This window comes from Selenomonas sp. oral taxon 138 str. F0429 (assembly GCF_000318175.2).
Taxonomy (GTDB): domain Bacteria; phylum Bacillota; class Negativicutes; order Selenomonadales; family Selenomonadaceae; genus Centipeda; species Centipeda timonae.
Genome location: NZ_KB290947.1, coordinates 316608 through 373055, shown reverse-complemented (window position 1 = coordinate 373055; position 56448 = coordinate 316608). Strand labels below are relative to the sequence as shown.

58 protein-coding genes (1 of these 58 cut by a window edge) are annotated in these 56448 nt (G+C 58.9%); 40 read left to right on the top strand and 18 right to left on the bottom strand.

Going from position 1 to position 56448, the window contains the following annotated elements:
- Both pflB and pflA read left to right on the top strand, forming a co-directional pair.
- On the top strand, positions 1–559 hold the 3' end of the coding sequence (gene pflB, locus HMPREF9163_RS08815) for a formate C-acetyltransferase (protein WP_037346742.1). It extends 1691 nt beyond the left edge of the window; only the last 559 of its 2250 coding nucleotides appear in the window; the start codon falls outside the window, past its left edge; its stop codon occupies positions 557–559.
- Complete coding sequence (gene pflA / locus HMPREF9163_RS08810; RefSeq protein ID WP_009441399.1) at positions 546–1301, top strand: pyruvate formate-lyase-activating protein; 756 nt, start codon at positions 546–548, stop codon at positions 1299–1301. The genes pflB and pflA overlap by 14 nt, the downstream gene beginning before the upstream one ends.
- A gap of 36 nt (positions 1302–1337) precedes the next feature.
- On the opposite strand, the gene holA is transcribed toward pflA, so the two are convergent.
- From holA to HMPREF9163_RS08790, 4 genes are read right to left on the bottom strand one after another with little or no spacing between them, the layout of a single operon-like run.
- Positions 1338–2384: a DNA polymerase III subunit delta gene (gene holA / locus HMPREF9163_RS08805; protein WP_009441398.1), complete on the bottom strand. Its 1047-nt coding sequence runs from the start codon at positions 2382–2384 to the stop codon at positions 1338–1340.
- Positions 2381–3007: an MBL fold metallo-hydrolase gene (locus HMPREF9163_RS08800; protein WP_037346740.1), complete on the bottom strand. Its 627-nt coding sequence runs from the start codon at positions 3005–3007 to the stop codon at positions 2381–2383. The genes holA and HMPREF9163_RS08800 overlap by 4 nt, the downstream gene beginning before the upstream one ends.
- 11 nt (positions 3008–3018) lie before the next feature.
- A complete protein-coding gene (locus tag HMPREF9163_RS08795) occupies positions 3019–3672 on the bottom strand; it encodes a hypothetical protein (protein WP_009441396.1) in 654 nt (217 codons plus the stop codon).
- Positions 3673–3705: 33 nt separating this feature from the next.
- Entirely contained in the window at positions 3706–4194 is a 489-nt protein-coding gene (locus tag HMPREF9163_RS08790) for an acetyltransferase (RefSeq protein WP_037346737.1), read from the bottom strand.
- Positions 4195–4313: 119 nt separating this feature from the next.
- Here HMPREF9163_RS08790 and HMPREF9163_RS08785 point away from each other — a divergent pair, with 119 nt between their 5' ends.
- The gene (locus HMPREF9163_RS08785) at positions 4314–4745 is read left to right on the top strand and encodes an EamA family transporter (RefSeq protein ID WP_037346735.1); all 432 of its coding nucleotides are present in this window, start codon (positions 4314–4316) and stop codon (positions 4743–4745) included.
- A gap of 79 nt (positions 4746–4824) precedes the next feature.
- On the opposite strand, the gene HMPREF9163_RS08780 is transcribed toward HMPREF9163_RS08785, so the two are convergent.
- From HMPREF9163_RS08780 to HMPREF9163_RS08735, 10 genes are all read right to left on the bottom strand, one after another.
- Entirely contained in the window at positions 4825–5115 is a 291-nt protein-coding gene (locus tag HMPREF9163_RS08780) for a hypothetical protein (RefSeq protein ID WP_009441393.1), read from the bottom strand.
- Positions 5116–5242: 127 nt separating this feature from the next.
- Positions 5243–5770 carry an anaerobic ribonucleoside-triphosphate reductase activating protein gene (gene nrdG, locus HMPREF9163_RS08775; protein WP_037346732.1) on the bottom strand — a complete coding sequence of 176 codons (528 nt, stop codon included), beginning with the start codon at positions 5768–5770 and terminating at the stop codon, positions 5243–5245.
- Positions 5742–6026 (bottom strand): anaerobic ribonucleoside-triphosphate reductase, encoded by a 285-nt coding sequence (gene nrdD, locus HMPREF9163_RS08770; protein ID WP_006304909.1) that lies wholly within the window; start codon positions 6024–6026, stop codon positions 5742–5744. The genes nrdG and nrdD overlap by 29 nt, the downstream gene beginning before the upstream one ends.
- A gap of 293 nt (positions 6027–6319) precedes the next feature.
- The gene (locus HMPREF9163_RS08765) at positions 6320–7417 is read right to left on the bottom strand and encodes a mechanosensitive ion channel family protein (protein WP_009441390.1); all 1098 of its coding nucleotides are present in this window, start codon (positions 7415–7417) and stop codon (positions 6320–6322) included.
- A 24-nt stretch (positions 7418–7441) separates the two neighbouring features.
- Complete coding sequence (locus HMPREF9163_RS08760) at positions 7442–7900, bottom strand: hypothetical protein (RefSeq protein WP_009441389.1); 459 nt, start codon at positions 7898–7900, stop codon at positions 7442–7444.
- Positions 7897–8265, bottom strand: coding sequence for a response regulator (locus HMPREF9163_RS08755; protein ID WP_009441388.1), 369 nt, complete (start codon positions 8263–8265; stop codon positions 7897–7899). The genes HMPREF9163_RS08760 and HMPREF9163_RS08755 overlap by 4 nt, the downstream gene beginning before the upstream one ends.
- Positions 8246–8668 (bottom strand): cytidine deaminase, encoded by a 423-nt coding sequence (locus HMPREF9163_RS08750; protein WP_009441387.1) that lies wholly within the window; start codon positions 8666–8668, stop codon positions 8246–8248. Before HMPREF9163_RS08750 ends, HMPREF9163_RS08755 begins: the two co-directional genes overlap by 20 nt.
- Entirely contained in the window at positions 8658–9980 is a 1323-nt protein-coding gene (locus HMPREF9163_RS08745; RefSeq protein WP_009441386.1) for a thymidine phosphorylase, read from the bottom strand. Before HMPREF9163_RS08745 ends, HMPREF9163_RS08750 begins: the two co-directional genes overlap by 11 nt.
- A gap of 10 nt (positions 9981–9990) precedes the next feature.
- Entirely contained in the window at positions 9991–11175 is a 1185-nt protein-coding gene (locus HMPREF9163_RS08740) for a phosphopentomutase (protein ID WP_009441385.1), read from the bottom strand.
- 14 nt (positions 11176–11189) lie between these two features.
- Positions 11190–11726, bottom strand: coding sequence for a GNAT family N-acetyltransferase (locus HMPREF9163_RS08735; protein ID WP_037346729.1), 537 nt, complete (start codon positions 11724–11726; stop codon positions 11190–11192).
- 163 nt (positions 11727–11889) lie between these two features.
- Here HMPREF9163_RS08735 and HMPREF9163_RS08730 point away from each other — a divergent pair, with 163 nt between their 5' ends.
- The 37 genes from HMPREF9163_RS08730 to HMPREF9163_RS08550 all read left to right on the top strand — a co-directional run bounded on the left by HMPREF9163_RS08730 (position 11890) and on the right by HMPREF9163_RS08550 (position 49935).
- Complete coding sequence (locus HMPREF9163_RS08730) at positions 11890–12372, top strand: hypothetical protein (RefSeq protein WP_037346727.1); 483 nt, start codon at positions 11890–11892, stop codon at positions 12370–12372.
- Positions 12373–12402: 30 nt separating this feature from the next.
- On the top strand, positions 12403–13431 hold the full coding sequence (locus tag HMPREF9163_RS08725) for a rod shape-determining protein (protein ID WP_009441382.1): 1029 nt from the start codon (positions 12403–12405) through the stop codon (positions 13429–13431).
- Between the two features lie 67 nt (positions 13432–13498).
- Positions 13499–14302 carry a flagellar hook-basal body protein gene (locus tag HMPREF9163_RS08720; protein WP_009441381.1) on the top strand — a complete coding sequence of 268 codons (804 nt, stop codon included), beginning with the start codon at positions 13499–13501 and terminating at the stop codon, positions 14300–14302.
- An 81-nt stretch (positions 14303–14383) separates the two neighbouring features.
- Positions 14384–15178, top strand: coding sequence for a flagellar basal-body rod protein FlgG (gene flgG, locus HMPREF9163_RS08715; RefSeq protein WP_009441380.1), 795 nt, complete (start codon positions 14384–14386; stop codon positions 15176–15178).
- 65 nt (positions 15179–15243) lie between these two features.
- Positions 15244–15942 carry a flagellar basal body P-ring formation chaperone FlgA gene (flgA, locus tag HMPREF9163_RS08710; RefSeq protein ID WP_226372149.1) on the top strand — a complete coding sequence of 233 codons (699 nt, stop codon included), beginning with the start codon at positions 15244–15246 and terminating at the stop codon, positions 15940–15942.
- A gap of 34 nt (positions 15943–15976) precedes the next feature.
- Positions 15977–16576, top strand: a complete 600-nt coding sequence (locus HMPREF9163_RS08705) for a flagellar basal body L-ring protein FlgH (RefSeq protein WP_037346724.1) — start codon at positions 15977–15979, stop codon at positions 16574–16576.
- A 15-nt stretch (positions 16577–16591) separates the two neighbouring features.
- Positions 16592–17707: a flagellar basal body P-ring protein FlgI gene (locus tag HMPREF9163_RS08700; protein ID WP_009441377.1), complete on the top strand. Its 1116-nt coding sequence runs from the start codon at positions 16592–16594 to the stop codon at positions 17705–17707.
- An 11-nt stretch (positions 17708–17718) separates the two neighbouring features.
- Positions 17719–18147, top strand: a complete 429-nt coding sequence (locus HMPREF9163_RS08695) for a rod-binding protein (protein WP_009441376.1) — start codon at positions 17719–17721, stop codon at positions 18145–18147.
- A gap of 89 nt (positions 18148–18236) precedes the next feature.
- Positions 18237–19727: a phosphodiester glycosidase family protein gene (locus tag HMPREF9163_RS08690; protein WP_009441375.1), complete on the top strand. Its 1491-nt coding sequence runs from the start codon at positions 18237–18239 to the stop codon at positions 19725–19727.
- Between the two features lie 144 nt (positions 19728–19871).
- Positions 19872–20837 carry a polyprenyl synthetase family protein gene (locus HMPREF9163_RS08685; RefSeq protein WP_037346831.1) on the top strand — a complete coding sequence of 322 codons (966 nt, stop codon included), beginning with the start codon at positions 19872–19874 and terminating at the stop codon, positions 20835–20837.
- A gap of 44 nt (positions 20838–20881) precedes the next feature.
- Positions 20882–21220: a twin-arginine translocase TatA/TatE family subunit gene (gene tatA / locus HMPREF9163_RS08680; RefSeq protein ID WP_009441373.1), complete on the top strand. Its 339-nt coding sequence runs from the start codon at positions 20882–20884 to the stop codon at positions 21218–21220.
- A gap of 57 nt (positions 21221–21277) precedes the next feature.
- Positions 21278–21499, top strand: a complete 222-nt coding sequence (gene tatA / locus HMPREF9163_RS08675; RefSeq protein WP_009441372.1) for a twin-arginine translocase TatA/TatE family subunit — start codon at positions 21278–21280, stop codon at positions 21497–21499.
- Between the two features lie 3 nt (positions 21500–21502).
- Entirely contained in the window at positions 21503–22339 is an 837-nt protein-coding gene (gene tatC, locus HMPREF9163_RS08670) for a twin-arginine translocase subunit TatC (protein WP_009441371.1), read from the top strand.
- A gap of 218 nt (positions 22340–22557) precedes the next feature.
- Complete coding sequence (locus HMPREF9163_RS08665) at positions 22558–24018, top strand: menaquinone biosynthesis decarboxylase (protein ID WP_037346721.1); 1461 nt, start codon at positions 22558–22560, stop codon at positions 24016–24018.
- An 8-nt stretch (positions 24019–24026) separates the two neighbouring features.
- Positions 24027–24875: a 4-hydroxybenzoate octaprenyltransferase gene (locus HMPREF9163_RS08660; protein ID WP_009441368.1), complete on the top strand. Its 849-nt coding sequence runs from the start codon at positions 24027–24029 to the stop codon at positions 24873–24875.
- Positions 24876–24885: 10 nt separating this feature from the next.
- Complete coding sequence (locus HMPREF9163_RS08655) at positions 24886–25740, top strand: bifunctional 5,10-methylenetetrahydrofolate dehydrogenase/5,10-methenyltetrahydrofolate cyclohydrolase (protein WP_009441366.1); 855 nt, start codon at positions 24886–24888, stop codon at positions 25738–25740.
- A 17-nt stretch (positions 25741–25757) separates the two neighbouring features.
- Positions 25758–27419: a formate--tetrahydrofolate ligase gene (locus HMPREF9163_RS08650; RefSeq protein ID WP_037346828.1), complete on the top strand. Its 1662-nt coding sequence runs from the start codon at positions 25758–25760 to the stop codon at positions 27417–27419.
- 31 nt (positions 27420–27450) lie between these two features.
- Entirely contained in the window at positions 27451–30024 is a 2574-nt protein-coding gene (locus HMPREF9163_RS08645) for a sulfatase-like hydrolase/transferase (RefSeq protein ID WP_009441364.1), read from the top strand.
- A 137-nt stretch (positions 30025–30161) separates the two neighbouring features.
- The gene (locus tag HMPREF9163_RS08640) at positions 30162–32825 is read left to right on the top strand and encodes a valine--tRNA ligase (protein WP_009441363.1); all 2664 of its coding nucleotides are present in this window, start codon (positions 30162–30164) and stop codon (positions 32823–32825) included.
- Between the two features lie 9 nt (positions 32826–32834).
- Positions 32835–34136: a folylpolyglutamate synthase/dihydrofolate synthase family protein gene (locus HMPREF9163_RS08635; protein WP_009441362.1), complete on the top strand. Its 1302-nt coding sequence runs from the start codon at positions 32835–32837 to the stop codon at positions 34134–34136.
- Between the two features lie 4 nt (positions 34137–34140).
- Positions 34141–35487, top strand: a complete 1347-nt coding sequence (locus HMPREF9163_RS08630; protein ID WP_037346719.1) for an O-antigen ligase — start codon at positions 34141–34143, stop codon at positions 35485–35487.
- 2 nt (positions 35488–35489) lie between these two features.
- The gene (locus HMPREF9163_RS08625; RefSeq protein ID WP_037346717.1) at positions 35490–36161 is read left to right on the top strand and encodes a redox-sensing transcriptional repressor Rex; all 672 of its coding nucleotides are present in this window, start codon (positions 35490–35492) and stop codon (positions 36159–36161) included.
- A gap of 266 nt (positions 36162–36427) precedes the next feature.
- Positions 36428–37924, top strand: coding sequence for an acetyl-CoA hydrolase/transferase family protein (locus HMPREF9163_RS08620; RefSeq protein ID WP_009441358.1), 1497 nt, complete (start codon positions 36428–36430; stop codon positions 37922–37924).
- An 80-nt stretch (positions 37925–38004) separates the two neighbouring features.
- Complete coding sequence (locus tag HMPREF9163_RS08615; RefSeq protein ID WP_009441357.1) at positions 38005–39651, top strand: methylmalonyl-CoA mutase; 1647 nt, start codon at positions 38005–38007, stop codon at positions 39649–39651.
- Positions 39652–39738: 87 nt separating this feature from the next.
- Positions 39739–40131, top strand: a complete 393-nt coding sequence (locus HMPREF9163_RS08610; protein ID WP_006692994.1) for a cobalamin B12-binding domain-containing protein — start codon at positions 39739–39741, stop codon at positions 40129–40131.
- Between the two features lie 98 nt (positions 40132–40229).
- Positions 40230–41168 carry a methylmalonyl Co-A mutase-associated GTPase MeaB gene (meaB, locus tag HMPREF9163_RS08605; protein ID WP_037346715.1) on the top strand — a complete coding sequence of 313 codons (939 nt, stop codon included), beginning with the start codon at positions 40230–40232 and terminating at the stop codon, positions 41166–41168.
- 44 nt (positions 41169–41212) lie between these two features.
- Positions 41213–41629, top strand: a complete 417-nt coding sequence (mce, locus tag HMPREF9163_RS08600) for a methylmalonyl-CoA epimerase (RefSeq protein ID WP_009441354.1) — start codon at positions 41213–41215, stop codon at positions 41627–41629.
- A 76-nt stretch (positions 41630–41705) separates the two neighbouring features.
- Positions 41706–43235 (top strand): acyl-CoA carboxylase subunit beta, encoded by a 1530-nt coding sequence (locus HMPREF9163_RS08595; protein WP_037346712.1) that lies wholly within the window; start codon positions 41706–41708, stop codon positions 43233–43235.
- A gap of 15 nt (positions 43236–43250) precedes the next feature.
- On the top strand, positions 43251–43388 hold the full coding sequence (locus tag HMPREF9163_RS12195; RefSeq protein WP_009441352.1) for a hypothetical protein: 138 nt from the start codon (positions 43251–43253) through the stop codon (positions 43386–43388).
- Between the two features lie 97 nt (positions 43389–43485).
- The gene (locus HMPREF9163_RS08585) at positions 43486–43887 is read left to right on the top strand and encodes a biotin/lipoyl-containing protein (RefSeq protein ID WP_009441351.1); all 402 of its coding nucleotides are present in this window, start codon (positions 43486–43488) and stop codon (positions 43885–43887) included.
- 131 nt (positions 43888–44018) lie between these two features.
- Positions 44019–45119 carry an LptF/LptG family permease gene (locus HMPREF9163_RS08580; protein ID WP_009441350.1) on the top strand — a complete coding sequence of 367 codons (1101 nt, stop codon included), beginning with the start codon at positions 44019–44021 and terminating at the stop codon, positions 45117–45119.
- 32 nt (positions 45120–45151) lie between these two features.
- Positions 45152–46327 (top strand): DUF3084 domain-containing protein, encoded by a 1176-nt coding sequence (locus tag HMPREF9163_RS08575; protein ID WP_009441349.1) that lies wholly within the window; start codon positions 45152–45154, stop codon positions 46325–46327.
- Positions 46324–46722 (top strand): hypothetical protein, encoded by a 399-nt coding sequence (locus HMPREF9163_RS08570; protein WP_009441348.1) that lies wholly within the window; start codon positions 46324–46326, stop codon positions 46720–46722. The genes HMPREF9163_RS08575 and HMPREF9163_RS08570 overlap by 4 nt, the downstream gene beginning before the upstream one ends.
- Before the next feature lie 78 nt (positions 46723–46800).
- A complete protein-coding gene (locus HMPREF9163_RS08565) occupies positions 46801–47847 on the top strand; it encodes a glycosyltransferase family 4 protein (RefSeq protein ID WP_009441347.1) in 1047 nt (348 codons plus the stop codon).
- A 120-nt stretch (positions 47848–47967) separates the two neighbouring features.
- Positions 47968–49122: a non-hydrolyzing UDP-N-acetylglucosamine 2-epimerase gene (wecB, locus tag HMPREF9163_RS08560; RefSeq protein ID WP_009441346.1), complete on the top strand. Its 1155-nt coding sequence runs from the start codon at positions 47968–47970 to the stop codon at positions 49120–49122.
- 33 nt (positions 49123–49155) lie between these two features.
- Positions 49156–49392: an AtpZ/AtpI family protein gene (locus HMPREF9163_RS08555; protein WP_009441345.1), complete on the top strand. Its 237-nt coding sequence runs from the start codon at positions 49156–49158 to the stop codon at positions 49390–49392.
- A gap of 30 nt (positions 49393–49422) precedes the next feature.
- Positions 49423–49935, top strand: a complete 513-nt coding sequence (locus HMPREF9163_RS08550; protein WP_009441344.1) for a hypothetical protein — start codon at positions 49423–49425, stop codon at positions 49933–49935.
- 64 nt (positions 49936–49999) lie between these two features.
- On the opposite strand, the gene HMPREF9163_RS08545 is transcribed toward HMPREF9163_RS08550, so the two are convergent.
- The 4 genes from HMPREF9163_RS08545 to HMPREF9163_RS08530 form a co-directional block, all read right to left on the bottom strand.
- Positions 50000–51289, bottom strand: a complete 1290-nt coding sequence (locus tag HMPREF9163_RS08545; RefSeq protein ID WP_009441343.1) for a hexokinase — start codon at positions 51287–51289, stop codon at positions 50000–50002.
- A 106-nt stretch (positions 51290–51395) separates the two neighbouring features.
- The gene (locus HMPREF9163_RS08540) at positions 51396–52169 is read right to left on the bottom strand and encodes an HAD-IIB family hydrolase (RefSeq protein WP_009441342.1); all 774 of its coding nucleotides are present in this window, start codon (positions 52167–52169) and stop codon (positions 51396–51398) included.
- Positions 52166–53830, bottom strand: a complete 1665-nt coding sequence (locus HMPREF9163_RS08535; RefSeq protein ID WP_009441341.1) for an alpha-glucosidase — start codon at positions 53828–53830, stop codon at positions 52166–52168. The genes HMPREF9163_RS08540 and HMPREF9163_RS08535 overlap by 4 nt, the downstream gene beginning before the upstream one ends.
- A gap of 228 nt (positions 53831–54058) precedes the next feature.
- On the bottom strand, positions 54059–56170 hold the full coding sequence (locus tag HMPREF9163_RS08530; protein ID WP_009441340.1) for an alpha-glucoside-specific PTS transporter subunit IIBC: 2112 nt from the start codon (positions 56168–56170) through the stop codon (positions 54059–54061).
- Positions 56171–56448 lie beyond the last annotated feature (278 nt).

The following is a 56448-nucleotide window of genomic DNA, read 5'->3' as shown; positions in this document are numbered from 1 at the left end:
CCGCGCGGACGAGATTGCGAAATGGGTGCTCAAGACCTTCCTCTCGAAGATCAAGGCACGTCACACCTACCGCCATTCTGAGCCGACGACCTCCATCCTCACGATCACATCGAACGTCGTCTATGGCAAGTACACGGGCGCGATGCCGGACGGGCGACTCGCATGGACACCGCTCGCGCCGGGTGCAAATCCGAGCTATGGCGCGGAGTGCTGCGGTCTGCTCGCCTCACTCAACTCCGTTGCAAAGCTGCCGTACCACTGGGCACTCGACGGCATCTCGAACACGCAGAGCATGAATCCCTCGGCGCTTGGACACAACGAGGATGAGCGCGTGAAGAATCTCGTGAGCGCGATGGACGGCTATTTCGATCAGGGGGCGCACCATCTGAACGTGAACGTGTTCGGGCGCGAGACGCTGGAGCACATCATGGAGCATCCCGAGGATCCCGCCTATGCGAACTTCACGATCCGCGTCTCGGGCTATGCGGTCAAGTTCATCAGTCTGACGCGCGAGCAGCAGGAGGATGTAATCGCGCGTACCTTCCATGCCGCTCTCTAAGGGGCGGATCAGCTCGACGGAGAGCTTCGGCTCGGTCGACGGCCCCGGCATCCGCTTCATCGTCTTTGTGCAGGGCTGCCGCTATCGCTGTCAGTACTGCCACAACCCAGAGACATGGGAGCGGGAGGGCGGCTATGAGGCGACGGCAGAGGAGATCTTTCGGCAGGCGTGGCGGTACCGCCCGTACTGGAAGCAGAAGGGCGGTATCACGGTCAGCGGCGGCGAGCCGCTGCTCCAACTCGCATTCGTGACGGAGCTGTTCCGTCTCGCGAAGGCAAAGGGGGTGAATACCGTCATCGACACGGCGGGCGAGCCGTTCACACGGGATGAGCCATTTTTTAACACGTTCGAGGAATTGCTGCCGCTCGTGGATTTGTTCCTGCTCGATCTGAAGCACATCGATGATGAAGTGCACAGGGCACTCACGGGTGTATCGAATGAGAGTGCGCTTGCACTGGCTCAGTTCCTTTCGGAGCGCGGCAAGCGGATGTGGATTCGCCATGTGCTCGTGCCGGGATGGACGACGGGGGCGGATGCTCTTCGCCGTCTCTCGGACTTTATCGCAGGGCTAAAGACGGTTGATCGCGTGGAGGTGCTGCCCTATCATGCGATGGCACTCCACAAGTATGAGGAGCTGCGCCTATCGTATCGGCTCGGGGACACGCCCGCACCGACGGCGGAGGAGATTGCCTGTGCGGAGAAGATCCTGCGCGTGGGGGAGTATAGAGGATATTTACGGTAAACAAAAAGAGAGGCATCATGCCTCTCTTTTTGTTTACTATTTTCGGCACAGCCGTATCAAGGCATCCTCCAACAATTCATCGCCCGCCTGTCCCGTTTTCAGCAGATAGTCCGCATCGGCGAGGGAGAGGACGGCGCGTTCGAGTGTTGTCTCGGGGAATGCTTTCGCGTGTCCCCCGAGTTTTTCGGCGATGAAGGGATGCAGTCCCATGATCTTGCCGAGCCCCTTCGGCGGTGTGCCGTTCATCAGCAGACGTTTTGCCTGCCAGAGCTGGCGGACATGGCGCACGAGGAGGGCGAGCAGGACGGTGAAGTGTACGCCGTCCGCACGGCAGCGTGCGAGGAGGTCGAGTGCCTGCCTGACATCGCGTGCACTCACGGCATCCATCAGCGCAAAGACCGACACCTCGGGCATCTCCGAGAACGCCGCACGCAGATCGTCCTCTGTGAACTGGGGATTGTCTGTGTAGAGCGTCAGCTTTTCCAGCTGGCGGTCGAGGAACTCAAGCGAAATCGTCGGCATGATACCGACCACACGCAGGAAAAATGTGCGCGCCTCCCTGTGCATGGAGCGGTTCATCTCGCGCAGCCGTCCGTTCAGCCAGTTCTCCACCGTCCACGGGCGGACGGGTTCGCTCTCCAGCACGCGTCCGTATTTTTCGACCGTCTGGTAGAGCTTGCGCCGCTTGTCAGGCTTCGAGCCAAGCGTAAAGATGACATAGGTGGTCGGGAGGAGGTCGGCGATGCGGGCAATCAGCGCATCCGCCGCCGTATCCTTTGACGCAGGGGCATCCTCGTCCCCGTCTTTTTTTTTCGTCGCACGGAAGATGGCGGCATCGCGTACGAGGACGACAATCTTGTCCGTGAAGAACGGTGCTGTTTCGAGTGCCTCCATCAGTGCGTCGAGGGGCGGCATCTCTTCGTAGCGGATGAGTGCGTCCGCACGTTCCTCCGCCACAGGCAGGAGGCGGTGCAGGATCGCCTCCTCGGCGCGCCGCACATAGTAGCTCTCCTCGCCCGCAAGCAGGAAGACGTGCGGCGGCTCACCCTTTGCGAGCGATGCCATGAACTCTGCGTAGTTCATCGGCGGTAACGTGCCATCTCCGCGCCCACGGTGGTCGGCTCCGTGTGCCCCGAGTAGAGCACGGTCTCGGGCGGCAGCGTGAATACCTCGCGTGCAATGCTGTCCCAGAGCATCTGCTCATCGCCGCCCGGGAAATCGGTGCGGCCGACGCTCGCGCAGAAGATCGTATCGCCGACGAAGGCGACACCGTCCCGTGCGCTGTAGAAGATGCAGGAGTCCGTCGTATGCCCCGGTGTGTAGCGCACCTCCAGAGCGACGGCGGGATTTGCCGCAAGCGCGATGACCTCGCGGTCGGCAAAGGTTGTCACATCCGAGAGCGTTACACTGCCGCCGCCCCAGAGCGAGAGATTCCAACGCGGATCACTGTAGTAGCGCGGGCTGTCCTCGGCGGCATAGATGGGCGCACCTGTGCGCGTGGAGAACTCTGCCGCGCCGCCGATGTGGTCGAAGTGGCAGTGTGTGAGCAGCAGCCGCTCAATTGTCCAGCCGTGTTTCTCGGCATAGGCGGCAAGGCGTGCGCCCTCGGCGCCCGCGTCGATGAGGAAACCGTGCTGCGTCGTATCGTCGATGTAGAAATAGGCATTGGTCGGGATCATGTCGCCGACGGTCATACATTCGATCATGTAGATTCTCCTCATCTTGCGGGAAATAGAAGTTGGAGGATGTGAACGCCTGTCTTGCCGCACGCGTCGATGCCGTCGCGGCAGTATTTGCACGAGCAGACGGCCTTCTCCGCCGGCAGCTTCTGTGCGTGTCGCTGGAAGTAGACGTACTGCTCCTCCTCCGTCATGGGGGTGAACATGGGGGAATTGCCGTTTTCGTAGCGGCGCGGGATGAGCTTCGCGTTGCCGGGAAAGCAGGGGGCGAGCAGTGCAGGCCCGTGAAAACGGGTCTTGTCAAAGTTCTCTTCCTGCTCAATGATGGTTATGTTCATCTTGCGCAGGAGGGAGCGAATCGCCTCCTGCATCCCGCGCCGCTCCACCGCCGCCCAGCAGTCCTGCACGGTCATGCGTTCGCCGCCGTAGTCGGGGAAGGGGAAGTCCTCATCCCGATCAATCAGCTCCCAGACGTAGGTGAATGCACCCGCCTTGGAACTCTCCTCAACGATGTTCGCGCAGTTGTTGCACGCGACGATTACGTGATCTTCGGGGGTCAGCTTCGGGTGGTGAGGGCGGCAGCAGCCTGCCGTCTCCACCCCATAGTGCTTTTCGAGGTAGCGGCGTACCGCCGCGCTCTCGGCGAGGAAGTCGGCTCGGATTTTGCAGCTCGGATAAAAGATCATTGCCATAGATGTTCTCTCCTAAAGATATACGGTTTTGGCTCAGCTGCCGCTGCTCCACTCATAGGCGCGGCGCGGGTCGCCGTTTTTGAGATAGATGATGCCGCAGTAAGCAAAGCCGCTCTTTTGCAGACAGTTCTGCATGGGGATGTTGTCCGCGTGGGTGTCGGCGCGCAGGTGCTCATGCTGCGCGCGTGCGAAGGCGAGTATGGCGCGGAATGTACCGCGTTCCGTTCCGTCGCTGCCCGCACGGTGAATCGTGGCATAGGGGGAGTCGTCGCGCCATGCCCCCTCAATGTGCGCATACGTCGGGTCGTCGCCGGGGATGAGCGCAAATGCGGCATGGAGATGCCCTGCCTCGTTTTCCAGCACATAGCTGACACCGCGCAGAATATCTGCGCGTACGATTTCCTCTGACGGATAGCCGCCGCTCCACTGCGTCATGTTGCCCGTGCGGCGCATAAAGGTGCGCGCCGCATCATAGATGCGCAGGATGTCCGTGACATCCCCCTCCTGTGCCTGCCGTACCATAATGTACCACCCCATTTCTACTCATTTTACACGATTTGCAGATATTTTGAAAGAAGCGTTTGCGGCAAAGGGGAAATAATGCTATACTGAATCACACTTTTTGAATGGGGGAGGATGGCATGAGTTCATGGCTGATCTATGCGCTGCTCTCGGCACTGTGCGCGGCGTTCGTATCCATCTTTGGCAAGGTGGGCGTCGCAGGGCTCGACAGTAGCGCCGCAACGGCTGTGCGTGCCGTAATCATGGCGGTATTCCTCATCGGTGTCGTCATCGCCGAGGGGCATACGGCCGACCTCCCGCAGGTGTTCGCGGACAAGAAGGCGCTGATCTTCGTTGCGCTCAGCGGCGTTGCGGGCGCGCTTTCGTGGCTCTTTTACTTTATGGCGCTCAAGGACGGTGCGGTGACGCAGGTTGCCCCGATCGACAAGCTGAGCGTCGTCTTTGCCGTCGTGATTGCCGTCCTCATCTTCGGCGAGCGCGTGAGTTTCATGCACGGCATCGCGATTGTCATGATTGCGGCGGGCGGACTGCTGCTTGCGATCTTTCCTTAGGAAGTATTTCCGCCTCACAATCAATACAATAAAATCGCCCCCGTACATCCTTTGTCGATGTGCGGGGGCTGCTCTATGCTTAGTCGTTTTCGCGAATCTTTTCGTCTGCGCGCGCGAGGTATTCGGCAATGGCACCCGTGTGCTCCACGGGGATCCAGACGGAGGCCTTGGGCTTCCACCGATCGTTGGCACGTTTCCGATAGAAGGGTGTGATGGCGGTGTAGCGGCGTCCGCGTGAGCGGATGATGGATACGCGCAGTGCCTGCGTCGTGGAGATCTCAAGCATGCCGATCTCATCGGTTGCATCGATGTTCAGCGCAAGCTCCTTTGTCTCCTTTACCTTTTCTGCTCGTGACGATTTCTCTGCCATATTCGATTCCTCCCAACAAAATCTTTCTCATGGTTGAATCATACCATTTTTTTATGAATATGCCAAGATTTTCTAACAAAATCCCCCCACACAAGAAAATTTCGCTTGCCAGTGTGAGGGGATTTTCCTATTCGTCTTTGTAGAGCAGTGTGAGTGTGCCCGTGGCACGCGTTGCTGCGAGGTCGATGACGCGCTGATTGCGCGAGCCGCGAAAGTGCAGTGTGAGATCGCGCTCTTCCTCGCGGTAGTCGCCGTCGACGAGTACGTCGAGCTCATCGAGCAGGGCATCCACGACGGGATTTTCTTGTGCACGCAGCTCCTCAAGGGTGTAGCCCGTGTAGCTCCACACGTCCAGTCCTCGCGCGTGTGCTCCACGTGCGAGCGGGAGCAGGGCGGCGGGTTGCAAGAAGGGCTCACCGCCGCTGAGGGTGAGCCCTGTGAGGAGTGGGTTTTCGTCGAGTTCGGCGAGCACCGCACCGACGGTCGTCATGCGCCCGCCGGTGCGCGGCTGTGTGTCCGGATTGTGACAGCCCGGACAGCGGCGCGGACAGCCCTGCGTAAAGACTGTCAGCCGTATGCCCTCGCCGTCGACGATGGAATCACGTGCAATCCCCGAGATGTGGATCTCAGTGGAGTCCGTGCTTGACGCGCTCATGCTCTTCGGCCTGCTTCGCATTGTTCCAGCGATCCGTGGTGCCGACCAGGTAGCCCGTGATGCGGCGCACGCGCTCGAACTTCGGCTGGCGCATCTCGTAGCCGAGCGTGACACGACCGTCATCCGTCCCCGTGATGGAGAGGCGGTCAAGCTTCTCGTGGGTCTGTCCCTCGATGTATGCGATGTAGTTCTCAACCTCGTGCGGGGTGATATCCGAGAGGCCATTTACTGTGACGTTGATGTCGTTGACGATCATGCTGCATTCTCCTTTTTTTGCGCGCCCTGCCGGCGCGGTTTCCTCTTCGGCGATGTATCGCCGTTTCGTGAGGATTATACAACATCTAGTGGGTACTCGTCAATAGGAAATCTATATCTAGTTGTTCGTTCACAGACTTATCCACAGGGATTTTTTTGGAAAAATGGGGTATTTTTCCAAAAAACACCGATGAAAAAAGGCGTGGCGGACACGTTGCTGGAGTGAAAGTTATCCACAGTTTCCCTAGGGAGAAACTGTGGAATTTGTGGATAAAAGGAACACGATCTACGCCGTTACTTCTCTGCGTGAGCAGCTTCCTGTGGAGAAGTTTTTTCCGCTTCATCCTTCTCCTGAATGATGGTCTGGATGGGATAGGGGATGTCGATGCTCTCCGCGCGGTAGCGGTCGGTGAGCGCCTTGATGAACTCGTGCTTGATGATGCCCTGATGGTCGAACACGCTCGACGGCAGGATCACATTGAAGTTGATGGAGGACGCACCGAAGTCGGTATAGAGGACAAGCGGATTCGCGGTCGGATTGTTATCCACGCGCGCGAGGACTTCTTTCGCCGTCTCGATGGTGACGCGCTCGACCATTGCGAGGTCGCTGTCATACGCGACGCCGACGGGGACGCTGACGTTGATGTTCAGCGTGGGTAGGCTGAAATTCGTGATGTTTGCGCCGGCGATGGTCTTGTTCGGAATGACGATGGTGTTGCTCGCGCCGAGCGGGATGATGGTGGTAAAGCGCCATGTGATGTCCGTGACGCGCCCCTCCTCGCCCGAGCCGAGGCGGATGTAGTCGCCGATGCGCAGCTGCTTGGAGAGGATGAGGTGGAGACCGGAGAAGATATTGGCAAGCGTCTCCTGCAGGGCAAGGGCGACCGCCATACCGCCGACACCTGCCGCCGTCAGGATTGGAGCGATGGAGATGCCGTAGTACTGGAGGATGACGAGCAGCCCCATGGCGTAGATGACCCCGATGAGGATGCTGTTGAGCAGCGTTGTCTTGGGCAGGTTTCTACCCGAGCGTTCGAAGTACATGGTAACAACACCGTCGACGGTACGCGCCAGGACGCGCGTGATGGAGAAGACGTTGCTGGTAAAGAGAATATATGAGAGCAGCTTTGTGAGCGTTGGCGAGATCTCCACGGCATCGATCGCCCAGTAGAGACCGATGATGAAGCTGAAGAAGATGGGAACACCGTGCATGGAACGGATAAGAATGCACTTCCATGTGCTCTCCTCAACGTCGAGATGATGGTTGATGTAGCGGCGGATGAGCCGGTCGACGATGATGCCGACGGTGAGCGAGGCGAGGACGATGCCAACGGGGACGATCAGGAGCTCAATGAGCGTGTTGAAGTCTATGGTATGTGAGAATATGGTCAAGGGAAACTCCTTTCGAAATAAAGGTCAATGTGTATGTGCCGGAACAAATTCTTCACGCGTGCCGATGAGCGTCATGGGGCCGATGGGGCTTGTAACGGTGCAGGTGAATTCACATGCATCCGGCGCTGCTGCACCGTGATGGTGGCGCGGCGGGTCGATGATGGAGACGGCGCGTCCCTCTGCGCGCATACGCGAGGAGAAATGGCCGTTGATAACGTTGAAGAGTTCGCCGACAGCATCGACGGCAAGCTCGTCCATGCCGTCGAGAGAGACGCCGCTGTAACCGCTTGCGAGGGAATAGAAGGCGTCTACGGAGGCGGCAAGTGCAACGATCAGTGGACTGCCGTCCGCATCGAGGTGCTGCGATATGGTGACGTAGGTCGGCTCCTGTTCGCACGCCTCGTCAATTACTGCTTCCGCGCGTGCATAGTCGGCAAGTCCCGTGAGAAAGGTCTCAATGTACGAAGTATACAGTTCGCTCATTGTTCCTCCACACACTGCTGCATTTTGGCGAGCGCCGTACTGATCTCGTGATCGGCATAGGGCTTCTGGATGAACATGAGCGCGTGGTGCTCGTTGGCACACGCGATGTTTTCCTCCGTTGCTGCTGTCGAGAGCATGACGACGGGGAGTTTTGGATGCGTCTTGCGCAGACTGCGCAGCACGGTGCAGCCGTCGAGCTTTGGCAGGATGATGTCGAGAAAGACGGCGTCGGGCTTCTTGTCCGCAATGCGCCGCAGCGCCTCCTCACCGTCGCGCGCCTCGATGACTGTGTGCCCGCGGTCGAAGAGTTCCGCCTTGAGCTTGATGCGCACGAGGCGTGAGTCGTCAACAATCAGTATTTTCATCGGAGTACTCCTTTGTGGGAAGAGCCGCCGCCCCGAAGGCGTGCGGGAGCAGTTCGGCAGGCGTGAGTATGCGCACGTCGCCCCGTGTGTTGGCGAGAATGATGCGTTTGATTGGAAATTCCATGAGCACCTGGCGGCACATGCCGCAGGGGGCACAGGGTTCCGGACTGTCTGCAATGACGGCAAGCGCCTCAAATTCCCGCTCACCTGCTGTGACAGCGGCTGCGATTGCCGCGCGCTCGGCGCAGATGCCGACGGGATAGGAGGCGTTCTCGACGTTGACGCCGCCGTAGACCCTGCCGCTCTTCCCGAGGAGCGCTGCACCAACGGCGAATCCCGAGTAGGGCGCGTAGGCATGGCGGCGGAACTCTGCCGCGCGTGCGATCAATTCTTTATCGTTCATGCCAGCCCTCCGCATCGACAGCGCCGTAGATGAGCTTCATCGGGGCGGGCGCAGCTGCGCCGATCTCAAACGCGGCGCGGAAGCGCTCCGCTCCCGCTGCGATCTGCTCCTCACTCTCCGCATAGAGGGTGGCGAGAGGCGCGCCCTCTGTGACGGTGTCCCCATATTTCTTGTGGAGGATGATGCCTGCCGCATGGTTGATCGTGCTATTCTTTGTCATGCGTCCTGCACCAAGCAGGACGGCGGTGCGCCCGACGGTCTCTGCGTCCAGACGTGTAAGATATCCGTCCGCGTCTGCCGTTATCGTGCGCTGCATACGCGCCTGTGGGAAGTTTGCCGTATCGTGCAGGACGGCAGTATCGCCGCCCTGTGCCGCCGTCATGCGTACGAGTGCCTCGAACGCTGCACCGCTGCGGATTGCATTTTCTGCGCGCGCCTGACATTCGTCGAATGTGCCGAGTCCTGCAAGCTGCAGCATGCCCGCCGCGAGTGCAAGCGAGACCGTGCGCAGATCATCGGGACCATCGCCGCGCAGGACGCTGACCGCCTCCGCAACCTCGAGGCTGTTGCCGACGGCATTGCCGAGCGGCGCGTCCATATTCGTGAGGAGGGCGGCGGTCGGGAAGTTTGCCGTCTTTCCAATCGCGACCATTGTCTCTGCAAGTTCGCGCGCCTCTTCCAGTGTTTTCATGAAGGCGCCGCGTCCGACCTTTACATCGAGGAGGACAGCGTCCGCACCCGAGGCGAGCTTCTTGCTCATGATGGAGGATGCGATCAGCGGAATGCTGTCGACAGTTGCCGTCACGTCGCGCAGGGCATAGAGCAGCTTGTCTGCGCGCGCGAGGGTGCCCGTCTGGGCGATAAGGGAAAGTCCGCATTCCTTTACGACAGTGATGAATTCGTCCTGCGAGAGATTTGTACGAAAGCCGGGGATGGATTCGAGTTTGTCGATGGTGCCGCCCGTGTGGCCAAGCCCCCGTCCCGACATCTTTGGGGCACTGCAGCCGCATGCAGCGACGATGGGGCTGACAATGAGCGTGGTCTTGTCGCCGACGCCTCCCGTCGAATGCTTGTCGATCTTGTGTCCCGCGATGGCGGAGATGTCGACGCGGTCACCCGATGCCGCCATGATTTTGGTGAGGGCGGTGGTCTCTGCGATCGTCATGCCGCGCAGGCAGATTGCCATGAGGAGTGCCGCAACATGGTAGTCGGGAATCTCTCCGGCAACATAGCCGTCTATGATATAGGAAAGTTCATCCGCAGCAAGTTCGCCGCCGTGCTTCTTCTTCGTGATGATGTCATACATGTTCATAGGAAAGCTCCTAGTTTAGAATGCGCGGCAGGAAGCTCTCGCCCTTTGTTGTAAGCTCTGCTCCAAATATATCGGCAATTGTTGCGCCGATCATGGCAAAGGTCGGATAGGTGCCGAGGTTGACAGGCGCGATCTTCTCTCCGTAGACGAGGAGCGGGACATACTCGCGTGTGTGATCCGTGCCCGCGGCACCCGGATCGCACCCGTGATCTGCCGTAATCATGAGCACATCGTCTGCGCGCATGGAGGGGAGGAAGCCTGCAAGCCAGTCGTCGAACTCCTGCATGGCGCGCGCATAGCCGGGCACGTCGCGGCGGTGTCCATAGATCATGTCGCCGTCGACGAGATTGACGAAGGCAAGCCCCGTGAAATCCTCCGCGAGAAGTCCTGTGGTCTTTCTCATGCCGTCGGCGTTCGACTCGTTGACGCCGAGCGAGCGCGTGAGTCCGCGCCCGCCGAAGATGTCCGAGATCTTGCCGACGCCGATCACGTCGTACTGCGCGCGGCTGAGTGCATCGAGTATCGTATCGCCCGTCGGGTCGAGGGAGAAGTCATGGCGGCGCGCCGTGCGCGTGTAGTTCGGATACGTACCGACGAAGGGGCGCGCGATAATGCGTCCGACGCCATGTGCGCCCTGCATGATTGCACGTGCCTTGCGGCAGTAATCGTACAGCTCCTCCACGGGGACGTGCTCCTCGTGTGCTGCGATCTGCAGCACGCTGTCGGCGGAGGTGTAGACGATGAGCGCACCCGTCTCCTCGTGCTCCTGTCCGTAGTCGTGGATGACCGCCGTGCCCGAGTAGGGCTTGTTGCAGAGTATCTTGCGCCCGAATGCTGCCTCGAGCTCTGCGATGACCTCGGGCGGGAAGCCGTCGGGGTAGGTCGGCATGGGCTCGTTGCGCACGATGCCCGCCATCTCCCAGTGCCCGATGGTTGTATCCTTTCCGCGCGAGAGTTCACGCAGACGCGCATGTGCGCCGATGGGTGCTGCGTCAGGCGTGCCCGTTCTCACGCCGTCGATGTTGTAAATGCCGAGACGCGTGAGGTTTGCGGCGGGGAAGAGTCCGCTCTCTGTGACGGAGCGCAGCGTACTGCACGAGGCAGCGTCACCGAAGTCCGCCGCATCAGGCGCGGCACCGCAGCCGAAGCTGTCGAGCACGATGAGAAATACGCGTTTGATTCCACTTTTCTGCATAATCGTCACCTTTCCTATAGTTCCAGCCCCGCACGCTTACGCGCATGATATTCGCGGTCGAGGATGCCGAGCACGACGAGGTTCTCGTAGACGCCGCGATGCAGGATCGTCTCACGGATCAGCGCCTCGCGCACCATGCCCTCGCTCTCGTAGAGATGCAGGGCGCGCGCGTTGTAGTCCTTGCAGTCGAGCCATGCGCGGTGCGCGCCCATATCCTCGAACGCCCACGCCTTCAGGAGTTTCATCGCCTCGTGTCCGTAACCGAGCCCTTTCTTCCCGATGATGACATGTGTCCACTCCTGCTCCTTGGAGGCAAGCAGGAGTCCCGTGACGTGGAGATAGCCGACACATTCGCCGCTCTCGCGCTCTTCGACAATGATGTCCATCGCTGCGCGTCCCTGTGTGACGATCGTCTCGTGATCTGCGCGTGAAAACGGGACGATGTAGTCGCTGTTGTCCTTTTCTTCCTGCAGGGTGCAGATGTAGTCGACATCTGTAAGCTCTGCGCGGCGCAGACGCAGGCGGGAACCCTCTCTCAATATTTCTGCCATAAGATCTCCTTCACTTCGAATGATTTCCTTTATTTTACATTGAATGGACATGGAAATGCAAGGCGTCTGTGCCGGCACGCGTAATTATAGATTGACGATAGGGGACGAACATCTTATAATGGAAAGACAAAATAGGGAATGTATGTCGAATGGGAGGCAGGGCATGGCAGCACAGAAAAAACCGTCGGTGCGCGATGTGCTTTGGCGCAAGAAGCGTGCGCGTGATCAGATACTCGATACCGTGGGGAAACTCTGTGACGAGTCATGGGCGCTTTTTGAAAGAATTGCGGCAGATCGTTCCGCGCGCTCAAAGGATGCCATAACAGCAAGGGAAATCACGCTGCGTCTGCGCGCGCTCGCCTATCTGATCGAGGGCGAGCACTATATCGACCGCATTGCCTTTGAACTGCAGACAAAAGATGTCTATATGGCTGCGAACGAGGTTGCAAGAGCCTACGTTTCGGAAATGGTTCTGCGGTATCTCGATGCGATTCTTCTCTTTGGAAAGCAGTCCGAATGGGACAATGAGGCTGTGCAGGAGGAGTATCAGACATCGCTCGAAAAAGGCCTTGAGGAGATACGCGAGGCACTCGTTCCTGCGGCGCCGCAGCAGGTGGCCGAGAGTGAGAGCACCGAGAACGATTGACAGCAACAGATTGTAGGAGGCTCGTCGCTGATGTTCGGTATGTCGATGGATATAGGAATTGACCTTGGGACGGCGAATGTGCTCGTCTATGTCAAGGGCAAGGGGGTTGTCCTCAAGGAACCCTCCGTGGTCGCGGTGAACCGCGACACGAATCAGGTGCTTGCGATCGGTGAGGAGGCGCGGCAGATGATCGGGCGCACGCCCGGCAACATCGTTGCAATTCGTCCGCTGCGCGACGGCGTCATCGCGGACTATGATATAACGGAGAGCATGCTGCGCTTCTTCATCGAAAAGGTGGTCGGGCGCAGCATTGTCTTCCGCCCGCGCATCATGATCTGTATCCCTTCGGGGGTGACGATGGTGGAGCAGCGCGCCGTGCAGGAGGCTGCTGAGCAGGCGGGGGCGCGGCACATCCAGCTCATCGAGGAGCCGCTTGCCGCAGCGATGGGCGCAGGTCTCGACATCGTGGAGGCACAAGGCTCGATGGTTGTCGACATCGGCGGCGGCACAACGGATGTCGCCGTCATCAGCCTCGGCGGCGTCGTGACGAGTGAGAGCATCCGCATTGCGGGCGATACGTTTGACGAGGATCTGATCAACTACGTCAAGCGCGAGTTCAATCTGCTCATCGGCGAGCGCACGGCGGAGGATCTCAAGCTGCGCGTCGGTGCGGCGTATACGACTGCGCGGCGTGAGCAGATGGACATCCGCGGGCGTGATCTGCTTACGGGTCTGCCGAAGAATATCACGATCTCCACGGCACAGGCCTCCTCCGCAATTGAGGGCTCGGTCATGCGCATTGTGGACTGCGTAAAGAAGGTGCTCGAGGAGACGCCGCCGGAGCTCGCGGCGGACATCATGGATCGCGGTATCGTATTGACGGGCGGTGGAGCACTGCTCTATGGCATGGCAGATCTCATTCAGCGCGAGACGGGGACGCCGACGCTTGTGGCAGATGATCCCATGACCTGTGTTGTGCTTGGCTGCGGCAAGGCTCTTGATATCTTCGATAAATTTGACGGCAAGGCGACAAATACAAGTTTTGGGCGAAAAAAATAAAGGGAATTTCTATTTTACAGCGAAATTATAAACATTGGACAACTTTCGTGAAAAAGAGGGATGAACTATGTGGAGAGGACTCTATATTGCAGCCTCGGGCATGATTACGGAGACCAAGCACACGGACATGATCGCGAACAACCTTGCGAATGCGTCGACCACGGGCTACAAGCGCGACGACATGGCGATCCGCGAGTTCGAGCCGATGCTGCTTCGCCGCATCAATGACAACTCTGCGGATACCAAGGTGACGAGCTTCAAGGGCTTTCGCGTCGAGGGGAATCGTGCGCCGATCGTCGGTACGCTCGGGCTCGGGTCTGCCGTGGATGAGATTGCGACGGAGCATCTGCAGGGCGCGATGCAGACGACGGGCAATACCTATGACTTTGCGATCTCGGGACAAGGCTACTTCGTCATCAATACGATTGACGGACCGCGCTATACACGTGATGGCGGCTTCTACCGCTCGACGAACGGAACTCTGCTCAATATGCGCGGGCAGGAGGTGCTCTCCTCACGCGGTCGTTCGATCAGGATTCCGGAGAATGCGCAGCGTGTGAATGTTTCGAGCGATGGGCGCATCTACGCGGACGGTGCAGAGGTTGCGCAGCTCGGCTTTGTGCAGTTTGCTGGGAAGAATGCGGTCATCAAGCAGGGCGACAACCTCTACCGCCCGCAGGAAGGCGCGCGTCCACAGCAGGCGACGGGCACGATCGAGCAGGGGATGCTTGAGATGTCGAATACGAGCATTGTCACGGAGATGGTCGAGCTCATCAACAACTACCGTGTCTACGAGGCAGGCTCGAAGGCCGTGCAGACACAGGACACGCTGCTCGACAAGGCGGTCAATGATGTCGGCCGCACGAGTTAAAATTATTTAAGGAACGATCCCTTTTATTCGATATAGAAATGTGAATGACTTATCATCTTTCCTTGGAGGGGGATATCGACTATGATGCGAGCACTTTGGTCTGCGGCGTCCGGCATGAAGGCGCAGCAGGTGCATATGGACATCGTTGCGCACAATATTGCGAACGTCAACACTTACGGCGGAAAAAAGGTGCGTGCGGAATTCCAGGATCTCGTCTATCAGACGCTGCGTGAGGCAGGCGCACAGAACGGCGCGGATTCGCAGTATCCGACCGCGCTCCAGATCGGTCTCGGTACGCGTGTGGCTGCGACGCAGCGCGTCTTTACACAGGGACCACTCCAGACGACGGACAACCCCACGGACATCGGCATTCAGGGCGAGGGCTTTTTCCGCGTCACGATGCCCGATGGTACGACGGCATACACGCGTGACGGCACGTGGAAGCTCGACAGCGATCGCCGCATGGTGACGACGGACGGCTATCTGCTTGCCGACGGCATCACGATCGGTCAGAATGCGCCGCTCGACTCCATCACGATCTCGGGTGACGGGCGTGTGTCCTACCGCGAGGCAGGACAGAATCAGCAGCAGGAGGCAGGGCAGATCACACTTGCTCGCTTTGTCAATCCGGCAGGACTTACCTCCATTGGCAAGAATCTCTTCGTTGTGTCCGATGCTTCGGGCGAGGCGATCGAGTCGAATCCCGGCGTGGATGGTGCGGGTACGCTCACACAGGGAACCCTTGAGATGAGCAATGTGCAGATCGTTGAGGAAATGGTTGAGATGATCGTCTCCCAGCGTGCCTACGAGTCCAACTCGAAGGCGATCACGACATCGGATTCGATGCTCGAGATTGCGAACTCACTCAAGCGTTGAGCTTTCAAAGACGTACGATTACAGCCATTCTATGCCTATGGAGTGGCTTATTCGCTTTTCTGTGGGTGGGTACAGCAGAGGCCTCTGCCTACAATCCTGCCCAGGGTGATCACTTCCCCACCATTCTGTCCTCGGCGCAGCTCTCTGCACTCGCAGAGCAGAAGATCGAGGAGAAGCTTGCCGGGATCGGCGAGACGCGGCGGCATGAGCTGCGCCTGCAGCGTGTGGCGTCGACGATGCACCTCCCTGCGGGCGAGGTGACAGCGGTTGTCGAGTTCCCCCGCGGGCTGCCCTATGGACGGGAGTTCCCAGCGGTATTTGCCATCTACATCGATGGCGTCATGCATCGGAAGGCGACGAGCTACTATCAGCTGACCGTCTATGACCGCGTGCTCGTGGCGATGACGGATATTCGTGCGGAGGAGGCAATCTCTCCCGCAAATGCGCGCGTTGAGGAACGGGCGGTGGATACCCTGCCCGAATTGACGCTCACTGATTTTGCACGTGTGGATGGTCGTGTTGCGGGGCGTTACATTCGCAAGGATGTGACGATCACACCCTCGCTGCTTGCGATGCCGCTCGTCATACGTGCAGGCAATCCCGTGGAGCTCGTTCTGGATGCAAATGGCATCGTAATTCGCGCTGAGGGCGTGGCGCTCGAGCCGGGACGCATCGACTACACGATCCGCGTACGCAATGTGAGCTCTGGTAAAATCCTGCGCGGCAAGGTGATTGATGCGCACACGGTTCAGGTCATCGGATGAAAATTTTCCCTCAATTTTCCATAAGGAGTTCGATATGAGTAAACAAAAATGGCTCGCAGGCGTGCTCGCCGCTGCACTCTGCACGGCAAGTCTCGCTCCCGCTGTCTCGGCAGAATCCCTGTGGAATAATCCGAGCGGACATCCAACGAAGAGTCCGTTTTCCGATCATCGGGCGACGGGCATCGGGGACATCGTCACCATCGTCATCAGTGAGACAACAACGACTTCGGCAACGCGGAACTCCTCGAATGAGAAGAGCGGGTCGGTCAGTATTGGTGCAGGGCTTGGTATTTTCGACTTCCTGCAGGCCGCATCTGCAAACGGCTCGGACAAGTTCAGCGCCAAGGGCTCTGCCTCCTCCTCGAACCGCGTTGCGGGCAATGTCACCGTGACCGTGGTGGATGTCATGCCGAACGGCAATTTCGTCCTCGAGGGCACACAGTCCATTTGGCAGAACCGCAACGAGCACAAGATTGTCTTCCGCGGCACCTGTCGTCCCGAGGACATCTCGAGTTCGAATACGATCCTCTCGACACGTGTGGCTGATGCGACGGTGCGCTTCGACGGAAAGGGGCCTCTGAACGCAAAGCAGCGGCAGGGCATCCTGACCCAGATCTTCAACATTCTGTTCTGACGGGAGGCGCTTTTTATGAAGAAATTGGGCATCCTTTTGCTCCTCCTTGGACTTGTGGTCGGAACACTGCCGGGAATTGCTTCGGCGGATTCCGCTGTGACGCGAATCAAGGATATCTCCAAGGTGCAGGGTGTGCGCTCCAACCAGCTCATGGGCTACGGCCTCGTCGTCGGTCTGGACGGCACGGGCGACGGCTCAAGCTCGGGGGAGACGGTACAGTCCATTGCAAATATGCTGACCACCTACGGCATCACGGTCAACAGCAGCTCGATCAAACTGAAGAACGTCGCGGCGGTCATGGTGACGGCGACTCTGCCGCCGTTCGTGCGCGAGGGGGACAGCCTCGACGTGACCGTCTCCTCCATCGGCGACGCGAAGAGCCTGCGCGGCGGCACGCTGCTCCAGACCCCGCTGCGTGCGGGCAACGGCGAGGTCTATGTCGTTGCGCAGGGCGCGGTCTCTACGGGCGGCTTTGCCGGGGCGGGCGGCGGTAGCAGCATGACGAAGGCGTTCCCGACGGTCGGCATTGCTGTGAACGGCGGCATTGTCGAGCGTACGGTGGAGGACGATGGGATTGGTGTGAACGGGCAGCTTTCCCTTTCGCTTGCACGCCCTGACTTTACGACAGCGACACGGGTCGCGGGGGCGATCAACGCGCAGTATGGCAGTATCGCACAGGCAAGCAATCCCGGACGCGTGGATGTGGCGATTCCGTCCTATTTCCGCGGGAACGTGGTCGGCTTTGTTGCCTCAATCGAAGAGCTACCCGTCCGCCCCGACAATATGGCGCGTGTCATTGTGAACGAGCGCACGGGGACGATCATCACGGGCGGTGATGTCTCTGTCGATACCGTTGCAATCACGCAGGGCGGGCTGACGATCCGCATTCAGGGTGCGACAGAGGTCTCGCAGCCGGGACCGTTCAGCTATGGAAATACGGTCGTCACGCAGGATGCCGATGTCGAAGTGAACGATATGAAGGGAAATACGATCATCCTACCCGCAACGACCAATATCAGCGACATTGTGGGCGCACTCAACACCGTGGGAGCGAATCCACGTGAGATCATCTCCATCTTGCAGGCGATGAAGGCGGCAGGGGCACTGCACGCCGAACTCGATATAGTTTAAGGAGGTAGCCTATGACGATTCAGCCAATTGGCGACAACGCACTTTTGGGCGGTGCCGCACAGCCCTCCTACGATGCGGCGCGCATGAGCGCTGAGAGCAAATCCTTTCAGGCGACGCTTGACGAGCTGCAGCGCAAGGCTGCGGCAGCACCTGAGACAGAGGAGACGGGTTACGTCCCGAAGAATCCAATGAGCGCCGAGGAGCGTGAGGCGAAGAAGTTACGTGAGGCGTGCGAGGGCTTCGAGGCAATGTTTCTCAGCATGATGTATAAGCAGATGCGTGCGACTGTGCCAGAGGGCGGGCTCTTTGGAAAAAAGTCCAATGCGCTTGAGATCTTCGAGGATATGCGCGATACGGAGATGATGAATGCGGCGGCGAAGAGCGGCGGCATCGGCATTGCGGATATGATGTATAAGCAGTTGACCATCAAGACCAGATGAGATATAATGTATACTTATAAGGGGATGCTGCCGGCGCAGCCTCCCCTTTTCTATTATTTGTAGTAAAAGTTCCTTAGTTTGGAGTGTTTATGCGTATTTTAAAGAAAATCCTTGTGCTTCTGGCGGCGCTGCTCTTGACGGCGTCCTCCTATGCGTGGGCGGCAGAGCTGAACGATCTGCGCACGTCGAGTACGGCGGAGCGCGATCGGCTCGTCTTTGACTTTTCAGAGATGCCCATCTATCATGTCAGCCTTTCCGAGGATGGGCGCGAGTTGACCTTTGATTTTGCAGATGCGGATGTGGCGGCGTTTAAACGAGCTTCTGTGCACACAAAGCGCATTGACTCCGTCTCCTATGCGTCGCGCAGCGGGCATTTTTATGTGACGGTCACGATGGCGAAGGGCATGAAGTATGCACTTGGCAATCTGATGAATCCTGCGCGTGTTTTTCTCGATGTGTCACCTGCGGGAGCGAATCCGTCGAAGACGACGCCCGCCGAACCTCCCGTAAAGCTGTCGACGCAGCCAAAGCCCGGAGAAGCTGCGGAAGAGGAGCCGAAGAAGCCCACGCTTCCAATTCTGAAGGAAGAAACGATTGCACCGGGGCTTATGCAGCGCACGTACATTTACGAAGATGAGGACGGGCAGGTGACTTCGTACTTCGTTGAGGCAGATCCCGCGCAGTACAGCGTTCGCCCCGCGCTTGCGCGCGGCATCATCCCAGGGCGGCAGACCGTAACGGGGATTGCGCGCGATACGAATGCGGTGGCGGCGATCAATGCCTCCTACTTTGCGGCAAACGGCGTGATTCTCGGCGTGACGAAGATCGACGGTACGATTGTCGGGACGACCTACTACGATCGCAGCGCATTCGGCGTGATGCCCGACGGCTCCTTTGTATTCGGCACGGTTTCCTACAACGGCACGGTGAAGATCGATCAGGTGACGCTGCCCGTTTCGGGGGTCAACGCCGAGCGCGGTGAGAATGGACTCATCATTTACAACCGCGCTTACGGCAGAACGACGGGGACAAATCCGTACGGGCTCGAATATGTGATTCGGGGGGGCCGCGTGGCAGAGATCAATACGAATGACTCCGTGATTCCCTCGGACGGCTACGTTGTCTCCGTGCACGGCTCCTCGATGGATGCCTTTGCCGCAGCGGGGACGCGCGTCGGTGACCCGACAGTGCTGAGAGAAGAGACCGGCGCGATGTGGGATCGTGCTGTGCAGATCGTCGGCGCAGGACCGCGTCTGGTCGAGAATGGCGTCGTTCATGTGACGGCGGGCGAGGAGCAGTTCCCCGGAGACATTCGCTACGGACGCGCGCCGCGCAGTGCTGTTGGGGTGACGAAGAGTGGAAAAGTGGTTTTTGCTGTGGTCGACGGGCGGCAGTCGCACAGCCACGGACTGACGCTGACGGAGTTCGCCGAGCTGCTCGTGAAATTCGGCGTCCAGAATGCAATCAATCTCGACGGCGGAGGCTCCTCTGCGCTCTATGTGAACGGCGGCGTTGTCAACTCTCCCTCGGACGGGTCGGAGCGGGCGGTCGGCAGTGCGCTGATTTTGCAGAAAAAATGATTTTCCCGCAGATGAGAGAGTCATGAAATAATTTTGACGGTCTGGGCGCAATATGATAGAATGTGTAAAGGTTTACACTCGATGGAAGAATGTTGGCGGAGCGCTCCTGCGCCCGATGTAGGTGATACGACGTTGAAGAACGACATGTTTGATGTCATACAGGCGGATCTTGAGGAATTTGAACCTGCGCTTGCAGAATCCATTATCTCCGAGACCGCTCTCATAACAGATGTGGGAGCACATCTTGTCTCCTCGGGGGGGAAGCGCTTGCGTCCCGCCCTTTTCCTGCTTGCGGCACGCGGCGGTGCGGCGTTTGATCGTGCGCGTGCGATGCCTGTTGCCGTTGCGCTCGAGCTGATTCACACGGCATCCCTCGTGCACGATGATGTCATCGACGAGGCGGATACGCGGCGGGGATCGGCGACGACGAATGCAAAATGGGGCAATCAGGTCGCCATTCTGAGCGGCGATTATCTTTTTGCGCGTGCGTTCAAACTCGTTGCGGAGGCGGGTTATGATTCCTCGGTCTACGTCAAGCTCGCGCAGCTCGTCTGTACGCTGAGCGAGGGTGAGATTCTCCAAGATCACACAGCTTATCAGGTGCCCGCGAGCGAGGATGCGTACTATGAGCGCATCCGCAAGAAGACGGCGGACTTCCTTGAGATCTGCTGTGAACTCGGCGGCGTGATCGGCGGCATGAGTGCGGCAGATACAGAGCGCATGGCGCTCTATGGGCACGCCATCGGCATGGCGTTCCAGATCACGGACGACCTGCTCGACTATCGGCAGACCTCGGAGCACATCGGAAAGCCCGCAGGGCATGACCTCGCGCAGGGCTTCGTGACACTGCCTGTCATCCGTGCGCTCGAAGTGCTGGACGAGGCGGGGCGCATGGAGCTCACGAAGCTCATTACGAATCCGAAGATGACAGAAACGGAGGTCGCACGTGCGCTCGAAATCGTCCGCACGACGGACGGCCTCGACTATGCACAGGAGAAGGCGGACGCCTATCTCGCGCGTGCAAAGGCGGCACTGCCGGAGCCGCTTGACGAGCGCATCCGTGAGACCTGCCTGATGGCGGCGGACTTTATCGGACGCAGAGAGTTTTAGACCTTTTAGGAGAGAACATGGCATAGCCATAAGAAGGAGTCAGCATGTTTGGCATTGGCGTACCCGAACTGATTTTGATACTGGTCGTGGGACTCATCGTCTTTGGTCCCGGCAAGCTCCCCGAGATGGGGCGCTCGCTCGGCAAGGGCATCCGTGAGTTCCGCAAGGCGTCGAATGCGCTGACGGCGGCAATCAACGCACCCGAGCCGCCGCCCGCGGCACCCGCACCGGTACAGCCCGCTGCACAGCCGGCTGCCGCACCGACAGAGGCGCAGGCAGCACCCGCCGCACCCACGGCAACGCCGACGGCAGAGACCGCTGCGGCAGCAGTCGCGGCGCATGCAGCGGAGCAGAGTGGAACAGAAAGCAAGTCTCAATCATAATGTGTAAGATTTGCACAAGCATCATAAATGAGTGAATTATCATTTTAGGAGGTTCTTATGTTTGGTCTGGGAGTTCCCGAACTCGTACTCATCCTCATCATCGGCCTTGTGATCTTCGGCCCCGGCCGCCTGCCCGACATTGGTAAGGCGCTCGGGAAGAGTATCAAGGAATTCAAATCGGCAAACAACGAGTCGCCGCAGGATTCCCGTACGGAGATCAATGTCACCGAGGAGGCGAAGCAGCTCGAGAGCGGCGAGAAAAAAGAGGCGAAGAGTTGATCCATGGCGGAGGAATCGAAACCCCTTGCGACTGAGCAAGGCGACAGCGTAAGCGGGGAGCAGTCCGCGCACGCAGAGCACCCGCCCATCACGCCGCCCGCCCCGCAGACGGAAACACAGAGCGAGGATACCGCAAACCCGGAGGACGACGGCAGCATGACGCTGATTGCGCATCTGACGGAGCTGCGTTCGCGCCTCATCAAATGCTTGCTCGCCGTCGCCGTCGGCTCGGGCGTTGGCTACTATTTCATCGACGACATCATGCACTATCTGACCGTTCCGGTCGGGAAGCTCTACTATATGCAGCCCGCGGAGGCGTTCTTCACCTATATCAAGATCGCCGTCGTCGTGGGCTTTCTTCTCGCGCTGCCTGTGATCTTCTATCACGTCTGGCGCTTCTTCCTGCCTGCACTCACGCGTGCGGAGCGACTCGTGCTTGGGATCGTCGTGCCCGTCTCGGTTGTCCTCTTCTTCCTCGGGCTGGCGTTCTCATTCTTCCTTGTCTTCCCCGCAGCAATCATGTTCTTCAAGGGCTTCGGCAACGAGGAACTCGAGGCGCTCTTTTCTGTGAACCGCTACTTCGAGTTCGTCATCATGTTCGTCCTGCCGTTCGGCTTCGTCTTCGAGCTGCCGCTCGTCATCACGATCCTCGGCAAGCTGGGCTTCATCTCCTCGGACTTCCTGCGGAAATACGCCCGTATCGTCATCTTCCTCTCGTTCGTCATCGCTGCCATCATCTCCCCGACACCGGATGTGTTCACGCAGTCGATGATCGCCCTGCCCATGATTGCACTCTACGGCGTGGGATATCTGATCGTGAGATTTATACTGAGAAAATAAAGTCTCAATAGCGCTTGTAATGCCCCTAAGCGAACCCTAGTGGAGCAAGCGGGGAAAGCGTGCGTTTCGCCCCCTGCGGATTTCTTTCGTTCAAGCGAAGCGCGTTTAAGAAGTCCGCAGGTATTTAGGCGAATAAGTACGCGACCGTTTGCGTAACTAAGCGTTCGCGTGGGGCGTTACAGTCGATATGATACTTGTTTCAACTAGGAGGGAAAATCTTGGCATATAAGGATCTGCGCGAGTACATCGCCGCGCTCGAGGAGCGCGGGCTTTTGAAACGCATCACGGCAGAGGTCGATCCAGAGCTTGAGATCACCGAAATCACCGACCGCATCTCGAAACAGGAGGGGGAGAAGAACGTCGCCCTCCTCTTCGAGAACGTCAAGGGCTCGAAGATGCCCGTGCTCATGAACGCATTCGGCAGCTACGAGCGCATGGCACTTGCCTTCGGCGTGGAGAAGCTCGATGACATCGCGGACGAACTCACGGAGATCCTGAAGATTCCGCACATCTCTCTGCAGAACAAGATGAATCTCATGACACTGATCCCGATGGCGCGTAAGGCGATCAACTTTCCGAAATACGTGAAGAATGCGCCCTGCCAGGAGGTCATCGAGACGGAGCATCCAAACCTCGATGAGATCCCCATCCTGAAATGCTGGCCGGACGACGGCGGCCCATTCGTGACCCTGCCGCTCGTCTTTACGAAGAATCCTGCGACGGGCAAGCGCAACGTCGGCATGTATCGTCTGCAAAAATACGACAGCCGCACGACGGGCATGCACTGGCACATCCACAAGAACGGCGCGGAGAACTTCCGCGATATGAAGGCGCGCGGCGGACAGCGCATCGAGGCGGCGGTCGCCATCGGCACCGACCCCGTCGTCACCTATGCAGCGACGGCGCCGCTCCCGCGCGACATCGACGAGATGGTCTTTGCGGGCTTCCTGCGGCACAAATCCGTCGAGATGGTCAAGTGCATCACGGTCGATCTCGAGGTGCCCGCGACGGCGGAGATCATCCTCGAGGGCTACGTCGATACGAACGAGATGCGCCGCGAGGGGCCGTTCGGCGACCACACGGGCTACTACTCGCTCGCGGACGATTATCCCGTCTTTCACATCACGGCAATCACGCACCGCAAGGATGCAATCTACTCCGCGACGGTCGTCGGCAAGCCGCCGATGGAGGACTGCTTCCTCGCGAAGGCGACGGAGCGCATCTTCTTGCCGCTCCTCAAGCAGATGCTCCCCGAGGTCATCGACGTGAATATGCCGCTCGAGGGCGTTTTCCACGACTGCATCGTCGTGTCCATCAAGAAGCAGTTCCCAATGCACGCGCGCAAGGTTATGCATGCGCTCTGGGGCATGGGGCAGATGATGAACGTGAAGATGATCATCGTCGTGGATGCGCACGTCAACGTGCAGGATATGAAGGAAGTCTGGTGGCGCGTCTTCAACAACATCGACGCGAAATACGATCTCGAGATCGTGCAGGGACCTCTCGATGTGCTCGATCACTCCTCGCCGATGGCGAAGTGGGGCTCGAAGCTCGGCATCGACGCGACGAAGACGTGGCCGGAGGAAGGTCATGCGCGTGAGTGGCCCGATGAGATCGAGATGTCCGAGGAGATTGTAAAGCGCGTTGACGCGCGGTGGAAGGAGTTCGGTCTGGATTGAGCTGGTGGATGGAGCGCCTGCGGGCGCACATGAACAATACCGCCTTTCACCATACGGTGTTCTCCCTGCCGTTTGCCCTAATGGGGGCGCTGCTCGCGGCAGGGGGCAATCCCCCGCTCGGCGATCTCGGTTGGATCGTGCTCGCCATCACGGCGGCGCGCTCGGCGGCGCTTGCCCTCGACAATCTCGCCGATCTGAAATACGATAAGCAGCAGCCCCGCCTCGCCTACCGCGCGATGGTGCAGGGGCGCGTGACAAAGAAGGAGGCGCTCGTCTTTATAGGCGTGTGCCTCCTTGTGCTTGTATTTGCGGTTTTGCAGCTGAACCCCGTCTGCATCCGACTTTTGCCGTTTGCGGCTGTACCCTTTCTCATCTATCCGTATATGAAGCGCGTGACAGGCTGGGTGCATCTCTTCCTCGGCATCGCCATCGGCATGGCGCCTGCGGGCGGCTGGGTGGCAATCAGCGGCAAAGTTGAGCTGCCGACGGTCGTGCTCTTTATCGCAGTTGCACTCTGGATTGCGGCGTTCGACGCGATGTACGGCGCACAGGATGAGGAGTTCGACCGCAGTCAGGGACTCCACTCTCTCGCGGTCACATTCGGTGCGCATGGTGCATTCCAACTTGCGCGCGCCATGCATATTTTTTCGATCCTCCTCTTTATTGCGCTCGGCATGATGATGCACCTCGCATTTCCCTACTACATCGGCGTCGGCATCGCGGCGGGGACGCTCGTCTATCAGCACCGCATTGCGAGCTCGACGAATTTTTCGCGCGTGACGCAGATGTATTTCATGCGGAACGGGATTGTGTCGATTGCGATTTTTGTCTTTACGTGGATCAGCTATTTGGTATAAAGGAGAGCATATGGCACGCATTTTATACGGGAAAGAATTCGCCGCGCGCATCAAGGTGAGCGCAGAGCACGGGGCTCTTCTCCTGCGTGAACGCGGCATCCATCCGCGCCTTGCCGTCATCATTGTGGGCAATGACCCTGCATCCGAGGTCTATGTCCGCAACAAGCAGAAGACCTGTGCGGAGCTGGATATTCTCTCAGATCATATTGCCCTGCCCGCAGAGACGACGCGGGAGGATCTGCTTGCCCGCATCGATGCACTGAACGCGGATGCATCAGTGCACGGCATTCTCGTGCAGCTGCCGTTGCCCGCCGCGCTCGCAGCGCACGAGGATGAGATCCTCAGCCGCATCGATCCCCGCAAGGATGTGGACGGATTCCATCCCATGAACGTCGGGCATCTCTCGATCGGTGCACCGGGGCTGCGTCCCTGCACGCCTGCAGGCTGCATCCGTATGCTCGAGTATGCGGGCATCCCCATTGAGGGGAAGCATGCCGTCATCATCGGGCGCAGCAATATCGTCGGCAAGCCGATGGGGATGCTTCTTTTGGAGCGCCACGCCACCGTCACGCTTTGCCACTCGCGGACGGAGAACCTCTCCGAGATCGCGCGCGAGGCGGACATCCTCGTTGCGGCGGTCGGACAGCCGCACTTCGTCACAGCGGATATGGTGAAGCCCGGCGCGACGGTGATCGACGTCGGCATCAATCGCATTGCGCCGAAGAAGCTGGTCGGGGACGTCGACTTCGAGGCGGTCGAGAAGGTCGCGGGTGCGATCACACCCGTGCCGGGCGGTGTGGGACTTCTGACGGTTGCAATGCTGATGGAGAACGTCGTGCAGGCAGCAGCGGCGCAGATGGCATAGGGGAGGAGCAGAGCATGATGAAATCGGATGTAGAGATTGCACGCGCGGCGCAGCTGCGCCCCATCGCGGAGATTGCAAAGACGCTCGGCATTGCCGAGGAACATATCGAGCCCTATGGACGCTATAAGGCGAAGCTGACGCCCGAGGCACTTGCGGGCGCAGAGAAGAACGGGAAGCTTATCCTCGTCACGGCGATCAACCCGACCCCTGCGGGCGAGGGCAAGACAACGACGAGTGTCGGGCTTGCCGACGCACTTCATCAGCAGGGCAAAAAAACCGTCGTCGCCCTGCGCGAGCCGTCGCTCGGCCCGTGCTTCGGCATGAAGGGCGGCGCGGCGGGCGGCGGCTATGCGCAGGTCGTGCCGATGGAGGACATCAACCTCCACTTCACGGGGGACTTCCACGCGATTACAACGGCGCACAACCTCCTCGCTGCGCTCATAGACAACCACATTTTTCAGGGAAACGCGCTCGACCTTGACGTGAACCGCATTGTGTGGAAGCGCGTCCTCGACATCAACGACCGCGCCTTGCGCCACGTTGTCACGGGGCTTGGTGGACGCGTCCATGGCATCCCGCGCGAGTCGGGCTTTGACATCACGGTCGCCTCGGAGATGATGGCGATTCTCTGCCTTGCGGATGGGCTGGCGGATATGAAGCGCCGCCTCGGGCGCATCCTCATCGGCTACACGCGCGGCGGGCGTCCCGTGCACGCGGAGGAGCTGGGCGCGACGGGCGCATTGACACTCCTCTTCAAGGACGCCATCAAGCCGAACCTCGTGCAGACCATCGAGGGCACGCCCGCGCTCATCCACGGCGGCCCCTTTGCAAACATTGCGCACGGCTGCAGCAGCGTCATGGCAACGAAGTACGCGCTGAAATGCGCCGACTATGTTGTCACCGAGGCGGGCTTTGGCGCGGATCTCGGCGCGGAGAAATTCTTTGACATCAAGTGCCGCCTTGCGGGCCTCGCGCCCGATGCCGTCGTCATCGTCGCCACCGTGCGTGCGCTCAAGATGAACGGCGGCGTGCCGAAGGACGTACTCGGCACGGAGAATCTGGATGCCCTCAAAAAGGGCGCAGCAAATCTCGAAAAGCACATCGAGAACATCGGCAATTTCGGGTTACCCGCCGTCGTTGCGGTCAATGTGTTCCCGACCGATACCGAGGCGGAGCTTTCTCTCCTCGAAGAACTCTGCGTGCGTCTTGGCGCGAAATGCGTGCGCTCCGAGGTCTGGGCGAAGGGCGGCGCGGGCGGTCTCGCACTCGCGGATGCGGTGGAGGAGGCGATTGCAAAGCCCTCGAACTTCCACCCGATCTACGACGAGAAGAAGAGCATTGCAGAGAAGATCGAGACGATTGCACGCGAGATCTACGGCGCAGACGGCGCGGACTTCACACCCGAGGCGAAAAAACAACTGGCGGAGATGGAGACGCTCGGCATGACGGAGACGCCCGTCTGCATGGCAAAGACGCAGTACTCCTTCTCGGATAATCCCGCCCTCCTCGGACGCCCGACGGGCTTCCGCATCACCGTGCGCGAACTGCGCGCCTCCTGCGGCGCGGGCTTCGTCGTCGCACTGACGGGCAGTGTCCTCACCATGCCGGGGCTGCCTAAAGTCCCCGCCGCAATGGGTATGGACATCACCGAGAACGGGATGATTACGGGGTTGTTCTGATGCTGAGATAAGGGACTGCAGGGTGGGGAGTGTGGGAATATTGGATATCGCGGAGCAGCTTCAACATTTGTCTGCGCAAGGAGCGTATGACGAACTTTGTGCGTTGGCGCGGGACTATCTTGGTCGTGATGCAAAAAAGCAGGATCTTGATGCGGTGTATACGGCGCGCATTCTCCTCGGTGAAACCTTGTTGGGACTGTCTGCTGAATCTGGTGATATAGACGGATTCGTGGAGGGAAACCATCTTCTGATGCAGGCGTACAATGAACGAGGAAATGAAGGCCTGTATCATCTCCTGTATACGATTTCCTGCACGCCGAACGAGGAGGAGATGCGCGCCAATTACGAGGCGAACCGCCATGTATTTGCGTCGATGGAGAATTTTTCCTCCCTGCCGGATTATGAGCAGCTTCCAGTCGGGCTCTTTCCTCTGACGGATGCCTACAGTGTGCTCTATGATAAGGAGCGGAAGAGGTTTCTTCTAAATGTGCAGGAAAATGGACTGCAGGCATTGTACCGTGAAATGATCTTGGCCGAGCTCTCTGAGGAGAATAGCATTCTATGTATGGAGCGATTTTCTTATGCCATGCGGGAGCATGAGATACAGATGCTCGGCGAATGCCTTGCGGAAGCCGTTTACAGGGATGACTTTGACGAAGACGCAAAGAGTTCTGCCGAACGATATCATCATCTGTATCCATATGGTGAGCTGTACGAAATATTTTGTGCGGAAGAGGCTCTTGCGCGTGGAGATATCAAGGGGGCGATCCAATACGGAGAAGCAGCATATGAAAAGCGCAAGATGAGTTCAGCTGTGTGCGAATTGCTATATCGCATATATAAGCAGAACGGACAGATGGATCGCGCGCTTCTGTTTCTGGTCTTGCCGAAAGGAAAAGCCCGTATAACTTTTACGGATGATCCGGAAGAGCGCGTCAAATGGCTGCACGCAATTAAAATAGCAGCAACGTGCACACAATTTGCACCAGTCATTACAGATACGCGAGAGACTGAGTGCGGTATAAGATCGAGGCTTTCTGTAGACCTGTGTGAGGAGTTGCCGCGGTTTTCTGAGACACTGCCCTGCTACAGAGCTGGAATCTATAATCCATATGGACAAATGCACATTAAGAGTAAAGTGCTTGAACTCATGAATACTGCTACAGAGCAGAATGGTTTGCCTATCTTTAACGATTTTATTTTTGATATCATGAAATCGCGCGAAACCATGGAGTTTCATGCGTGTCCGCAAGGTGCTGATCCTGTGCTGTGTCCTATTGCGGCAAAGTATTTGCATCAGATGCTGCACATTGAGGGGGACGATGTTGATCGCATGATGATGCTTGGACGCGGTGAGTTTAATTTCTACCGTGTCGAAGCACCAGTGACATTTCGATCAGAGGAGGCGTTTCTCGTTGGTGCACCTGTGGTGCTTTGTCATAGCTCACAGCGTAAAAAGGTTGTTCTGAACATTCTTTCTGATGGCCTTTGTTGGAAGGAGATACAGAATGAACATGCAGAATTGATGCCGAATCTCCTGCACTTTTTTAGTACAGGAGTGATTTTTGATAATAATTTCTCTACAGCAGAATATACTTATCCTGCCTTGGCAACGATTGAAACGGGACTCTATCAGCATCATACACAGATCGCAAAACCGGGGATTCCCTTTGCACTCGACCAATCCTATGTCACAGTATCAGAGCAAATGAAAGCACTCGGATACTATTGTACCAATATACAGGGAGATGGGCAGGGAATTTATAACGGTGCGACGCGAGGGTTCGATCGGCTGATCGTAAATCATTGGATGCTGCGTGCGGCAGACGGTGTTGAGCGAGTCATTCGTCATCTCGAGACCTTTGATGAATGCGATAACTTCCTCTTTATGCACTTTGCGGATACACATCCGTATAATTCAGATGTCAGTACGCCCGCCTGTGCATCCGCACATCTTCCTCTTGCAGATGCCCTGCAGCCGCAGGATCTGGGCGCATCCGTATTCCTGAAGCAAAACCCGCTCAGTCAGTATGTCAACCGCAGCGAAATACGTGCAGTGGATCGGCAGCTGGGATATCTCTTCGACTATCTTACGTCACATTATGAGGAGGACGAATACATTGTTCTGCTCTACTCCGATCACGGAGCGTCGGTGCATGCGCGTAGTCCGTATCTGCTGAGTGAGGAGCAGACGGGAGCGGCACTGATGGCGCGCGGAGCAGGTGTTCCTGCGCTTGGGCGCGTGGATGAGCTGACGAGCTCCGTGGACATCTACAAGATCCTCGGAAAACTCGCGGGCTATCCGATCGACGCGGCGCATCTGGATGGAAACCTGCCCGAGGCATTTGGCGGACAGCGGCGGGAATACACCGTCAGCAACTCCATCTATCCGGGGCAGACGTACAAGATCTGCGTGCGCACAGAGCAATATGCGTTCCACCTCGAAACGGAGGAATTCACGCGCGAGGATGGGACGATCTCGCTTGACCGCTATACCTACCACATACACGAGCGTAGCGAAAGCTATCGCGAGGTGTTTGACGACGCGCTTGCACGGTATTTCCTCGATATTGTGTGGCAGTATACGGAGAGCTTCCGTCGGTGAGTGTGTACGTAATTCTTGCAAAAAGACGCGTTTTATGCTAATCTTACCTTTGCAATTTATAGTAAGAGAGCATTGACGACGTGCGGACGCCCTCGTCCCCTCGGGACGGGGGCGTTTCTTTCGGGAGGAACAGATATATGTGTCAGGAATCCGGTGCGAACATTCCAAAGACCTATGACCCTGCATCGTTTGAGCGCAAATGGTACAGCTATTGGGAAGAACATAAACTCTTTCACGACGAGGCGGACGAGAGCCGTGAACCATACAGTGTCGTGATCCCACCGCCGAATGTGACGGGGCAGCTGCACATGGGGCACGCGCTCGACAATACGCTTCAGGATATCCTCGTGCGCTATCAGCGCATGCGCGGCAAGAACGTCGTCTGGGTGCCGGGCTGCGACCATGCGGGCATTGCGACACAGGCAAAGGTTGAGGAGAGCCTGCGCGTGGAGGGTACGAACCGCTTCGAGCTCGGGCGCGAGAAGTTCCTGGAGCGCGTATGGGACTGGAAGCAGCAGTATGGCGACCGCATCATGTACCAGCTGCGCATGCTCGGCGCATCCTGTGACTGGGACCGTGAGCGCTTCACGATGGACGAGGGTTGCTCGCGCGCCGTGCGCGAGGTCTTCGTGAGTCTCTACGAGCAGGGGCTCATCTATCAGGGGACGCGCATTACGAATTGGTGCCCGCACTGCACGACGGCAATCTCGGATATCGAGGTCGAGCACGAGACGGAGGCGGGGCATCTCTGGCATCTCCGCTATCAGATTGAGGGGACGGACGAGTACGTCGAGATTGCAACGACGCGCCCTGAGACGATGTTCGGCGATACGGGTGTCGCCGTGCACCCCGACGATGCGCGCTACAAGGCACTCGTCGGCAAGACGCTGATCCTGCCCGTTGTGGGGCGGCGCATTCCGCTCTTTGCGGATTCCTATGTCGATCCCGCATTCGGCACGGGCGCAGTGAAGGTAACGCCTGCACACGATCCAAATGACTTCGAGATGGGGCAGCGCCACAACCTCGAGCAGGTTGTCGTCATCAATGCAGACGGCACAATGGGCGAGGGCGCGGGCAAATACGCGGGGCTCGACCGCTACGAATGCCGCAAGCAGCTCGTCAAGGAGCTCGAGGAGATCGGCGCGCTCGTCAGCACGGAGAAGCACGAGCACGCCGTCGGGCACTGCTCGCGCTGCAAGACGACGATTGAGCCGCTCGTGTCGAAGCAGTGGTTTGTCCGCATGGAGGATCTCGCGAAACCCGCGATTGCAGCGGTGAAGGACGGACGCATCCGCTTCGTCCCCGAACGCTTTACGAAGATCTACGAAAACTGGCTCGAGAATATCCGCGACTGGTGCATCTCGCGTCAGCTCTGGTGGGGGCACCGCATTCCCGCATGGCACTGCGCGGACTGCGGCGAGACCTCTGTTTCGCGTGAGGACATTATGGCGTGCACGCACTGCGGCAGCACGCACATCCATCAGGACGAGGACGTGCTCGATACGTGGTTCAGCTCCGCGCTCTGGCCGTTCGAGACGATGGGCTGGCCGGAGGATACGAAAGACCTGCGCCATTTCTACCCGACGGCGACCCTCGTCACGGGCTATGACATTATCTTTTTCTGGGTTGCACGCATGGTTATGATGGGGCTGCGCTTCGGCGGCGACGTGCCGTTCCGCGATGTCTTTATCCACGGGCTCGTGCGCGACAGTGAGGGGCGCAAGATGTCGAAGTCTCTCGGCAACGGCATCGACCCCGTGGAAGTCATTGAGAAATACGGTGCGGATACGCTGCGCTTCATGCTCATCACGGGCAATACGCCGGGCAACGACATGCGCTTCTACTGGGAGCGCGTCGAGGCAGCGCGCAATTTCGCAAATAAAATCTGGAATGCGTCGCGCTATATGCTGATGAATCTCGAAGGCGCGGACGACAGCTTTGTGCCCGAGGAGAGCGACTATACGCTTGCGGATCGCTGGATTCTCTCGCGTGCGGCGGAGACGGCGCGCGATGTGACGGCGAATCTTGAGAACTACGAGCTCGGCGAAGCCGGCCGCATGATCTACGAGTTCCTGTGGAGCGAGTTCTGCGATTGGTACATCGAGCTGACGAAGGCGCGCCTCTACGACAAGGAAAATATACGCGCAAAGAACACGGCGCTCTACGTCCTGCGCACGGTGCTCGAGCGCACGATGCGCCTCCTGCATCCCTTCATGCCCTTCCTCACAGAGGAGATCTGGCAGAAACTCCCGCATGAGGGCGAGTGCATTATGCGCGCGCCGTGGCCCGAGGTCAGTGACAATGACATCGATGCAGAGGCTGAGACGGCGATGATCGCCATCATGGAGGTCATCAAGGTGACGCGCAATCTGCGCGCGGAGCTCGGCACGCCGCCGGGAAAAAAGAGCGCGCTCATCCTGCGCATGCGCGACGCGGCGCTTGCGGACACATTTGCATCGCACGTCGATTATTTCCATGCGCTTGCGTCCGCGTCCGCAGTCACATTCCTCGCGGCGGATGCGCCCGATCCGGAGAATGTCGTGACGGGGGCACTGGCAGGAGCGGCGGTCTATCTGCCGCTCGCGGGGCTCATCGACGTAGAGAAGGAGACGGCGCGCCTGACGAAGGAGCGCGACAATCTCGAGAAGGAGATTGGGCGCCTCACGGGCAAGCTCGCGAACGAGGGCTTTACATCGAAGGCGCCTGCCGCCGTCGTGGCGGCGGAACGCGAGAAGTTGGCGGGCTATGAGGAGAAGGTCGCCCTCATCCGGACGCGTCTTGCGGATCTGGCGAAGCTCTGAGGTGCTCCGATGAACTATGTGGAGTCGCTTCACTATCTTGAGGAATTGAATACCTTCGGCATTCGATTGGGGCTTGCGCGCATGGAGGAGCTGTGCGCGCGCCTCGGAAACCCTGAGTGCGCCTATGCGGTGATCCACATCGCGGGGACAAACGGCAAGGGCTCCGTCACGAAGATGATGGACGCTGTTTTCCATGCGGCGGGCATCCGATCGGGGCGTTATCTCTCGCCGCATCTCATCTCCTATACGGAGCGCATGAGCGTGGACGGGCACGATATCCCAGAGGCGCGCTTTGCAGAGCTCCTCACGCGCGTGCGCTCGGCTACGGATGAGATGGTCGCGGCGGGACACGAACACCCAACGCAGTTCGAGGCGCTGACGGCGCTCGCCTTTCTCTACTTTGCAGAGGAGCAGGTTGAAGTCGCCGTCATCGAGACGGGGCTCGGCGGCCTCCTCGACTCGACGAATGTCGTCGAGCCGATCCTTACGATCATTACAAATGTGGCGATGGATCACGCCGACCGCTGCGGCGGGACGCTCGCGGGCATCGCAGAGCACAAGGCGGGCATCATCAAGGAGGGGATCCCTGTCATCACGGCGGCGACGGGAGAACCGCTCGAGATCATCGAGCGGCGTGCTGAGGAACTGGGCGCGGATGTCTTCGTCTGCGGTGAGGATTTCTCTGCACAGCTTTTCTTTCCAAACGGCGGCGGACAGCGCGTCACCTTCCACTCCGTCGTCTGCCGCGAGCCGGAGCCGTTCGAACTCGCCCTCGCGGGCGTCTATCAGGCGGAGAATGCGGCGCTCGTCATCATGGCGGCAAAACTGCTCGAGCGCGAGGACGCGCGCGTGACGGAGAACGCCGTGCGCGCGGGGCTGCGCAGCGTGCGTCATCCCGCACGCTTTGAGATCCTCTCGTATGAGGGCGTGCCCGTCGTCGTGGATGGCGCGCACAATCCCGCGGGCATGAAGGCACTGCGCGCGGGACTCGACCGTTACTTTCCCGATGCGCCGCGCGTCTTTTTGCTCGGTATTCTCAAGGATAAAGATATTGATGGTATGCTCGCCGCGCTTCTGCGCCCCTCTGATCAGGTCGTCACCGTGCGTCCAAACTCCGAGCGCGCGGCGGCGGCGGATGTTGTGGCGGGCATTGCTGCAGGGCTAGGGCTCTCCACCCATGCGTGCAACGATGCGGAGACGGCGCTCGCCGAGGCTGTCGCACGCGCACGCGCAGGTAATGCGCTCCTCGTCGCCGCCGGCTCGCTCTATCTCGTGGGCGGCATCCGTGCGCTCCTCACGGCGGGGAGGTGACGGCGTGGCAGAGGACTACTTTCAGGAGCGGCGGCGCGTGCTGCGCCGCCGTCGCTGGGGCGCGCGTATGGCGCGTCTTATGATGTATGCCGTTGTCGCTGAGGCGTTTCTCATCCCGCTCGCACCGCTGGCGGCGATGGTTGTGCTGCTCCTCGGCTGTGGGGCGATGCTCCTGCGGCTACGGATCGATCGGAACTTTCATCTGCGCCGTCTGCCGTACGATGCGCCGGCGCTGCTCTTTGTCGTCATCGGACTCCTGTCCGTGGCGGTTGCGCCGGACAAGGCGTTCAGCTTTTACAATTTCTACCATCTCGTGCCGATCTACGCCATGACCTATCTGCTCGTTGGGCAGACCCTGCGCACGGCGCATGAACTGCGGCGCGTTGTCATTGCGATGGCAGTGTCGGCGGCGCTCGTCATCCTTTATGGCTTCTATCAGTTCATCTTTGGCATCGACATCTCCGCGATGAAATGGGTGGACGGGGCGTCGTTCCCCGAACTCTCGAAGCGCGTCTTCTCGACGTGGGAGAATCCAAACATCCTTGCGGGCTATCTCGATATCGTCGTCTGCATTTTCATTGGATTGCTGAGCGCGCTCACGCGCACATGGCGCATCCTCGCACTCGTGCTCCTTGTGGCGGCACTTGCCTGCCTCGGCATGACCTATGCGCGCGGTGCATGCCTTGTCGTCGCCCTCGTACTTGCGGGCTACGGCGCGCTGCGCGACTGGCGCGTCCTCCTCGGGATCGTCGTCGTCGGTGCGGGAGCGCTCCTCGTTGATCCCGTGCTCGCAGATCGTCTGCTCTCCGTCTTCACGCGTGTGGATACGTCGTCGGAGATGCGGCTTGCGTTCTGGGAGAGCACGATTGCGATGGTGATGGATCATCCCTTCCTCGGCATCGGCTGGGGCATGTATTTCATGGTCTACCCCGAGTACGACTTCTACTTGCAGGGCGCGCCCGTGCAGATCGTGCACGCCCACAATATGTATCTGAACTATGCAGCGGAGATTGGTGTGCCGGGTGCACTCTCCTTCCTCTGGTTCTTCTTCGGCTCGCTCGTGCTCGCCTTTCGTCTGCCGAAGCGCACGCCGCCGTGGGAGGCGGTGCTCGCCGCGCATGAGCACGAGTGGAAGACCGTTGCCGATGTGCGTGCCGCGCTCGCACGCTGGCGCAGACGCCGCTTCGTCGAGGGACTTTCGCTCGGGCTTGGACTCGCGTTCATCTCCGTTGCTCTCAACGGCATCACAGATCATCTGCTCTTTAATATACCGTCCTCCATGCTGCTCTGGATGCTCGCCGCTATGACGGCGGCGGTGCATGCGATTGCGGGGGAGATGAGGGAAGGATGACTATGCAGGAACATCTATCGATATCCAAGGCGACGGTCGACCGTCTGCCGCGCTACTACCGCTGTCTGCGTCAGCTGACAGACGAGGGCGTGGAGATTGCCTCCTCGGAGGAGCTTGGCCGCCGCCTTGCCATCAACCCCGAACAGATTCGTAAAGATTTGGCGTTCTTCGGACAATTTGGCAAGAAGGGCGTCGGCTACTATGTCACAGAGCTCAAGGAGAGCATCGGCGGCATATTGGGACTCGATCAGCATTGGAATGTCGCGATCATCGGAATGGGGCATCTCGGTGCGGCGCTCGCAAACTATCAGGGAATTGCGCGACTCGGCTTCCGCCTTGCCGCGATTTTCGACGCGAATCCCGTCGTGATCGGCACGCGCGTCGGAGAGCGCCGCGTGGAGGACATTGCCTATCTCGCGGAGATCATCGCCGAGCGTGACATTCAGATCGGCGTCATCGCCGTGCCCGCAGCGCATGCGCAGGGTGTCGCCGATCAGCTTGTAGCGGCGGGCATTCGCGGGATCTGGAACTTCGCGCCCGTGAAGCTGAGAGTGCCGCCGAGCATACCGTTTGTCAGCGAAGATCTGTCTGTCGGACTCAGCGCACTCTCGTATTATCTGACGCACACGAGCGCGGAAGACGGGGAGTTATCAGACAAAAATTTAACGAATTAAAACTTCTTTGCCCTTTTTTTCACAAATCACAGAAAATGCCGTCAATGTAATCTTGACGGCATTTTTTTTTCGTGATATCCTATGGACAGATATAATTGACTTATGTAGCTACGATAACTTGCAGTTATTCTGAACATTCCTACCATGAATAATTCACAAGATGAAACAAGATGTTCCGAATATCTGCGGATTTTTGGCGCGTGAGTCATAGGAGCAATGGACGACGGCGGCGTTTGCTGTCCGGCGTATCAGAGGGAGGTTTTTCTATGATCGATATTTCCGATCGCATACCCAAGTCCCTGATGGACAGGATTGTGAGCGCGGAGACGGCGGCAGAATACTTTGCCGACGGCATGACCATCGGTGCGAGCGGCTTCACCCCGTCCGGCTATCCGAAGGCAGTCACGCTTGCCATCGCCGAGCGCATGAAGAAGAATCCGTTCAAGGTGAACATCTGGACGGGTGCTTCGACAGGGCCCGAGCTGGACGGTGCTCTGGCTGAAGCGGGTGGCATCAAGCAGCGTCTTCCCTATCAGACGAATACGCCGCTGCGCAATGCGATCAACTCCGGTCTCGTGAACTACATCGATATGCACCTTTCCGAGGTGGCACAGCAGTCGCGCGAGGGCTTCCTCGGCAAGATCGACGTCGCACTCGTCGAAGCGGTTGCCATCACTGAGGAGGGCATCATCCCCTCGACCTCGGTCGGCAATACGCCGTCCTTCATCCAAAGTGCGGACGTGGTCATCGTCGAGGTGAATACGAGCCAGCCGATGGAACTCGTCGGCATGCACGACATCTACATCCCCCTCGATCCGCCGAACCGTCTGCCGATTCCCATCACGAAGGCGGGCGATCGCATCGGCACGACCTTTATGCCCTGTCCGCTCGAGAAGATCAAGTACATCGTCCCCTGCGACATCACGGACAAGACGCGTCCGCTCGCTCCGCTCGATGATGCGGCGCGCAAGATGGGCGCATTCACGGTCGAACTCCTCAAGAAGGAGATCGCCGAGGGTCGTATGCCGAAGGGACTCCTGCCCTTGCAGTCGGGCGTCGGCAACGTCGCAAACGCGGTTATCGCGGGCTTTGTGAACTCCGACTTCACGGATCTTGAGGTCTACACCGAGGTCATCCAGGACGGCATGTTCGACCTTGCGGATGCGGGCAAGCTGAAGTTTGCGTCGGGCACGGCGTTCTCGCCCTCGCCGGACGGTCTCCAGCGCTTCTACAAGGACATCGACAAGTACAAGAAGATCATGATGCTCCGCCCGCAGGAGATCTCGAACAACCCCGAGGTTGTCCGCCGTCTCGGCGTCATCGCGATGAACACGGCGATCGAGGTCGACATCTACGGCAACGTCAATTCCACGCACGTCACGGGCTCGAAGATGATGAACGGCATCGGCGGCAGCGGCGACTTCGCACGCAACGCCTACCTCACGATCTTCTACACGCAGTCCGAGGCAAAGGGCGGCAAGATCTCCTCGATCGTTCCGTTCTGCTCGCACATCGATCACGGTGCGCATGATGTCGATATCATCATCACGGAGCAGGGCGTTGCGGATCTGCGCGGCAAATCCCCGCGTGAGCGCGCACTCGAGATCATCAACAACTGCGCGCATCCGGACTTCCGTCCGATCCTGCTCGACTACTACGAGCGTGCACTTGCAGCGACCAAGGGCGCACAGACGCCGCACCTGCTCGATGAGGCGCTTTCCTTCCATCAGCGCTTCCTCGCGACTGGGTCGATGCAGAAATAAATTATAAAAAAAGGGCACAAAGCCCTTTAGGGGGATATACCCCCAACAAAAGAACTGTAAAGGTAAAGGAGAATACTTTCATGAGCAATGAAAAGATCCAGGCGGGGCTTGACAAGTACAATGCTACCGTAGAAAAGGCAACGGCGAAGTTCCCGGCGCGTCCCCACATCCCCGAGCAGGGACTCTACACCCCGCTCGATATCAAGGAGACGGACTACGCAGAGGACATCGGCTTCCCCGGTGTCTACCCCTATACCCGTGGCGTTCAGCCGACCATGTATCGCGGGCGCTTCTGGACGATGCGTATGTACGCAGGTTTCTCCACGGCGGAGGAGTCCAACAAGCGTTACCGTTACCTCATCGAGAGCGGCGCAACGGGACTTTCCTGTGCATTTGACCTCCCGACGCAGATTGGCTACGACTCCACGGATGCCATTGCTGAGGGCGAGGTCGGCAAGGTCGGCGTTGCGATCGACTCGCTCGCTGACATGGAGATCCTCTTCGATCAGATCGACCTCGGCAAGGTCTCCACGTCCATGACGATCAACGCTCCCGCGTCCGTCCTCCTCGCGATGTATATCGCAGTGGCGGAGAAGCAGGGCGTCTCGGCGGACAAGCTCAAGGGCACGATCCAGAACGACATCCTGAAGGAGTATGCGGCGCGCGGCACGTACATCTTCCCGCCGCGCCCGTCCATGCGCCTCATCACGAACATCTTTGAATATTGCTCCAAGAACGTCCCGAACTGGAACACGATTTCCATCTCGGGCTACCACATCCGCGAGGCCGGTTCCACGGCATCGCAGGAGATTGCATTCACCATTGCGGACGGCATTGCCTACGTTGAGGCCGCCATCAAGGCAGGTCTCAGCGTCGACGATTTCGCAGGACGCCTCTCCTTCTTCTGGAACGCACACAACAACGTGCTCGAAGAGGTTGCGAAGTTCCGCGCGTCCCGCCGCATCTGGGCAAAGGTCATGAAGGACCGCTTCAAGGCGGAGAAGCCGAAGTCCATGATGCTCCGCGTCCACACGCAGACGGCAGGCTCCATGCTGACCGCACAGCAGCCGAACAACAACATCGTGCGCGTTGCCCTCCAGACTGCAGCAGCGGTCATGGGCGGCACGCAGTCCCTCCACACGAACTCCCGCGACGAGGCGCTTGCGCTTCCGACCGAGGACTCGGTCATGGTCGCCCTCCGCACGCAGCAGATCGTTGCGTACGAGAGCGGACTTGCCGATGTGATTGACCCGCTCGCAGGCTCCTACTACGTCGAGGCGATGACGAACCGCATCGAGGCAGAGGCTTGGGAGTACATCAAGAAGATTGACGATCTCGGCGGCGCTGTTGCGGCGATCGAGAAGGGCTACATCCAGAAGGAGATTCAGGACAGCGCCTACAAGTGGCAGATGGACGTCGAGTCCGGTGCCCGCGTCATCGTCGGTGTCAACAAGTTCCAGGTGGAGGAAGAGGCGCCGAAGAACCTGCTCCGCGTCGACGCATCCGTCGGCGAGAAGCAGAAGGCGAAGGTCGAGGCGATGAAGGCGAAGCGCGACAATGCAGCAGTGCAGGCAGCGCTCGCAGACCTCAAGGCGGCGTGTGGCGACGAGAACGAGAACCTCATGCCGCACATCCTCGCAGCGGTCAAGACCTATGCAACACTCGGCGAGATCTGCGGCGTCATGCGCGAGGTCTTCGGCGAGTACGAGGCACACGTCAACCTGTAAGAACGGGGTTCGGAAACGATTAGGTGAATGCAATGGGGGCGCGCCGCAGCGCAGACTGCGGCAGTCCCGTTCAGGAGGAATATCAAAATGGCAGAGAAAATCAGAGTGCTCGTTGCAAAGCCGGGTCTGGATGGTCATGATCGCGGCGCAAAGGTTGTTGCCCGCGCCCTGCGCGATGCAGGCTTCGAGGTTGTCTACACGGGGCTGCGTCAGACCCCCGAGGAGATCGCTGAGGCGGCTCTGCAGGAGGACGTGAACGTCGTTGCGATGAGCATTCTTTCGGGTGCGCATCCGCATCTCTTCCCGAAGGTTGTGAATCTCCTGCGTGAGAAGGGCATGAACGACGTGCTCGTCATCGGCGGCGGCGTCATCCCCGAGGGCGACATTCCCGCTCTCAAGGATGCGGGCGTTGCCGCAGTATTTACCCCCGGCACACCGACCGGCGAAGTAGTTGACTTCATCAAGGAACATGTGGCGTAAAACGCTGCTTTGAAAGGATGGATGACAGGCAGAGGGACTTCCGTCTGTCGTCCATTCGTTTGTTTCCTGTGGAGCGACTGCGCGAAGGAGGTGGGCGCATGGATATTGCAGCCGAAGTGCTGAAGGGCAACCGCCTCGCGCTCTCGCGCGCCATCACGGCGATCGAGAACGAGCGGGCGAATGCAACCGACATCATGAAAGCGCTCTATCCGCATACGGGACATGCCTATGTTCTCGGCATTACCGGCCCTCCGGGTGCGGGCAAAAGCACCATGACGGACAAGATTGCCAAGGAATACCGCAAGCGCGGGAAAACCGTCGGCATCATCGCCGTCGACCCTACGAGCCCCTTTTCCGGCGGTGCGATCCTCGGCGATCGCATTCGTATGAATGACCTGACCCTCGACGAGGGTGTCTTTATCCGCAGCATGGGAACGCGCGGCAGCCTCGGCGGCCTCTCGCACAAGACTGCGGACGCAGTGAAGGTCATGGATGCGTTCGGCAAGGACATCATCTTTGTCGAGACCGTCGGTGTCGGGCAATCCGAGGTGGATATCGTGCGGGCGGCGGACACTACCATGGTTGTACTGATTCCGGGCATGGGCGACGACATCCAGGCAATCAAGGCGGGCATCCTTGAGATTGGCGACGTGTTCGCGATCAACAAGTCCGATCTTGACGGCGCGGATAAGCTCGTCCGTGAGATCAATATGATGCTGGATCTGGACGATCATATGTCGGACTGGCGTCCGCCGATCCGTAAGGTCGTCGCGAATCGCGGCGAAGGGATCGCGGAGCTGGTTGACACCATCGAGGAACACCGTGCCCACATTGAAGGCAACGGCGTCCTCACAGAGCGGCGCACACGCCGCACACGCGATGAGATGCTGGATATCCTGCACGCAGGCGTCCGCCGTCACATCGAGCACCGCATTGTCGATACGGGCAGGCTCGACGACTATGTGGCGCAGATCAAGGCGCATGAGACCGACCCCTACACAGTAGTGGGCGATGTCATGGCCGAAATGTTATCGTAACGTGGGAATCTGCCGCGCGGCAATTCCCCAAGGAGGAAGTACCAATGTTCAAGGTTCTGGCAGTGGATCATATCGGCGTTGCCGTGAAAGATCTCGAAGAGGGGAAGAATTTCTGGTCGGATATCATCGGCATCCCCTGCACGAATCAGGAGACCGTCGCAGAGCAGAAGGTCACGACGACGTTCCACCCGACGCCGAACGGCAGCGAGATTGAGCTGCTCATCGGCACGGCGGACGACAGCCCAATCACGAAATATATTGAGAAGAAGGGCGAGGGCATCCAGCACATCGCTCTGCGCGTTGACAACATCGAGAACGCAATCGCCGACCTCATGGCGAAGGGCGTCAAGATGATCGACGAGAAGCCGCGTATCGGTGCGGGCGGCGCGAAGATCGCGTTCCTCCATCCGAAATCGACGAAGGGCGTTCTCCTCGAGATTTGTGAGCACGAGGATCGCTGAGCGAACTCTTCTTTAACACAAAGCCGCAGGGCGCTTCATTCCGGCGCCCTGCAGGTAAATATACAGGAGGGATATGATGTCCACAGTCCAGGAAAAAATTGAGCTCATGCTTGAGAAGAAAGAACATCTCATGCAGGGCGGCGGTGCCAAGAGCATCGAGAAGCAGCACAGCAAGGGCAAGCTCACCGCGCGTGAGCGCCTGAACCTGCTCTTCGATGAGGACACCTTCGTCGAGCTGGATATGTTCGTTCGCCATCGCTGCACGAACTTCGGTCAGGACAAGAAGGAGCTGCCGGGCGAGGGCGTTGTGACGGGTTACGGCACGGTCAACGGTCGTCTTGTCTACGCATTCGCGCAGGACTTCACGGTCGAGGGCGGCTCGCTCGGTGAGAAGCATGCACACAAGATCTGGAAGGTCATGGATCTTGCGATGAAGATGGGCGCACCCTGCATCGGCATCAACGATTCGGGCGGCGCGCGCATCCAGGAGGCAGTTGACGCACTCTCGGGCTACGGCGGCATCTTCTACCGCAACACGAAGTCCTCGGGTGTCATCCCGCAGATCTCCGTCATCATGGGACCCTGCGCTGGCGGCGCGGTCTACAGCCCGGCGCTCACGGACTTCATCTTCATGGTGAAGAACACGAGCCAGATGTTCATCACGGGTCCGGCCGTCATCAAGTCCGTTACGGCGGAGGAGGTTACGGCGGAGGAGCTCGGCGGTGCGATGACGCACAACAGCCGCTCCGGTGTTGCACATTTTGCAGCGGAGAACGATGAGGACTGCATTGATCAGATCCGCTATCTGCTCTCCTTCCTCCCGAGCAACAACATGGAGGAAACACCACGCGTGGAGACGGGCGATGACCCGAACCGTCAGGACGAGAGCCTCAATACGCTCATCCCTGACAATCCGAATGCGCCGTACGACATGAAGGATGTCATCCGCAGCCTCGTCGACAACGGCGAGTTCTACGAGGTGCACCAGCATTTCGCGACAAATATCATCTGCTGCTTCGCACGCTTTGACGGCCGCACGGTTGGCATCATTGCGAACGAGCCGAACGTCATGGCAGGCTGCCTTGATGTCGATGCGTCCAACAAGTCGGCGCGCTTCATCCGCTTCTGCGATGCGTTCAACATTCCGCTCGTCAACCTCGTCGACGTGCCGGGCTTCCTGCCGGGTGTCGATCAGGAGTACAGCGGCATCATCCGCCACGGTGCAAAGATGCTGTATGCATACAGCGAGGCGACAGTGCCGAAGGTCACGGTCATCACGCGCAAGGCGTACGGCGGCTCCTACATCGCAATGTGCAACCGCGAGCTCGGCGCAGATCAGGTCATGGCATGGCCGACGTCTGAGATCGCCGTCATGGGACCTGCGGGTGCTGCCAACATCATCTTCCGCAAGGATCCGGACAAGGATGCGCGCACGGCAGAGTACATCGAGGAGTTCGCGACCCCGTACAAGGCGGCAGAGCGCGGCTACATCGACATGGTTATCACGCCGAGCGAGACGCGCCCGTACATCATCACGGCGCTCAACGCACTCTCGAGCAAGCGTGAGGACAATCCCGCGAAGAAGCACGGGAACATTCCTCTCTAAAGCAGGAGGCAAAATATGGCTACAAATACCGTGGCGCCGGAGATCGTCGCCGCCATCACCGCTGCCGTTCAGTCGGCAATGGGGGGCAAGGTCGTCGCTGTGCGCATCAAGCCCGCAGAGGTCTGGACGCTTGCCAACCGTAGCAACCTTTGAGAATTCCTGCGCACGCAGGTAGTCTGTCGCCGAGAGGGGGCATAAGCGGATGTTGTCCGCGCTCCCCTTGGGAATATAAATGTTGGAGGAATAACACATGAAGAAGTTCAACATCACTGTCAACGGCACTGCTTACGAGGTTGAGGTCGAGGAGGTACGCGCAGGCGGCGCTGCTGCTCCTGCTGCTGCACCGCGTGCTGCGGCTCCCGCTCCCGCACCTTCTGCTGCACCGGCTCCGGCTGCTCCCGCAGCACCGGCAGCTCCCGCTGCTACGGCTGGCGCTGGCGAGCAGTCCGTGGACGCTCCGATGCCCGGCAAGATCATCGAGGTCAAGGTCTCGGTCGGTCAGGCTGTCAAGGCAGGCGACACGCTCCTCATCCTCGAAGCGATGAAGATGCAGAACGAGATCGCTGCGCCTGCTGACGGCACGGTCAAGGCGGTCAACGTCTCCGCAGGCCAGTCGGTCAAGGTGCGCGAGTCCATGGTCATCCTCGGCTAATCGCTGCATAGCATTATCGTTCGATCGGGAGCCCCGCAAGGGGCTCCTTTTTGTTATCCTTGTCAAGGAGAGGCGAAAATGATAAAATAGAGCAATACCACTCATGACAGAAACGATCAGAGGAGGGCTCTATGCGCCTGAACATCCGAATCCTCGACAAATACATCTTTCGGGAGGTCTTTCAGTCCTTCCTCTTTGCAATCTGTGCGTTCTCAGCGGTCTTCATCGGCTCGGGCACGCTCTTTCGCATTGCGCAGTACATTACGGACTACGGCGCATCACTGCCATCGATCATCAAGATTTTCGTGTACAGCCTGCCCGGGGTCGTCATGTGGACGTTCCCCATGTCGATGCTGCTTGCGAGCCTCCTGACGTTCGGGCGTCTCTCGTCCGCGAGCGAGATCACGGCGATGAAGTCCTGCGGCATCGGTTTCGGGCGGATTGCCGCGCCCGCGATCCTGCTCGGCTTTCTCGTGAGCGTCGGCGCGATCCTCTTCAACGAGCACATTGTGCCGCGTGCGAACACGGCGTACCGCAACGTCATTTACTATGAGATTGAAGGCAATTCGGGCATGAAGTCGCAGGAGCATCTCATCATCAAGGAGATCGAGGACGGCGCGATCCAGCGGCTCGTGTATGCGCGTTCCTACGATGCGGAGCAGCAGCGCCTCACGGGCGTGAGTCTGCAGGTGTTCGGCGCGGACGGCAAGGTCACGTATGTCGAGAATGCGGAGTACGCGGAGTGGACGGGTTCGGAGTGGATCATGCACAAGGGCGATGTCTATGAGATCGCGGACGAACATCTCGAGCGTCGCATGCGCTTTGAGACGCAGGTGCTGCCCATTCAGAAAGACCCGCGTCAAATCATAAGCGAACAGAAAAAACCAGAGGAGATGACGATGCGTGAGCTGCGTGAGCAGATTGCACTCATGCAGACCCAGTATGTCAATACCTCGAAGCTCGAGACGGAGCTCTATCAGCGCGTCTCAATTCCGATGGCGAGCCTCATCTTCACGCTGATCGGCGTGCCGCTCGGCCTCCAGCCGACGCGCAACTCCTCGTCGGCGGGCTTTGCGATGAGCGTGATCATCATCTTTATCTACTATGCACTCATGACGATGGGCAATGCATTTGCACGTGGTGAAGTACTGCCGGCAATGCTTGCCGTCTGGCTGCCGAATATCGTCGGCATCATCGCGGGGGCGGTTCTGCTGAAGCGTGCCTCACAGTAAAATTTGGAACACGATAGAAAGGGGTGACGCTCATGTACGGTATCACGCTCATCCTCGTTCTCGCGGTTGTCGGCGGCGTCATCGCCTTCATTGGTGATCGCCTAGGGACGCGCATCGGAAAGAAGAAGCTGTCTATTTTTGGGCTGCGCCCACGCCATACGGCAGTGATTGTGACGATTTTTACGGGGATCTGCATCACGACGGTGACGTTCGGCATTCTCGCGGCGGCGTCTGAGAATGTGCGCACGGCGCTCTTCGGCATGGATCGGCTGAATGCGATGATTGCCGATACACGCGCGGCGCTTGACTTCACATCTGGGGAGCTGCAGCAGGCGCAGGAGGCGCAGGCAAAGGCAAGCAGCGATCTCAAGAAGTCTGAGGAGGAGATCGCGCGGCTCGAGGGCGAGCAGTCGGATCTGCGCGCGGAGTCGGATCGGCTGTCGGCAGGCAACCGCGCGCTCATGATGGAGAAAGAGGGGCTCATTTCCATCAACGGGCGGCTCTCGGGCGAAAATGAAACGCTGCTCGCCGACATTCAGGCGCTTGGCGTGCGTGCAAATGAGCTGCGCGAGAACATCCTGAATCTGCGCGAGGGGAACATCACCTATCAGGCGGGCGAGATCATCGCGAGCGGCATCATTCCCGCAGGACTCAGCCACGATGAGGTTGAGCGCGGACTAGCGGGGATTGCGCAGCTCGGCACACGCAACATCTCCGCGCGCCTCGGGGAGAACCATACGGATCAGGACATCTGGATCTATGGGCCGGAGTACGATGCCGCTGTGAAAGCAATCGAGGCGAGTTCCGTCGATATGATCGTGCGGATCGTTGCGGCGGGGAATCTCGTGCGCGGGGATGAGATCCGCGCGTCCATCGAGCTGTACCCGAACCGTGTCATCTATCACGACGGCGAGCTCATCATTGCCCGTGTCTATGCGCCCGAGGGTATGGGGGCGGCTGCGGAGCAGTCGGTCATGTCGTTCCTGCGCGAGGTCAATGCTGCGGCATCGGCAAAGGGCATCCTGCCCGATCCGATTCGCGGAACGGTTGGCGTGATCGAAGGCGCGGAGTTCTACACTCTTGTGCAGGATCTCGCGGGGCAGTCGGGCGCGGTTGTCATCTCCGCCTATGCGGACGGCGATACGGACGCAATGGGGCCTCTGCGGCTGAAATTCAAGATTGAAAGTGAAAACGGGGGCGGCGCATGAGATGTCCCGTCCTTGCGATTGACCCCGGACGCGAGAAATGCGGCGTCGCCGTGCTTGCGGCCGGCGGTAGCATCCTGACGCAGGAGATTGTGGCGACGGCGGCACTTGCCGATGCAGTCGACACGCTCGCGACGGCGCATGATCCGATCATCATCATGGGCAACGGCACGACAAGTACAGAGGCACAGGCGCGCATTGAGGCGCTGGGGCGCACGGTGACGCTCGTCGATGAGTACCGCACGACGGATGCGGCGAAGGCGTTGTACTGGGAGGTACATCCACCGCGCGGATGGCGGCGGATCGTGCCGCGCGGCATGCTTGTGCCGCCCGCGCCTGTGGATGATTTCGTCGCAGTGATCCTCGCGCGGCGATTTTTGAATGAGCAAATTGTTTGATTGACAGAGCACCTGTCCTGCGGTAAGATTACTAGAAGTATGCTTGCAGATCACCTCGATGAAGGAGAGCAATAATTCATGCCCGATAATGTCTTAGCATTTATGATTGCGCTTGGCATGGCGCTCATAATCACGCCCGGTGTCATTGCCTTTGCACGGCGCACGGGAGCGCTCGACAAGCCTGACGCGCGTAAGGTGCACGCGCGCCCGATTCCGCGCATCGGCGGCATCGGGATCTACGCCGCATTCATGGTGTCGATCCTCGTACAGCTCCTCTTTGTCGACCTTACGTCAGAGTTCATGATGAGCCTCATTGGACTCATGGTCGGCGGCACGATCGTCGTCGCAATCGGCATCATCGACGACTACTGCGATCTGCCCGCGAAGGTGAAGCTGCTCGGGCAGATCGTCGCCGCCGCTGTGCTTGTCATCGCGTTTGATGTGCGCATCGACTTCATCACCGACCCGCTTGGCGACTTCATCTATCTGGAATGGTTCGCAATTCCCGCGACAATTTTCTGGGTTGTTGGTCTGACGAATACCGTGAATCTGATCGACGGGCTGGATGGTCTTGCGGCGGGGGTCTCCTCGATTGCCGCGATTACAATTTTTCTCGTCGCAATGGAGGAGGGCATCCCCTTCGTCGCGATGCTGACGGCGGCGCTCGCGGGCGCGGCGGTTGGCTTCCTCTATTACAACTTCAACCCCGCGCGCATCTTCATGGGCGATACGGGGAGCATGTTCCTCGGCTTCATGCTCGCGGGCATCTCCGTCGTCGGCGCAGTCAAGAGCGCTGCGACCATTGCGCTCATCGTGCCGATTCTCGCGCTCGGGCTGCCGATCCTCGACACGACGTTTGCCATCGTGCGGCGCGCGCGCAATCATCGCCCGATCTTCAAGCCGGACAAGGGGCATCTCCATCATCGCCTCCTCGCGCACGGCTTCACACAGAAACAGGCGGTGCTGCTCATGTACGTTGTGAGTGGCCTCTTTGGGCTGTGTGCGCTTGCCCTCACGGCAGTCAGCCCGCAGGCGGCAGCACTCATCATCCTGATTGTCGCGGCGGCGGTTTTCATCGGCGCGCGCAAGCTGGGCATTTTCCGCATGGATGTGCCGCAGAAATAGAACTGAAAAGAAGCCTTTCCGAAGCAGCCCCCCGCAAGGGGCTTCAACCGCAGGATTCAAAATATTTGAGCTAGAAATATAAATTTGGGGATTCCATATCCAGAGAGGAGCAAAGACAGAATGACCGGCAAAATCAAAGTCATGTCGATCTTTGGCACGCGTCCCGAGGCAATCAAGATGGCACCTGTCGTCAGGGCGCTCATGCAGCACACGGACGAGATCGAGACGCGGACGCTCGTCACGGCGCAGCACCGCGAGATGCTCGATCAGGTGCTGCACCTCTTCCACATCGTCCCCGACTATGACCTCAACATCATGGCGGCAGGGCAGACCCTCTTCGACATCACCACGCGTGCGATGATGGGCATCAACGAGGTCTTTCAAAAGGAGAGACCCGACCTCGTGCTCGTCCACGGCGACACGACGACGACATTTGCGGGCGCGCTTGCCGCATACTACCATCAGATCCCCGTCGGTCACGTCGAGGCGGGGCTCAGGACGCATGACATCTATTCGCCGTTCCCCGAGGAGATGAACCGCCGCCTGACGGGTGGGATCGCAACCCTGCATTTCGCACCGACGCCGACCGCAAACGCGAACCTCCTCGCCGAGGGAGTGCCCGAGCGGCGCATCTTCGTCACGGGCAATACGGTCATCGATGCACTGCATCACACCGTACGCCCCGACTATGTGCTTCCCACAGAGTTGGCGGGTGTGGACTTTGCAAATCACCGCGTCCTCCTCGTCACGACACATCGGCGGGAGAACCTCGGTGAGCCGATGCGTCACGTCTACCGTGCGATTCGCAGCATCATCGAGCAGATGGACGATGTGGAGGTCATCTTCCCCGTCCACCGCAACCCAAAGGTGCGCGAGATCGTGCGCGAGGAGCTCGGCGGAATTCCGCGCGTGCACCTCATCGATCCGCTCGACTATGAGCCGTTTGCAAATCTTATGGCGCGTGTTGACATCGTGCTCACGGACTCGGGCGGTATTCAGGAGGAGGCTCCCTCGCTTGGCAAGCCCGTACTCGTGCTGCGTGATACCACAGAGCGCCCCGAGGCAGTCACGGCGGGGACTGTGCGTCTTATCGGTACGGATGAACAGCGCGTCTATGACGAGACCATGCGGCTCCTGACCGAGCCAACCGCCTATACGCATATGGCGGAGGCGGTCAATCCCTACGGCGACGGTAAGGCTAGTCACCGCATCATCGAGGCGATTCTCTATCATGCGGGACACGCACAGACACCGCCGGAACCGTTCGGGGCATAGGGCTTCTTTCGCGTGCGCAGGGAGGGAGAACCGATGGAGCAGAAAAACACACCGCCGTCTGCCAAGGTGGAAGCTCTGCGTGCATTCGGACTTCTCTCGGGCGTCGGCATCTACTTTGTCGTCTTTCTTGGCGTATTTATCTTTCTCGGCAAATGTGCCGACGACTTCCTCGGTACGGGGCGTACCTGTACCATCGTCGGCATCGTCCTCGGCTTCCCCGCCGCGATTTACTCGCTCTATCGGCAGCTGAAGTATTATAAACTTGTGTGAGACGATCTTTTCATTCGAGGGAGGTTTGTCATGGGTGACTTGTTTCGTGAAGTGCAATTGTTCCTCGCCGCTCCGAGCGAGCATAGGGACGAATTTGACGCGAGCGATGCTCTGATCTGGGTGGACTGGGGCGACGAGGATGAGAGTATTCTTTCCTATTTGAATGATGTTCTTCCGGAGGAGGCACAGATCGACTACGAATGTGTGGACTCTGAGACGGAGCGTGGATTTGATATTCTGCTGAAAAAAGATGGAGAGGCACACGCCGTCCCCTATGCGGCAGATGCTGCGGACAGGGATACAACGCTCAAGGCGGCACAGGAATACCTCGCGCCTGCATACGAGATTCGATGGTATATGGGTTCGCTCGGCAGTGATACGCTTGCGTTCACGGTTCTTCCAACAGACGATTGGGAGAAGCTGGAACGGGAGTTTGATGCGGAGCAGGTCGCCTATTATTTCGCACCGATTTACGCAGACAGTCAGATGTTCGAGATGGACGTGGACGAAGTCTTTGATCTGCTGGAGCAGAGAAAACAATAGTACAGATAAACGAACACAACCGCCCCGCAGGGTTGAACCTTGCGGGGCGGTTTCGTGTGTATCTTTATTTTTTCTCCGTCATCGCAGCTGCAAGCGCTGCGCCGAGGGCAGAGCCGGCGTTTTCGAGGATGATCTTGACGTTGACCGCCTCGTCCAAGAGGAGGGTGTCGAGCGCACCACGCAGGTGATGTGAGACGAGCGGGACTTTCTCATAGACGGAGCCGTCGACGGCGACAAACTGGTTCTCGAACTCGTTCTCACCCATGCGGTGCTGGATGATGGCGACGTACGTCGCCGCAACGATACGTGCAGAGCGGACGATGACGGCGGTCGCAAGCTCCTGCAGCAGGGCGCGCTCGGCGGCGGTGAAGGTCATGCCCGTCTTTGCCTCGATGACCGCACCTGCCGCATGGCGGTCGAGGTAGGCATCGGTGATGATCTCGGAGAGCTCGATGCTCGAAAACGGATAGACTCCGTCCGCACCGAGGAGATCTGCAAGTGCCGCACCGTAGAGTGTCCCGAGGTAGCGTCCCGACACCATCTTTTCCAGACGCTGTGCGCCGGGCTGCTCGGATTCCCGATCCAGAATATCGTCGTATTTGGAGAAGGGCAGATGTCCAAAGCCGCCCGACTCCATGTTGATGACGGTCGGCGTCTCACTGCCGTCTGCGAACTCCTCGTAGTAGCAGGTGTTCTGCCCCGTGGCATAGATCGATCCGATGTAGGTGTGCTCGTGCTTGTACGCCGCTGCGAGCAGCACTGCAACCGTATCGTTGATGACAGCGACGGGGGTGACATTTGTCATGCCGCGCCGTGCGAGTGCCTCCTTGAGCAGGTCGTTGACGACCTTGCCCTCGACTCCCTGCGTGGCGAACTCCTTCGTCCAGACGATGAGCTTCGCGTTGTAGAGGTCGGTCTGCTGTGAGGGGAAGGAGAAGGTATGTCCAAGGAGGTATTTCGTCTCCCGATTTCCGTCGATTGCTTCGTCGATGATGGCGGCGAGGAAGTCAAACATCTCCTCCGCCGTCGCATCTGCACTGACGTAGTCATAGACACCTGGGAGGGTGAGCGGCTTTGCAACCTTGCTCAGCACCTCGTATTCGCCGCCGCCCTTGAGGAGGATGCGCAGGGCGCGGACGTTCGTGCCGCCGAAGTCGAGCGCAAGGAAGGAGCCGTGCTCCTTGCCGCTTGGAAGCCCTGCATAGGAGCGGAGCATACGGAGTGTTGCACCCTCTTTGCCCGCGAGCCCCGCGCACATATCGGCGCGGAAATCATCGGCGATCTTGCGGAGCGCATCGTCATCTATGGTGAAGGCTGCCTTTATCTCGTCAAATTTTTCACGATCAAATCCCATGGTAACTCCTCCCAACCAAAGTAGTTTTTGTGTGATGAACTTGGATCGTACGAACCTGTTTGCGCAACGAGGTGTTCGCGTGGGGCTTGTACTGACCTAAATCTGTTTAACAAAAGTGATCGAGCATCGCCCCAACGCTCGGGAACACCTGCTTTGCCTGTGCCTGAATCTCGGGGCGCGCCGTGGTGAGCGAGTAACCATCCCATGCCTTCAGCATGGGCAGGTCGTTCGTCTCGTCACCGATGGCGAATACCTCTGCGCCGTTCCAGCCCATGACAGAGAGGAGCTTCTTGATGCCCTCGTCTTTGCTGATGCCGGCGGGCGTGATGTCAAGGCTGCACGCGTTCGGGAATGCGTGAATCTTATCCCCTAGTTTTGCGTTCAGCACGGCGGCACATTCATCGGACAGGGCAGGCTCATGAAAGCCGAGCGAGAACTGCTGAATCCCAGTCAGCCCTCCGATGTCGGCTTCCGTGATATAGACGATGGGGAAGTCCCAGTCCTTTGCTTCGCGCTCGATCCACGAGCCCTCGGAGTGGTGGCAGAGGTAGGTCACATCTGCTGCAGAGAAGGCGAAGTGGAACGACTTCTGTGCGCTCGGCTCCGACGCAATCGCCGTGAGCGCGCGAGGATCAATCTCCGCCTGAAATCGTACGGATGCATCCGCACCCCGTATGATGCCGCCGTTGTTGCAGACGGTGTAGTCAAACTCTACGCCGTACGCAATGAGCTGGGGGACGAGCATCCCGTAGTCGCGCCCCGAGATGACGCCGAACTTATGCCCTGCGGCGCGCCAGCGGGCGATGCCCTCCTTCGTCTCTGCGTCGATTTTGCCGCCCCTGAGGAGCGTGCCATCGTAGTCGCTTGCCGCTACCTTCATTTTACTTCCTCCTCATAGACAACCGCCTCGAGCGGACGGAGTGTATTTTTCGGTGCATCTGTATAGCTGCCGATGAGTCGCACTCCCTTTAGGAATCCTGCGGGCAGCTGCGCCTCCTCCAGAGAGAAATTGACCGCTGTAACGATGCGGCGCGTACCCTCCGTGCGGGAGAATGCGTAGATCTGCTCATTGTCCGCGAGCAGTTCCTCATAGACGCCGCTGAGCAGTACGGGGTTCGTCTTGCGCAGACGAATGATTTGCTTGTAATAGGAGAGGACGGAATCCGCATCCTTTTCCTCAGCCGCCGCATTGATTTCGCGGTAGTTTTCGTTTGTGGGCAGCCACGGCGTTCCCGTTGTAAAGCCCGCATGTTCCGATGTGTTCCACTGCATCGGCGTACGTGCATTGTCACGGCTGTTGAAGTGGACAAAGGAAAGTGCCTCTGCGGGGCTGAATCCTTCCTTGAGCGCAAGCTCGTACTGCCCGTGGGAGGAGATATCATCATAAGCTTTGATGCTGTTCCACTTGACATTGCTCATGCCGAGCTCTTCGCCCTCGTAGATGAAGGGCGTGCCGCGCAGGGTCATGAGGACGGTTGCGAGTGCCTTTGCGGCAAGGCGCGTATCGCCGCCATTGGGGAAGAAGTAATTGACGGAGCGTGCGCGGTCATGGTTCTCGAAGTAGATCGGGTACCAGCCCTCCTTGGCGACGCCCGCCTGACTTGCCGAGAGTGCTCTCTTGAGCTTTGTAAGCGACCACGGGATCATCTTCGACCAGCATTCGCCGCCCTCGTATGGAACGAGGACGTGGGCAAACTCGAACAACATGGAGAACACGCCGTTCTCGCCGACCCAGTCGGGGAGCTCTGCGACCGAGACACCGTTTGCCTCGCCGACGGTGAAGATGTCGTGTCCGTCAAAGACCTCTCTGCGGAACTCATGGAGGAAGTCGAGGATGCCGGGCGTGTTCGCCGTCATATCGTGGACGCTCACCATGCCGTCCGCCGCATCGGGTGTGCCGTCGGCGAAGACGGCGGGTTTCTTGATGTAGGTGATCGCGTCGATGCGGAAGCCGCCGACGCCCTTGTCGAGCCAGAAGTTCGCCGCCGCAAAGAGGGCTGCGCGCACCTCGGGATTCTCCCAGTTGAGGTCAGGCTGCGCCTCGGCAAAGGTGTGGAGGTAGTACTGCCCGCGTTCCGCGCAGTATGTCCATGCGGAGCCGCCGAAGATGCCGCGCCAGTTCGTCGGTGCACTGCCGTCGGATTTGCCGTCGCGCCAGATGTACCAGTCACTCTTTGGATTGTTGCGGCTGGACTTCGACTCGATGAACCACGGATGCTGATCGGAGCTGTGGTTGTAGACGAGATCCATGACGATGCGCATATCGCGCTTCTTTGCCTCGGCGATCAGTTCCTCCATGTCGGCGAGCGTGCCGAAATCGGGGTTGATGCCCGTGTAGTCGCTGATGTCATAGCCATTGTCGACCATGGGTGAGGGATAGACGGGCGTGAGCCAGAGTGCGCCCGCGCCGAGGTCTTTCAGATAGTCGAGTTTTGCCGTAATGCCGCGCAGATCGCCCGTCCCGCTCCCCGTCGTGTCGTTGAAGCTCTTCGGGTAGATCTGGTAGACGGCGGTGTTCTGCCACCATCTTGTTGGTTTCATTGGTGTTGCCTTTCGTATATTGATGTGCTTGTATGCCTAGATGGAGGTTGTGCATCGTGCGATGCTCCTAAGCAAACCCTAGTGGAGCAAGCGGAGAAAAGTGTGCGTTCTGGCCCCCTGCGGATTTCTTTCGTTCAAGCGAAGCGCGTTTAAGAAGTCCGCAGGTATTTAGGCAGATAAGCACACGACCGTTTGCGTGGAGTTCGCACACGCACGATCAAATCACATTTAGAACGTCAGCACAAAGGTCTCGCCCGCTTTTGCGTCCATATCCGTCATCTTCTTCATAAGCGGGTACTCGGCGGAGTTCGTCACCGCCATGATGACGGTGTCCTGATAGCCCGCCGCATGAATCACATCGCGGTCGAACTTCACGAGCGGTGCACCCGCCTTTACGCGGTCACCCATCTTGACGAGGAGGTCGAAGCCCTTGCCCTCGAGTTTCACCGTGTCCACGCCGATGTGGATGAGGAGTTCCGCGCCGTTGTCCATACGGAGACCCACTGCATGACGGCTGTCCTCCATGACCATCGTGACCTCGGCGTCAGCAGGAGCGACAACGATGCCCTCGGTTGGCTCGACTGCAACGCCGTCGCCCATCATCTTCTGCGAGAACATCTCGTCCTTGACCTCGCTCATGTCGATTACATGACCCGTCGTGACTGCCGTGACGGCAAAGGATTTCTCCGTGCCGACCGCGACCTCGTCCACATCGGAGGCGGGTGCAGTCATGAGCGCCTCGAAGCGCTCGCGGATCTGCGGGACGGAGAGACCGACAATAACCTGGAATGCGTGACCGTTGCGGACAAGACCATGTGCGCCCGCCTCGGTGAATGCACCCGTCGGAGCGACGAGTTCGGGATCGTTGACCGTGACGCGCAGACGCGTTGCGCAGTTCGTTACGTCCTTGATGTTTGCCGCGCCGCCGAGACCGTCGAGGAAGGCGCGCGCCTTGACATCGCGCTCATCGAGCTTCATGCCGGGAGCGGCTGCCGCAGCACCTGCTGCACCCGCCTGTTTTGCCTTGTAGTCCGCCTTGGTAAAGAGCTTGTCCTGCACATCGTCGTCCGTGCGTCCCGGTGTCTTGTAGTCCTTGAGCAGGATGACCCAGCGGAAGACGAAGAAGTAGATGGCGGTGAAGCAGAGACCGACGCCGATCTGCGTGAGGTATGTCGCATAGTGATACGGGAAGAGGGGAATCCAGTTCTGAACGAAGCAGTCGATGAGACCGCCGCCGAAGTTGCCCGAGAGTCCGATCGCATAGAGTGTTGCGGAGAGCGCCGCCGAGAGAGCAGCGTGCAGGAGATAGAGAAGCGGTGCGACAAAGAGGAAGGTGAACTCGAGCGGCTCAGTGATGCCGCAGAGCACTGCCGTGATCGTTGCGGGGATGAGGAGCGCTGCCGTCTTCTTGCGCTTTTCGGGCTTTGCGCACATGTAGATCGCGAGTGCTGCGCCCGGCAGACCGAAGACCTTGCCGCTGCCGTGGAGGGCAAAGCCGCCCTCGGGGAAGAGCTCACGGAGCGACTGTCCGCTGACCATAAAGTCGTTGATATGTCCGAGCCAGTATGCCTGAATGCCGCCGTCGACGACCGCAGGGCCGAAGATGAACGGGAGATAGATGAAGTGATGCAGACCCGCCGGCAGGAGCATTTTCTCCGAGAAGGTGTATGCCCAGACGCCGATGATGCCGCTGGTCTTGAGGAAGAACTGGAACTGCTCGATGGCGTGCTGTACCGCCGGCCAGACGATGCAGAAGAGAAGTGCCATCGGGATCATAACGACGAAGCCGATCGCCACGACGAACGCGGGACCTTTGAAGATGCCGAGCCAGTCGGGGATGTTCGTGTCATAGAAGTGGTTGTGCAGGAACGCCGTGCAGCAGGCGATGAAGATCGCGCCGAGCATGCCCATGTCAAGCGTCTTGACGTTCGCGATCATCGCGAGCCCTGTGCCGGGTCCTGCCGGCTGGCTGTAGTCCACGCCAAATGCGCTGCCGTGGAGCGTGAGGAATGCGGAGATGAAGTAGTTGAACAGCATATAGATGACGAATGATTCCATCGCACAGCGCGCGGGTTCTTTCTTCGCAAAGCCGATGGGAACGGCAATGGCGAAGAGTATAGGCATCTGTGCGAACACCGTCCATGCGCCCTGTTCGACGACGAACCAGAAATCATACCAGAGTGTGCCCTGCGCGGCGATGCTGCCGAGCAGTCCCTCGTTCTTGCAGACGATGGACACCGCCACCGTCAGACCGAAGAATGCAAACAGGATGACGGGCGTATACATCGCGCCGCCGAACCGCTGCATGTTTTGCATGATGACATCCTTACTGAGTGCCATGTGCGTTCCTCCTTATCCCAAAACCAAACCCCTACGGCGGGGAAGCTCCGCGCCTCCCGAGAATGAAACTGAAACTAATATGAAATCCACTGTCCCAAAGATAGCGCAAAAATGCCGCGAACGCAATAGGTTCGCGGCATTCGGGCAGAATGTACGGGGATGGTATCAAAGTACACAGGATGAAATTTGTTACACGGCGTCAATGTGTCAGAGATACCCCACGCGAACGCTTAGTTACGCAAATGGTCGCGTGCTCGTCCGCCTAAATACCTGCGGAC

Coding starts and splice junctions, on each gene's coding strand:
- pflA (WP_009441399.1), top strand. CDS start 546: ATGCCGCTCTCTAAGGGGCGGATCAGCTCGACGGAGAGCTTCGGCTCG.
- holA (WP_009441398.1), bottom strand. CDS start 2,384: ATGAACTACGCAGAGTTCATGGCATCGCTCGCAAAGGGTGAGCCGCCG.
- HMPREF9163_RS08800 (WP_037346740.1), bottom strand. CDS start 3,007: ATGATCGAATGTATGACCGTCGGCGACATGATCCCGACCAATGCCTAT.
- HMPREF9163_RS08795 (WP_009441396.1), bottom strand. CDS start 3,672: ATGGCAATGATCTTTTATCCGAGCTGCAAAATCCGAGCCGACTTCCTC.
- HMPREF9163_RS08790 (WP_037346737.1), bottom strand. CDS start 4,194: ATGGTACGGCAGGCACAGGAGGGGGATGTCACGGACATCCTGCGCATC.
- HMPREF9163_RS08785 (WP_037346735.1), top strand. CDS start 4,314: ATGAGTTCATGGCTGATCTATGCGCTGCTCTCGGCACTGTGCGCGGCG.
- HMPREF9163_RS08780 (WP_009441393.1), bottom strand. CDS start 5,115: ATGGCAGAGAAATCGTCACGAGCAGAAAAGGTAAAGGAGACAAAGGAG.
- nrdG (WP_037346732.1), bottom strand. CDS start 5,770: ATGAGCGCGTCAAGCACGGACTCCACTGAGATCCACATCTCGGGGATT.
- nrdD (WP_006304909.1), bottom strand. CDS start 6,026: ATGATCGTCAACGACATCAACGTCACAGTAAATGGCCTCTCGGATATC.
- HMPREF9163_RS08760 (WP_009441389.1), bottom strand. CDS start 7,900: ATGAGCGAACTGTATACTTCGTACATTGAGACCTTTCTCACGGGACTT.
- HMPREF9163_RS08755 (WP_009441388.1), bottom strand. CDS start 8,265: ATGAAAATACTGATTGTTGACGACTCACGCCTCGTGCGCATCAAGCTC.
- HMPREF9163_RS08750 (WP_009441387.1), bottom strand. CDS start 8,668: ATGAACGATAAAGAATTGATCGCACGCGCGGCAGAGTTCCGCCGCCAT.
- HMPREF9163_RS08745 (WP_009441386.1), bottom strand. CDS start 9,980: ATGAACATGTATGACATCATCACGAAGAAGAAGCACGGCGGCGAACTT.
- HMPREF9163_RS08740 (WP_009441385.1), bottom strand. CDS start 11,175: ATGCAGAAAAGTGGAATCAAACGCGTATTTCTCATCGTGCTCGACAGC.
- HMPREF9163_RS08735 (WP_037346729.1), bottom strand. CDS start 11,726: ATGGCAGAAATATTGAGAGAGGGTTCCCGCCTGCGTCTGCGCCGCGCA.
- HMPREF9163_RS08730 (WP_037346727.1), top strand. CDS start 11,890: ATGGCAGCACAGAAAAAACCGTCGGTGCGCGATGTGCTTTGGCGCAAG.
- HMPREF9163_RS08725 (WP_009441382.1), top strand. CDS start 12,403: ATGTTCGGTATGTCGATGGATATAGGAATTGACCTTGGGACGGCGAAT.
- HMPREF9163_RS08720 (WP_009441381.1), top strand. CDS start 13,499: ATGTGGAGAGGACTCTATATTGCAGCCTCGGGCATGATTACGGAGACC.
- flgG (WP_009441380.1), top strand. CDS start 14,384: ATGATGCGAGCACTTTGGTCTGCGGCGTCCGGCATGAAGGCGCAGCAG.
- HMPREF9163_RS08705 (WP_037346724.1), top strand. CDS start 15,977: ATGAGTAAACAAAAATGGCTCGCAGGCGTGCTCGCCGCTGCACTCTGC.
- HMPREF9163_RS08700 (WP_009441377.1), top strand. CDS start 16,592: ATGAAGAAATTGGGCATCCTTTTGCTCCTCCTTGGACTTGTGGTCGGA.
- HMPREF9163_RS08695 (WP_009441376.1), top strand. CDS start 17,719: ATGACGATTCAGCCAATTGGCGACAACGCACTTTTGGGCGGTGCCGCA.
- HMPREF9163_RS08690 (WP_009441375.1), top strand. CDS start 18,237: ATGCGTATTTTAAAGAAAATCCTTGTGCTTCTGGCGGCGCTGCTCTTG.
- HMPREF9163_RS08685 (WP_037346831.1), top strand. CDS start 19,872: ATGTTTGATGTCATACAGGCGGATCTTGAGGAATTTGAACCTGCGCTT.
- tatA (WP_009441373.1), top strand. CDS start 20,882: ATGTTTGGCATTGGCGTACCCGAACTGATTTTGATACTGGTCGTGGGA.
- tatA (WP_009441372.1), top strand. CDS start 21,278: ATGTTTGGTCTGGGAGTTCCCGAACTCGTACTCATCCTCATCATCGGC.
- tatC (WP_009441371.1), top strand. CDS start 21,503: ATGGCGGAGGAATCGAAACCCCTTGCGACTGAGCAAGGCGACAGCGTA.
- HMPREF9163_RS08660 (WP_009441368.1), top strand. CDS start 24,027: ATGGAGCGCCTGCGGGCGCACATGAACAATACCGCCTTTCACCATACG.
- HMPREF9163_RS08655 (WP_009441366.1), top strand. CDS start 24,886: ATGGCACGCATTTTATACGGGAAAGAATTCGCCGCGCGCATCAAGGTG.
- HMPREF9163_RS08650 (WP_037346828.1), top strand. CDS start 25,758: ATGAAATCGGATGTAGAGATTGCACGCGCGGCGCAGCTGCGCCCCATC.
- HMPREF9163_RS08640 (WP_009441363.1), top strand. CDS start 30,162: ATGTGTCAGGAATCCGGTGCGAACATTCCAAAGACCTATGACCCTGCA.
- HMPREF9163_RS08635 (WP_009441362.1), top strand. CDS start 32,835: ATGAACTATGTGGAGTCGCTTCACTATCTTGAGGAATTGAATACCTTC.
- HMPREF9163_RS08625 (WP_037346717.1), top strand. CDS start 35,490: ATGCAGGAACATCTATCGATATCCAAGGCGACGGTCGACCGTCTGCCG.
- HMPREF9163_RS08620 (WP_009441358.1), top strand. CDS start 36,428: ATGATCGATATTTCCGATCGCATACCCAAGTCCCTGATGGACAGGATT.
- HMPREF9163_RS08615 (WP_009441357.1), top strand. CDS start 38,005: ATGAGCAATGAAAAGATCCAGGCGGGGCTTGACAAGTACAATGCTACC.
- HMPREF9163_RS08610 (WP_006692994.1), top strand. CDS start 39,739: ATGGCAGAGAAAATCAGAGTGCTCGTTGCAAAGCCGGGTCTGGATGGT.
- meaB (WP_037346715.1), top strand. CDS start 40,230: ATGGATATTGCAGCCGAAGTGCTGAAGGGCAACCGCCTCGCGCTCTCG.
- mce (WP_009441354.1), top strand. CDS start 41,213: ATGTTCAAGGTTCTGGCAGTGGATCATATCGGCGTTGCCGTGAAAGAT.
- HMPREF9163_RS08595 (WP_037346712.1), top strand. CDS start 41,706: ATGTCCACAGTCCAGGAAAAAATTGAGCTCATGCTTGAGAAGAAAGAA.
- HMPREF9163_RS12195 (WP_009441352.1), top strand. CDS start 43,251: ATGGCTACAAATACCGTGGCGCCGGAGATCGTCGCCGCCATCACCGCT.
- HMPREF9163_RS08585 (WP_009441351.1), top strand. CDS start 43,486: ATGAAGAAGTTCAACATCACTGTCAACGGCACTGCTTACGAGGTTGAG.
- HMPREF9163_RS08580 (WP_009441350.1), top strand. CDS start 44,019: ATGCGCCTGAACATCCGAATCCTCGACAAATACATCTTTCGGGAGGTC.
- HMPREF9163_RS08575 (WP_009441349.1), top strand. CDS start 45,152: ATGTACGGTATCACGCTCATCCTCGTTCTCGCGGTTGTCGGCGGCGTC.
- HMPREF9163_RS08570 (WP_009441348.1), top strand. CDS start 46,324: ATGAGATGTCCCGTCCTTGCGATTGACCCCGGACGCGAGAAATGCGGC.
- HMPREF9163_RS08565 (WP_009441347.1), top strand. CDS start 46,801: ATGCCCGATAATGTCTTAGCATTTATGATTGCGCTTGGCATGGCGCTC.
- wecB (WP_009441346.1), top strand. CDS start 47,968: ATGACCGGCAAAATCAAAGTCATGTCGATCTTTGGCACGCGTCCCGAG.
- HMPREF9163_RS08555 (WP_009441345.1), top strand. CDS start 49,156: ATGGAGCAGAAAAACACACCGCCGTCTGCCAAGGTGGAAGCTCTGCGT.
- HMPREF9163_RS08550 (WP_009441344.1), top strand. CDS start 49,423: ATGGGTGACTTGTTTCGTGAAGTGCAATTGTTCCTCGCCGCTCCGAGC.
- HMPREF9163_RS08545 (WP_009441343.1), bottom strand. CDS start 51,289: ATGGGATTTGATCGTGAAAAATTTGACGAGATAAAGGCAGCCTTCACC.
- HMPREF9163_RS08540 (WP_009441342.1), bottom strand. CDS start 52,169: ATGAAGGTAGCGGCAAGCGACTACGATGGCACGCTCCTCAGGGGCGGC.
- HMPREF9163_RS08535 (WP_009441341.1), bottom strand. CDS start 53,830: ATGAAACCAACAAGATGGTGGCAGAACACCGCCGTCTACCAGATCTAC.
- HMPREF9163_RS08530 (WP_009441340.1), bottom strand. CDS start 56,170: ATGGCACTCAGTAAGGATGTCATCATGCAAAACATGCAGCGGTTCGGC.